The organism is Glutamicibacter nicotianae (assembly GCF_016907615.1).
GTDB classification, from domain to species: Bacteria; Actinomycetota; Actinomycetes; order Actinomycetales; family Micrococcaceae; genus Glutamicibacter; species Glutamicibacter nicotianae.
The window spans coordinates 396,628-452,447 of the sequence record NZ_JAFBCH010000001.1; the positions used below are offsets into that span (position 1 = coordinate 396,628).

The following is a 55,820-nucleotide window of genomic DNA, read 5'->3' on the forward strand; positions in this document are numbered from 1 at the left end:
CCACCCGCACCAGCAGTACCCCTCCACCCCCGCAGTGAAAACTGCATCACCCCCGTTTCGTAAAGGCTCTAGCCATGACTACCAATGCTTTGACAAGCAAGTCATCGACTTCCGGCCGCGCTGGTGACAAGGTCTTCTCCGGCGCCGCACTGGCTGCCGGTGTCCTGATCCTGATCACGCTCTTCGCGGTCGCGGTCTTCTTGCTGATCCAAGCCCTGCCGACGTTCTTAGCCGATCCGGCTGAGATTTCCGGCGGCGAAGGATTCTTCGCCTACATCTGGCCGATTGTCATCGGCACCGTTATCGCAGCGGCTATCGCGCTGCTGATCGCCACCCCGATCGGCATCGGCGTGGCACTGTTCATCTCGCACTTCGCTCCACGCAAGGTCGCCGGCCCGCTGGGCTACCTGATCGACCTGCTCGCCGCGATCCCCTCGGTGATCTACGGCGCGTGGGGCTACATGGTGCTCGCTCCGGCTCTGGTTCCAGGCTACGAATGGCTGGCCAAGAACCTGGGCTTCATCCCGCTCTTCGAAGGCCCGGCCAGCCAGACCGGCAAGACCATGCTCACCGCCGGCATCGTGCTGGCAGTGATGGTGCTGCCGATCATCACTTCGCTGAGCCGCGAAATCTTCCTGCAGACTCCGAAGCTGCACGAAGAGGCCGCCCTCGCCCTAGGGGCAACCCGCTGGGAAATGATCACCACCGCGGTGATCCCCTTCGCCCGCCCTGGCATCATCTCCGCCGTCATGCTGGGCCTGGGCCGCGCCCTGGGTGAAACCATGGCCGTCGCGCTGGTGCTTTCCACCGGCAACCTGATCCCATCGCTGATCAAGACCGGCAACCAGACGATCGCCGCGGAAATCGCCTTGAACTTCCCTGAGGCCTTCGGCCTGCGCCTGGCAGAGCTGATCGCCGCCGGCCTGGTCCTGTTCCTGATCACCCTGATCGTGAACATGATCGCTCGTGGAATCATCGCCCGCCACAAGGAATTCTCGGGAGCCAACTGATGAGCACCATGACAACTAACCAGAACAGCACCTCGGGCAAGCCGACTCCTCCGGTGCGCAAGCGCAACTCCCTGGCCAAGGGCAAGCTGCCGAAATGGGCCATCTGGGCCATCGCCGCAGGCTCCATCATCATCGGCGCGGCAGCGTCCACGCTAACCGGCTTCAACGTGGCCTCCTTCGCCATCTACTCCGCGATCATCTTCCTGGTGGCCGCCTCGGTAATCACCACCGTTGCCGAAGGCAAGCGCCGCGGCAAGAACGCGATGTGGACCTACCTGATCTACGCCGCCTTCATCGTGGCAGTGATCCCGCTGGTATCCGTGCTCTTCACGGTGCTGGAAAAGGGCATGCCGGGCATGAACAGCCACTTCCTGTTCAGCTCCATGAACGGTGTGACCGGCGCGGTGGACAACGAAACCGTCGCCAATGGCACCCCGGTGGTCGGCGGCGCGTACCACGCGGTGATGGGCACCTTGCTGATCACCCTGTGGGCTACCCTGATCTCCGTTCCGGTTGGCATGCTGACCGCTGTCTACCTGGTGGAATACGGCCAGGGCAAGGCGCTGTCCAAGGCGATCACCTTCTTTGTCGACGTGATGACCGGCATTCCCTCGATCGTCGCCGGCCTGTTCGCGGCGGCCTTCTTCGGCATGATCCTGGGCCCGAACGCCCGCATGGGCATTGTCGCAGCGGTCGCGTTGAGCGTGCTGATGATCCCGACGGTGGTCCGCTCCACCGAGGAAATGCTCAAGATCGTCCCGAACGAGCTGCGCGAGGCATCCTACGCACTGGGCGTGCGCCGCTGGCGCACCATCTTGAAGGTGGTCATCCCGACCGCGATCTCCGGTATCGCCTCCGGTGTCACCCTGGCCATCGCCCGCGTGATCGGCGAGACCGCACCGATCCTGGTCACCGCCGGCATCGCAAGCAACATCAACCTGAACGTCTTCGCGAACTGGATGTCCACGCTGCCGACCTTCATCTACTACCAGATCCTGACCCCGACCAGCCCGACGAACATCGACCCATCGGTGCAGCGCGCCTGGGCCGCAGCCCTGCTGCTGATCCTCATGGTGATGGCGTTGAACCTCCTCGCCCGCCTGGTCGCTTCGATCTTCGCCCCAAAGAAGGGCCGTTGAGCCTAGGCTCCGGTCCGGACAAACCCAAACTTTTTCAAGGATTACATCATGGCAAAACGCATCGACGTCAATGACCTGAACGTCTACTACTCCAAGTTCCTCGCCGTTGAAGGCGTCTCGATCAACATCGAGCCGAAGTCGGTCACCGCATTCATCGGCCCATCGGGTTGCGGCAAGTCCACCTTCCTGCGAACCCTGAACCGCATGCACGAGGTTATCCCCGGAGGCCGCGTCGAGGGCCAGGTCCTGCTGGACGGCGACGACCTGTACGGCGCGGGCGTGGACCCGGTGACCGTGCGCAGCCAGATCGGCATGGTCTTCCAGCGTCCGAACCCGTTCCCGACCATGTCCATCAAGGACAACGTGCTGGCCGGCGTGAAGCTGAACGGCAAGAAGATCTCCAAGTCCGACGCCGACGCGCTGGTGGAGAAGTCGCTGCGCGGGGCGAACCTCTGGAATGAGGTCAAGGACCGCCTGGACAAGCCGGGCTCGGGTCTTTCCGGCGGCCAGCAGCAGCGACTGTGCATCGCCCGCACCATTGCGGTCAAGCCTGACGTGATCCTGATGGACGAGCCGTGCTCGGCACTGGACCCGATCTCCACCCTGGCCATCGAGGACCTGATCAACGAGCTGAAGAACGACTACACCGTGGTGATCGTGACCCACAATATGCAGCAGGCCGCCCGCGTGAGCGACAAGACCGCGTTCTTCAACATCGCCGGCACCGGCAAGCCGGGCAAGCTCATCGAGTACAACGACACCGCAGCCATCTTCTCCAACCCGGAGCAGAAGGCCACCGAGGATTACGTCTCCGGACGCTTCGGATAAAGATTTCGGATACCGCCGCTCCTTGAGTCGGCGGTAGACGGACCGGAAGGGGGGTCTTCCGGGGATCCTGGAGGGGATCACCGCCAGCGGCGCACCGATTGCGGTGCGCCGCTGCACTTTAACCATTCACGTAAAGCACCCTTGACTGTAAAGCGACCTTGTCAGTAAAGTGAGGTTTACATTTATCGGAAAGGGGATAACGGTGGATTCAAAAGAGTCAGTTGGTCAAAGCAAGTGGGGCCGTTCGCGATTCGGCGGATCGACAGCCCTGCTGATCATCCTGTCACTGCTCGGGGGGCTGGTCCTCTGCGCTGCCATGGCGCTGATCTGGTTGACATTCGGCCCCGAGGCCGATCAGCAGCGCAAGATGCTGGCCGGGCTGGTCTTTGCACTGATGACGCTGCCCGCTGCCTCCGCCTTGTGCTGGGTATTCATGCTGGACAGGGATACCCTGGCCGGAGCCGTGCGGGATCCGGACTCATCCATCGAGGGAAAATGGTACGAAAAGGCGGTTTTCGGAGCATTTCATGATCTGATCGCCCTGTGCGGGCTAGGCGCCATGGCGCTGGGCTTGCTGCGCATTGACGTAGATCCGGTGATGCTGCTTGTCGGGGTCGTGCTGCTGGCTGCCGTGGACGTGCTCGTGCGCTACCTGGTGATCAAGAAGGTGGAAGGCTGATGCACAAGCGCGATTCCGATTCCCGCGCCGTAGCATCGGCCCGCTCGCGCTTCGTGCAGCCGAGTAAGCGAGCCGAAAGCTAGTGGAGAACAACCTCAGCGAATACCGCAAGGAACACGGGTTCTCCCAACAGGCGTTGGCGGACCTGCTTGGCGTCTCGCGGCAGACGATTATCTCACTGGAAAAGGGCCGTTACGACCCGTCCTTGCCGCTGGCCTTCAAGCTTTCAGCGGTCTTCGGGTGCAAGATCGAAGACCTCTTCATTCCAGGTGAAGACTAGGCGTTGCCCAGCAGCGGGTGCACCGCCAAGGTCAGGATCGCGCCGCAAGCAACGCAGGCCACCGGGGTCAGCACCCAGTGCAGCAGCACCTTGGTGACATTGCGCCACACCACCGATTCGAAAGCCTGGTTATTGCCGGCGCCGACGATGCCGCTGGTGACCGCCTGCGTGGTGGACAGCGGCAGGTGCAGGACCAGCGAGCCGAGGAACAGCAACGCCGCGGCAACTCCCTGGGCGATCATGCCGCGCAGCGGATCGAAGTTCACCAGGCGGCGGCCGAGCGTGTAGGTGATGCGCCATCCGCCCAGCAGCACGCCGAGGCCCAGCGCCGTGCCGGCGGCCAGCTGGATGGCCCAGGTCACGGGTCCCGGGTCCATCGCATGCCCGGTGATCAGCACCAGTGCGATCATCGCGCCGGTGCGCTGGCCATCTTGCAGCCCCAGCCCCAGCGCTACCGCGCAGGCGGCAATGGCCTGGCCTGCGCGCGAGCCGTTGTTGACCGAACGCGAGGAATTATGGCGCATCAGCCAGGTCGCCGGAATCACCAGCACATAGGACAGCAGGTAGGCAATCACCGGGGTGATCAGCAGGGGCAGCAGCACCGAGCCGAGCAGCAGCCCCCAAGCGCCGGATACCGACAGGTCGCCCATGAAGGCCGAGGCGCCGCTGGCGCCCACCAGGCCGGAGAGCAACGCATGGGTGGAACTGACCGGCAAGCCGCGCCACCAGCAATACAGGCCCCAGGCTCCGGCGGTCAGCAGGCCGCAGATCAGCAGCTTCAGTCCGACGACGCCATCGGGGACGTTGAAATTCAGCTTGTCCACCAGCGCCACGCTCAGCCCCGAGGTGGCCAAGGTGCCGAGGAAGGCGAATACTGCCGCCACGGAGACCGCGACGGCCGGGCGCAGCGCCCTGGTGCGCACCGAGGCGGCTACGGCGGTGGAGGCATCCCTGAAGCCGTTGAGCACGCCATAGCCCAGCGTGAGGACGATCGCGATTCCGGTGAGGACCGAAAGGATGGTCATGTCCCTAGGACTCCTTCACCAGCACGCGACCGAGGTGGTCGGCAAACTGGCGCAGGGTGTTGGCCGTGAGCATCAGGTGGTCGGCCACGCGCTGGTGGCGGTGGATGGTGCCCGCCTTGGCGAACTTCGAGATCTCGTTGACCCACACCAGGTGGGTGCGCGCCGCGCGCTTGGAGAACTGCAGCATCTGCAGCCAGTTGTCCTCCAGATCATCGAGGTTGTGCAGGCGCTGGACCGAATCGGAAGCCAGCTCGGCCAGCTGCGAAATGAGTTCGAGCTGCTCCGAGGAACGCTCGGAGAGCGGGGTGGAGCCAACGGTCATGATCAGCTCGCCGGTGCCGCGCAGCTGCTCCATGGTTTCGTGCAGCAAGCGCGAGAGGGTGTACATGTCTTCGCGGGGCAGCGGGCTGATATAGCTGGTTCGAAGGTGGGTGAGCACCGCGTGCACCAGGTCGGAGGCCTCGGCTTCCGCGGCGGCCAAATCCCGCAGCTGATCTGCACGGGTGTCGGGTGAGCCGATCATTTCGGCGACATTGGCAACGGAGGTGCGAATGGTCGTCGCCAACCCACACAGCAACTCGATGCCGCGCGAGGCGGAGGGAAAGATCTGGAACTTCACGTTTTGGCGCACCATTCGATTCGACTGCTATTGGAACCAACGCAGAACAGTTTACGACGCGGAAGTGAACGCCGGGTACTTGATGGTGCCGGACCGGGAACGCCTCTCGGCGGAAGGCCGCTCGAAGCGGCAGAATTTTGGAGCCCGGGGTTACCAGCAGCCCGGCACCGGTATCTAGTGTTCTCGCCTGACCGGTGCGCTGTCAACCGCCGGGGCGGTGCTCGTGCGGTTTCTCACGCTACCGGCGAAGGCCCTTCTCTGCTCCGCTCAGGCAGAGCAGCGCGCAGCAGAACCAGATCGCGCCAGCTGGACCCAACCCGGCGGCTACAGTGCTTGAGATAACCGGCAAAGCTACTTGTCCGACGCGGTTTCCCATGAGCCTGACGGCCAATGCGGCACCGCGGTCCATCGCCGGCACCGACGTGGAAATCATCGTCATGGTCATCGGCTGGCCCAGTCCCAGGAAGAAGCCGCCGACCAGCAGCGCCGCCCCGGCGGCCCAGAGCGAATCGATGAACGCCGGCGCCAGGGCGATGGCAATGCCCGAAGCCCACAAGCTGGTGACCAGCAGGTGGTTGCGTTCGAAGTGGGCCGAGAGCTTCGGGATGAATAGCCGCGAAATAACTGAAGCGAAACCTCGAATGGCCAAAAGCACACCAACATTTTCCGGTGTGACGCCATGTTTCTCCGCCACCAGCGGCAAGAATGCGGTGAGGATGTCCAGCATCGCCAGCAAGGTCATCGAGGCGAACATGTGCGAGGCCATGCCCTTGATGCGCAGCACCGAGGGAATGGAGGCCTTGGACTTCGGCGGACGGGTCTGCGACGCCGTTTTGGAGATCCTCGGCTGCCAGCTCGGAAGCAGGAAGGGGACAGCCAGCAGCGAGCACCCGGCGGCAATCCACAGCGACAGGCTGATATCGGCAACGCGCTCGGCGGAGAGCGCGTCGGTGTCGGAGCCGAGCACCATTCCGCCGATCAGCGGCCCGATGAATTGCCCAGCGGCATAGGCCGCAGTGAACCAGCCGAACCCCTTGTCCAGATCGCTGTCGGGGAAGAACCGGGCAATCGACGATTGCCCTCCAATGGTGAACATCAGGTGCCCAAGCCCCAGCACGGCGCTGGCCAGCGCCACGGTCAGGGCATTTGGCGAGAAGTTGATGCCGATGCCGCCGGCGGCCAAGAGGGCGACGCCGGCAACCATCAGGAACCGGATCCTGCGGATGCGCGAACTGACCCGGCCCAGCATCATCGCGGTGAACAGCGGAAGGATCGCATAGGCGGCAGTCACCACGCCGACGGTAAACGCGCCGGAGCCGAAGGAGATGAGCTTGTAGGTGGTGACCGGCCGGATGAGGTTCAGCGCTGTTTGGGATAGCAGCGCCGTCGCGATCAAGATCAGCAACCAGCGTACGAGTCCTGAAGAGTTGGTCCTCGATGCGGCGCCCACACCCACCTGCCTAGAACTGAGGGGTAACTTCCTCAATCCATCCTAATGGCGCGGGAGCGCCTTTCAGTCCAATGCGTCCTGGCGCCACAGCCGGGCGCAGACTTCCAGATCAGCGGCCGTAGCCGTCAGCGCCTTGGCCTGCTGGGTCAGCTTCGTTCCCCGGTCGCTGTTGGAGAAATCTGCGGCATCGGCATGCTCGGTCATGCCAAGGGCCACGACCCGGCAATAGGCGGCAGTGCGTTCCAGGGCGTGTGCGAAGTCTCCGTTGAAGGCGCCGGAGAGAATCGACCCGGTCATCTTCTTCATTTCTTCGGCGGTCGGCGGTTCAGCCACCCCGGCGACGATGCGTTCGACCTGGGCACGGTGGGCTCCTGCCTGGAACCGTGCCGCGTGCACTTCCGGCTTGCCCATGGTGGCCGCGCGTACCGCATACAGGCGCCACAGCGCGCCGGGCAGGGAGTGGGCGGGAGCTTCGCTCCACAGCTCAGCGAGAACTTCCAAGCCCTCTTCCTCGGCAACGGCGATCAGCCGGCGTGAAACTTCGGGGTCGTTGTTGGCAATGCCGCGTTGCACGAAAGCCTGGGCGGACAAATGGGCGGCCTCGGAGACGCGCGCCGGGTCAGCGCCTCCTTCGTAGGGCTCGAAATCTTCCGGCGCGAAGGGGCGTGGCTTGTGATGGCGGAATCCCGCATCCTGGGCAACTTTTGATCCTGCACGTGCACCTCTCATGCGCTCCAGAATACTCGCTGAACCTGAGTTCTTTGCCAACAGGTGATTTAGCTTGCAACCCCCAAGATCAAGCGGGAATTACGGGCTACCACGGTGCGGAATGCGCCGATTAATGATCATGCCGGTCCATCAGGTAGTATGGATTTTGGCCTTGTGCCGTGCGCCTTTAGCTCAGCTGGTAGAGCACTGGACTTTTAATCCATTGGTCGCGGGTTCGATCCCCGCAGGGCGCACAGAACGCCCCTCCTGGTTTGGAAGTATCCAAGCCAGGAGGGGCTGCTTTTTTAGCCGGGAATCACTGAACCCAACTCTTCGGGTTTGTGCCCGCCAGCCATCGAGGCAGGCAGCCAGCGCGCGGCGGACGACCGGAACGAAATCCATCGAGTCGTCGACGGTGATCCGATGCAGCAGCGCCGTCGAGCGTGGCCATGATGAATCCCGTGCAGCCCAGAGGGTCTTTGGCGCCCAGCGCGGCCAGTGTCGCGGTTGTCCAGTTTTCGAAGATTTTCCGATTGTCCTTCAGTGGCGCGACGAGTTCCGGGGAATGCGTCAGGTCGATGAACAGCGTATAGCGCGCGAGCGTACGGGTGCGGAAGGGCCCGCTTTGGACTTCCAGAAGCCTGGTGAAGGCTTCCTCGGCCGCCTCCCGGTCAAGCAGCGGAGCGGCCTGCTCGAAGTCTTCGCGCTCACGTCGCGCCAGATGCGAAGCGACGCCCTCGATCAGCGCCTGGCGAGTGCGGAAATAATTCGAGGTGGATCCTTGCGGCAACCCGGCGGTGCGGTCGATGCGCGCGTGGCTCAACGCCCTGACTCCCTGTTCGCCGAGGATCTGGAGCGCGGCGTCCAGCGACCGTTCTATGCGCGGCCGGCCGCAAGACGCCGAGCCGACGCACTTGCACTGCCGTCCCGAACCTGACCCGACGCGGGCACCGGATACGGGATGGAGCGACCATTCAGGACCTTCACGCTCCCTGCTATTTGGGCTCGATGACGAGCTGGCATGGTTCGCATGGATTGAGCTGTGGCGGGGATGCAGCATGAAAACACAAAACCAGGCCATGCCAGACATGCCGGCGGCGCAGGGCGTCAAGCACGAATATGTCGAGCTTGCCGACGGGCACATGCATGTGGCAACCATGGGGGCCGGCGCGCCGGTGCTCCTTCTGGCAGGATTCGGCCAGACGTGGTGGGAATGGCGAGAGGTGATGCCCGCCCTTGCGGCCGCCGGATACCGTGCCATCGCCCCGGACCTGCGCGGCGAAGGCTGGAGCCAGCTGCCGTACCGGAACATCGACCGGACGAGCCGGTACCGGGACCTGCTTGAGCTGCTGGAACGGCTCGGATTGGGCACGGTACGCATGGTCAGCCACGACATGGGGGCGATTTCCGCATTCCAGCTGGCTTTGGCGCATCCGGGATGATCCAGAGCCAGGTCATGATCGCCGTGCCTCCGCTGCAGATGCGCTTCCAGCTGGGCATGGTGCCCGGCATGCGGCACCTATGGCACTAGGAAGCACTCTCGACACCCGGCCTGGGCCCATGGCTCATGCGTTCTGGACGGATGACCCGCCACTTCTTCTCACCGGTCTTCAGGGTGAAACCGCTGGACCCCGACGTATTCGAGCAGTATGCCTCGGTGATGCGCTGCGAAGCCAACGCCCGAGCGACCGAACTGCTGTGCCGCCGGATGGCCCTGCACGGGCTGGGAAGGATCATCAGCGGAAAGTACCGCGCGGACCGGCTGGCCATGCCCACGCTGTTCGTCTTCGGCGCCGATGACGCCGGTTTCCCGCCGGCTATCACGCAGCGGATTTTCTCCGACACCACCCGTTACGGTACTGACGTGAACCTGGCGACGATCGATCACGCAGGGCATTTCGTCGTGGACGAGCAGCCTGCTGCGGTTTCTGCGGCAATCATCGGCTTCTTCGCTGCGCTGGGAAAATAGCTGCGGCAGCAGTTCCAGGTCCTCGGCCGGCGGGCGTCCTCAGACGTCGGCCAAGAACTTCTTGATGCGCTCCATCACTAGTGCGCGAGCCTGCGGGTCGTGGGACGGAAGGGAACTGTCGGTGAACAGGTGCTTGTCGCCGGGATAGGTGAACAGCTCGGCGAGCCCTTCGCCCTCGTTGCTGGCGAAGCGCTGCGCCGCTTCCAGATCGCCTTCCTTCGCGAAGAACGGATCCTGGTCCATGCCGTGGATCTGCACCGGCACGCCTTCCGGCCACGGCCCGAAACTCCACTCGGCTTCCAGGTCCACAAAGGATTCCAGCAGGACCGCGGCGACGGCGCCGGGTCGTTGCTGCGCGCATTGCTGGGCCAGCGCGGCGCCCCACGAGGTGCCGATGTATACCAGCTCTTCGGGCAGGTTCTTGAACAGCTTGTCCACGCGCTGCTGGATCTTGTCCTCGCCGACCTTGTTGGCCAGCTGGATGCCGGCTTCCACGTCCTTGGGAAGCTTGCCCGCGAACAGGTCCACCGGGTGCACCGTGTGGCCGGCCGCACGCAATTCTGCGGCCATCTGCTCCACTCCAGGGGTCAGGCCCTGGACGTGATGGAAAAGAACGATCGTAGCCATGGGTGCTCCTATTGGTTGCTAGCGTTCGTCGACCAGGTTCTCAATGCGCCGCGGCAGGTGCTCAATGGCCACGTCCCAGCCGGGCATCTGGCTATTGATTTCCACGCTGTATCCCTCAACCAGCATGAATTCTGCGCAGGTAAGTGCTTCCTGGCCGGATCCCGTTTCATAGATGAAGGCGCGTTTGATGTCCTGCCAGAGCAGGGTCGCGGACTGGTCGATCACGAGGCCGGTGTTGACGACTTCGACGGTGCGCTGGGGGTAGGACATGTTCAACTTGCTTTCGGGGTCCTCGGCGGTGTGCTTTGAACAAGTCTAAACCGGCAGCACACCGCCGTGGGGTTATCAAACCGGATCCGGATAGGACTTCGCCAAGGTTCCCCCGGGACCGGTTTCCAGCAAATAGTCCAGATCCAGCTGCGACAGGAAATGCTGATCGTGGCTGACTACCAGCAACGCACCTTTGTAGGCGCCCAGTGCCTCGCTGAGCTGGCGCACGCTGTCCACATCCAGATTATTCGTGGGCTCGTCGAGGATCAGCAGCTGCGGCGTGGGTTCGGCCATCAGCAGCGTCGCCAGGTAGACCCTGAATCGCTCGCCGCCGGAAAGCGCCGACAAGGGGCGGTCGGCACTGGCTCCGCGAAGCAGCAGCCGGGCAAGCATCTGGCGCACATCGTTCGACGTGGCCGCTGGCGCCACCGACGCCACATTCTCCATGGCGCTCAGCTGTCCGTCCAGGCCCTCCAGACGCTGTGGCAAATACCCGACGCGGTCCACGAAGAGCTTTCCGCCCAGACCGCTGCCCGGAGCAACGCCTGCGAGCATCTGCCTGAGCAGCGTGGTTTTCCCCGAACCGTTGGGTCCGACAAGTCCTACGCGTTCGGCTCCCTGGATGGTGAACTGGTCTTGCGCTGAACCCAGCACGGCAACCTGCTTGCCGGCGGGCAGCTTCGGGTCGGGCAACTTGATATTGATGTGCTCGACCTGGCGTACCCGCTGATCGGCTTCGTCGAGCCGTGCTTGGGCGGACTCGACCTTGCCATCCAGGTGTGATCGCATCTTCCCGGCGTTTGCCTCGGATTTCTGGCGAAGATGGTTTGCCAGGATCTTCGGCATGCCCCCGGAAAGCTGGGTAGTACGCCCCTTGCGCTTGGCGCGGGCCAACTTGGTTTCCGCTTCGACGCGCTGGCGCTTTTCCACCTTCAGGGAGGCCTGGGCGGTTCTGGCGGCTTGCTCGGCTGCCAGCTGCTCGGTTTCCAGCTGCTCGCGAAATGCGCTGTACGGCCCTCCGTAAACGCTGAGCTTCCCGTCGTAGAGCTCCACCGTGTGCTCCATGAATTCGAGCAGCTCGATATCGTGGCTCACCACGACCAGCGTGCCCTTCCAGGTGCGGACCAGCTCGTAGAGCAATTCGCGGGTGGGACGATCGAGGTTATTCGTCGGCTCGTCGAGCAAGGTGATGGGTGAATCGGCGATGCGCAGCCCGGTCACTGCCAGCAGCATCGCTTCGCCGCCCGATAGCGTGGATGCCTTCCGGCCCAGATCCAGGCCGCTGAAACCCAGCGGCTCCAGTTCGGCGCGAACCCGGGCTTCCACATCCCAGTTGGCGCCCACTGCATCGAAATGCGCGGGGTCCACACTGCCGGACTCGATGGCTTCCAAGGCGGCCAGGATCCGCTGTATCCCGAGCAGCTCGGCGACAGTAGCGTCCTGTTCCAAAGCCAGCGTTTGCGGAAGGTAGCTCAGCGGTGCGCTCGTTTCCGCCGTTCCGCTGGTTGGGTGCAGCTGCCCGGCGATCAGTTTCAGCAACGTCGATTTGCCGCTGCCATTGGCGCCGATCAGCCCGGTCCGTCCGGAGGGAAAAGTGCCGTCCAAGTTGGCCAGGGCGATTTCTCCCGAGGGCCAGGCGAAGCTGAGATGGTTCAGGGTAATGGGTGGTGTCAAAGGCATGCAGGTTCCTCCCGCTAATGCGAAGGGGCTGCCGACTTGGGGGATCACAGAAATGGCTCAACCTCGAAGAGGGGCCGGAAAGAAAAGGATACCGAAGCCGGTAGCCGAAATGAACAAGTTGCACCGTACAGAATCGGTGCAGGGTCATTGGCTGGCTTAGTAGGTATCCATGCCAAAGAGTGTAGCAGGGCGGAGAACAGGAATTAACCCCTCAGCACCAGAAGGTCGGGAGCCGTTCGGGAAGTCCTAGATCTCAAATGTCCGGATCACTTTGTCGCTGAGCAGGACCTGGTACGGCAACTGCTTCAACTGCGCAGCGTCGATCTCGATGCCGCGGCTTTGGGCCGCAGCGGCAATTTCGTCCCACGGATGCTCACCGGGGTTTTCCGGGTCGTCGACCCGCACCAAATCGAGAATCTCAGCAATCAGCTCATCTGACGACCGCCTCCACCTGGCAGGTCCGGGCCCATGGGATATGGCTGTGAAACCACGAGCCAGATCTAAACTGATCATCGACCCATCGCTCATCAAAATGCACTGCGTGATTTTCACGCTGATGCTTGGCCTCAAATTGTCCGTCAGGGTCTCATCCATGTCGCAGACCGCTGCAATCGACATTGCCTTCAGATTGCTAGCCATCTTATGCGGCAGCACAGGGAAAGTTCCAGACTCGTACTCGCCGTGCAGCGGCGCGTAGTGGAATCTCTTTTCGTCGAAGTCACTCATAGCTGAACCGCCCTTAGTGGTCCTGGGCGCCTATTGGCAGGCAGCAGTTTCCTATGGATCGTGCATCGCGGCGATCCGCTCGTGGTTCGGCTCACGGTCGCAGGGGAGCCGGAATAAGGATACCGAAGCCGGAAGCCGAAATGAACAAGGTGCACCGATCAGAATCGGTGCAGGGTCATTGGCTGGCTTAGCAGGTATCCATGCCAACGCGTGCAGCCGGGAGGAAAACAGGAGTTGACCGTTCAATACAAGAAGACCGGGAGCCAGTCCCGGTTATGCGCGTGGACCAGCGCGAGGAACAGGACCAGGTCGAAGATCAGGTGCACACTCACGACATAGGACAAGGACTTCGTCAGCTTGAAGGTATAGCCCTGCAGCAGGGCGAAGGGGAAGGTCAGCAACGGGCCCCAGGATTGGTAGCCGATCTCCCACAGGAAAGAGGAGAAGATCACCGCTTGCAGGATATTGGCCTGCCAGTCGGGAAAGTGCTGGCGCAGCAAGGCGAATGCCGTGCAGATGAAGAACAGCTCGTCCCAGATGCCCACCGAATTGACTCCGATGAAGAGCCGCCAGAAGATGGCTGGGTCCGAGGCGTCTGGCCAGTTCTGGTAGACGCCGGTGCTGATCAGGTACACCGGCAAGATGAGGAAGCCCAGCGCCACCACGCCCAGCAGATACAGTTTCGCCGCCAAAGGCCACTTGCGACCGGTGTTCACTGGGAACTTGATGATTTGCTCGCGCCAAGCGAAGCGCGAGATCAGCCAGGGCAGCAGGACCGCCGCTGCCAGCGCCGTGCCCATCTGCGCCATGTGGCCCAAGCTCAGATCGGCGTTGAGCGGAACCAGGCTGATGAGCACCAGACCTGCCGCGATCAGCGAAAGATGCTGGGCGAGCCTGCGGTCGATGAGAGCTGCGCACAGCAGGCTCAGCGCCAGCAAGCCGTAGCCCGCAGGGCCGTTGCCGGCGCCGAAGAGCAGCGCTGCGGAAGCCGAGAGCAAGGCGGCAGGCACCAGCTTCCAGCTCATAGCGGAATGCCGCGATTCGGTCGAGGTCTGGCTCACGGACTCAAGCATGCCAGCTGAGCGGGCAAAATAACACCGCCCGGGTTCGAAGCAGGTCCGCTTAAAGTCTTTTGGCCCGCATCCGGTGGATGCGGACCAAGAAGAAATTCTGCGGAAGCCCTACTTCCAGGCGCGGTGAACGGCGACGATGCCCCCGGTCAGGTTCCGGTATTCCACGTTCTTCCAGCCGACGTTGACGAACTTGGTGCCCAGCTTTTCCTGGTCTGGCCAGGCGGCAATGGATTCAGCCAAGTAGGCATAGGCGGAAGGGTTAGGCGACACCAGGTAGCCCAGCGCAGGGATGACGCGTGGCAGGAACTGCTGGTAGGCCACCTTGATCGGGGTGACGGTCGGGGTGGAGAACTCGGCGACGACGATGCGGCCGCCGGGCTTGGTCACGCGGCGCATTTCCGACAGGGCCTTCTCGGTGTCGTCGATATTGCGCAGGCCGTAGGAAATGGTCACCGCGTCGAAGGTGTCGTCTTCGAAAGGAAGCTCATGGGCGTCGCCGTACACGAAGTCCAGCTGCGGGTAGCGCTTGCGGCCCTCGGCGAGCATGCCGTTGGACATGTCGCAGGCGGTCACCTTTGCGCCTGCTTCGGCCAGCGGGACCGAGGAAGTCCCGGTACCTGCAGCCAGGTCGAGAATGCGCTCGCCGGGCTTCGGCGCGATCGCCTCGGTGGTGATCTTGCGCCAGTAGTTCACGATGCCGCCGGTCATCAAGGTATTGAGCAAGTCGTAGCGAGGAGCCAGCTTGTCAAACATGTCCTGGACCTGTTCGGCCTGCTTATCCAGGCCTGCGCGCGCATTCTGAGAACTCATGGGTCTAAGTCTTTCATATATGCGCGCGCCAAGGCGCCGGATGTGGGGCGAATCGCTTAGAGAATCGATTCCAGCCGGGCGTAGCTGGCTTCCATGCCATCGGCCATTCCGGTGGCGAGCATCGCGTCGCGAGCGGCCTTGTCGCGGTAGGTGATCAAGGTGATCACCAATGTGCCGCCGGTGGTGCTGGTGAACGTCAGCAGGTTGACGGATCCGGGCACGCCGGAACCGAGCATTTCCTCTCCACCTTCGAGCAGCTCGGTGCTCGCTTCGTAGTGGCCCTCAACGCGTTCGAGGATCGTTCCGCTGAATCCGAACCCCTTGCCGCCATCGTCAGGGACCCACCACAGCAGGTAGCTCTCGCCGACGCCGGAGGCCAATTCGCATTTGGTCATCTTCCAGCCATCGGGACCGTATTGCCAGCGCTTGACCAGTTCCGGATCGTGGTGGGCGTCCCAGACCTGCTGGCGGGTGCCGCGAACCAGACGGCTGACGCGAACTTGCGTGTCGGAAACAATTTCGGCCGCGGTGGCGAAGGTCTGCGCGTAGTCGCGCAGGTCGATGAGCACCTGCTCGATCTGGCTCATGGTCGAACGGGTGCCGTCGATCATTCCCATTGCGACGACCTGTTCCAGGTCCGCCGCCGAAGCGTACGTTCCGGTGACCGTGAGCTTCGTGCCTTCGGGCAGCGGGTCGAAGGTGAAGACCAGCCGCGAGTTGGGCAACTCAGTGTTCGAGGTGCCGTCGTTGTTCGCGAAACCGTCGATGACCTCGAAGAATTTCTGGTCGACCACTTCCTGCCAGTGCCAGTATCCGTGGTACTGTTCGCCTTCGGGCGAGGTTTTGTGGTAGTTCGAGTAGCCTCCGGGGGCGGCGTCGTGGCGAGTGAAGGTGGCCGGGTACTCTACCGGTCCCCAGAACTTCTCAATCTGGCGCGGGTCGAGGTAGGCGTCCCAGAGCCGGGCCACGCTGACCGGGAATTCGGCGTGGACGGTGAGGGTCAAAAAGGAAGGGAAATAATTTTCAGTAGATATTTCACCTATTTTCTAGCAGCGATTCAGGTGAATTATCTACTATCAATCCTTGCCCCGGCAGGACAGGCTCTTCTCAAAGGCCCGCCCGTCGCCTACGCTTGTGGGAACTGCGGAAATCGAGCCTTGCTAGCGAGGAAATTGCATGAGTGGGTTTGCCATTGATTGGCCTGGCGCATCGCGTCGCGCTCAGCATGCCCATGAGCTTTTGGGCTCCAGCGGAGCCGGCGTTGCCGACCTCCCATTGCGTCAGGATGTACGGGATTCCTGGAAGCGATCTTTGGAAAGTTCCGCTGACCTGCGCGTCCCGTCAGTACTTAGCGATGACCATCTGCGTCTGGCACGCGAACGCAGCGAACTCCAGCGGATCTGGCCAGTTTTCGAGAAGCTCCTGGTCCCGTCCGCCATGGACGCCAATCTCCTGGTGGCCCTTGCCGACGCCGGCGGAACCTTGCTGTGGGTAGCGGGTGGAAATGGCGCCATGAGCCAAGCCGAAGGCGTGGGCTTCATGGCGGGTGCCGACTGGGCCGAGAAGAGCGTGGGCACGTCCGCGCCGGGGATGGCGCTGGCAACGGGCGCCGGCTCGCAGGTTTCCGGTGCTGAGCACCTCTACGAGCAGGCCCACCGCTTCAGCTGCTCCGCGGTGCCGATTCGCGATCCGCGCACGGGGCAGGTGATTGGCGCAATAGACCTGACCGGCGGCCCGGAGGCCATCGCCACGCACTCGCTGCCGCTGCTGCAAGCGGCGGTCATGGCCGCGGAAACGCAGCTGCTCTTGCCCGGCGCCGGCGTCGTGGCCGATCCCGACTACCTGGACCTGGGGCGCTCCGACGGAGCCCACCTCGGCTCGACGCCCGTATCCCTGCGCCATGCGGAGATCCTGACGCTGCTTGCGCATTATCGCGAAGGCCTGAGCACCGCGCAGCTGGTCGAGGAGCTGTTTGAGCGCCCGGATGCCGCGGCCGAAGGCACCGTCCGCGCCGAAATCGTCAGGCTGCGCAAGGTGCTTGCGGGTTCCCCGGGCCGCAACCTGACCTCGCGCCCCTACCGCCTGCAATGGGACCTGCAGACGACCTTCGGCCGCCTCAGGCAAGCACTGGAAGCCGGCGACCTCGAAGCCGCCCTGCCGTTGCACTCGCCGGGACTGCTGGCCCGCTCCCAAGCACCTGGCATCGTGGCGCTGCTGCACCGGATGGAAGCGGCGCTGCGCGAAATGGCGTTGGACCGCGGCACCGCCCGGCAGCTGCTGAACCTGGGCCGCCAGCTGGCCGACTCGGACCTGTTGCGGGCAGCCCTGCGCGAGCTTCCTGCGCAGTCGCCGGCGCGCTCGTTGATAGTTGCCGAGGTCCAGGAACTCGAATCCTGAGCTCCCGGATTATCGCAGTTCGCGCATCTTCTGCAGCACCAGGGCCAGTGCCGGCCATGCGCTGCGTCCGGCACGGGTCCGGGCGAAGGCCCGCAGCCGCAAATCTGGCCGGTGCAGCGGCAGGATCGACAGCCCTTCGCGTGCCGGCCGGTTCTCGGGCAGCAGCCCTACCCCCATCCCGGCGAGGACCAGGTCCTCGACCAGGTCGAGGCTGTCGGCGTGGTGGCGCACCCGCGGGCTGAAGCCGGTCATCGAAGACAGCAGGCGAAGCACCGTCTCGTCGGCGATATTGCGCGAGTTGCCGATCCAATCCCGTTCCCGGAAGGCTGCCAGCACGCCAGCCGCTTCCGCCAGCGCTCCCGCGCCCAGGCGCGCTGCATCGGCCGCGGGAACACCCAGTCCCCAGGGGGTGCTCCACAGCTGAAGGGTGTCGACTTCCGGGCCGATCGTGTCCGGGGCCAGGTTGTAGTCGTAGGTCAGGGCCAGGTCGATATCGTCGGCGGCCAGCCGTTGGAGCGCCTCGGCGGGTTCCAGCTCAAGCACCACGATCTGCACCGCCGGGTGGTCGCTGGCCAGTTGCTGGATGATCGGCATCAAGGTGGTGCGGATGGCCGTGGCGAAACCCGCAACCCGCACCGTGCCCGACGGCGCAGCCTCGGGATCCAGATCCAGCCGGGCGGCATCCACGGCACCGAGGATGCCGCGGGCATGCTCGGAGAGCCGGCGGCCGGCTGGCGTCAGCCGCACCCCGCGGCCGTCGGGTGCCAGCAGCTTGACTCCGACCTCCCGGGAGAGCTGTGCGATTTGCTGGGAGACCGTTGAGGTGGTGGTTCCCAGCACGTCGGCCACCGCCCGCATCGAACCGGTGCGGGACAGCTCGTACAGGTATTGCAGGCGGCGGGTTTCCATGGAAAACATTGTCCATGAATCCTGAATGATATGTCGATAATTCTCGCGTGGACATGGATGGCCCGGGTGGTCTCTACTGGATCCATGACTTCAACCCCCGTGCACGCCGTGAATTCAGCTGGTGCCGGATCGCTGATGGCCGTGGCCTCGATGAGCTGCGTCCAGCTCGGGCTGGCTGCCTCCATCGGCCTGGCCACAACCCTGGGCTCCGACGGCGTGGCTTGGCTGCGGCTGGCCTGGGCCGCGGTGATCCTCGTGGCCTTCGCCCGGCCCTGGCGGCTGCGCTTCAGCCGCTCCACGCTGGTGATGTGCGCGCTGCTGGGGCTGGCTACCGCAGGCATGACGCTCTCCTTCATGCGTGCCGTCGAGACGATCCCGCTGGGCACCGCCAGCGCCCTGGAATTCACCGGGCCGCTGGCCGTGGCGCTGGTCCAGGGGAGGGGTGCCGGGCGCTGGTGGGCCTTGGCCGCGGCGGCCGGGATGCTGGGCCTGACCGAACCCTGGAACGGATCGGCCGACCTGGTCGGCGTGCTCTATGCCCTGGGCGGGGCCGTCTGCTGGGCGGCATATGTGCTGCTGACCCAGCGCGCCGGAGATGCGGTGGACGGGGTCGGTGCCCTGTCGGTATCGATGCCAGTCGCGGCCCTGGCCGCCACGCTGGTGGTTGGACCAGGGGTACTGGGGCGGCTGGATCTGCCGGTGCTGGCCATCGGCCTGGGCTTGGCCCTGCTGCTTCCCGTCGTGCCCTTCTGCCTGGAGCTGCTGGCCCTGCGCCGCCTGGCCGCCTCGGCTTTCGGCACCCTGATGTGCCTGGAACCGGCAATCGCCGCCACCGTCGGCGTGGTCTTCCTGCACCAGGTGCCCAGTATGGCGGCCCTGGCCGGGCTTGTGCTGGTGATCGCCGCAGGCATCGGAGCGGCGCGGACCGGGCGGCGCGAGAAGGCTGGCGCCGAGCGCGAACTGCAGCCGGCAGCGCCGGCTCGCCAGTCCGGCTGAGGCTCTGCCCGCCGGCTCCGAACGCTGCAACCTTCCTGCAACCTTTGAGTGACTAGAGTCACATTCAAGGTTCCGCGATGAGGCAATCGCGGCCAGGACATCCGATGAAGGAGACGTGGAGCAATGGCGGTTTACGCAAATCCGAATACCGATGGGGCGCTGGTAGATTTCAAGCCACGCTACGAGAACTACATCGGCGGCGAATGGGTGGCTCCGGTCAAGGGCATGTACTTCGAGAACATCACCCCAGTCACCGGCAAGGTCTTCTGCGAGGTGGCCCGATCCACCGCAGAAGATGTCGAAGTCGCGCTGGACGCGGCGCATGCGGCGGCACCGGCCTGGGGCAAGACCAGTCCTGCCGAACGCGCTGTCATCCTGAACAAGATCGCGGACCGCATCGAGGAGAACCTCGAAATGATGGCCGTGGCCGAAACCTGGGACAACGGCAAGGCCATCCGCGAGTGCCTGAACGCCGACCTGCCGCTGGCAGTTGACCACTTCCGCTACTTCGCCGGAGCAATCCGCGCCCAGGAAGGCAGCCTCTCCCAGCTCGACGAGGACACCACCGCGTACCACTACCACGAGCCGCTGGGCGTGGTCGGGCAGATCATCCCGTGGAACTTCCCGCTGCTCATGGCCGTGTGGAAGCTCGCCCCGGCCCTGGCTGCCGGCAATGCGATCGTGCTCAAGCCCGCCGAGCAGACCCCGGTCTCCATCCTGGTTCTCATGGAACTGATCGGCGACCTGCTGCCAGCCGGCGTGCTGAACGTGGTCAATGGCTTCGGCGTGGAAGCGGGCAAGCCACTGGCCTCCAACAAGCGCATCCGCAAGATCGCCTTCACCGGCGAAACCACTACCGGCCGGCTGATCATGCAGTACGCGTCGGAAAACCTGATCCCGGTCACCCTGGAACTGGGCGGCAAGTCCCCGAACATCTTCTTCGAGGACATTGCCTCCAAGGACGACGCCTTCTACGACAAGGCGCAGGAAGGTTTCACCCTGTTCGCGCTGAACCAAGGCGAGGTCTGCACCTGCCCATCGCGTGCACTGATCCAGGAAAGCATCTACGAGAAGTTCATTGGAGATGTCGTGGCCCGTACCAAGGCCATCAAGCAGGGCCACCCGCTGGATACCGAGACCATGATGGGTGCCCAGGCCTCTAATGACCAGCTGGAGAAGATCCTGTCCTACATGGACATCGGCAAAGCCGAGGGTGCCAAGGTGCTGCTTGGCGGCGGCCGCGCGGATCTGGGCGGGGAACTGTCCGGCGGCTTCTACGTGCAGCCGACCATCTTCGAGGGCACCAATGACATGCGCATCTTCCAAGAGGAGATCTTCGGTCCGGTGGTCGCGGTGACCAAGTTCAAGGACTACGACGACGCGATCTCCATCGCCAACGACACCCTGTACGGACTGGGTTCGGGCGTGTGGAGCCGCAACGGCAACGTGGCCTACCGCGCCGGCCGAGCCATCCAGGCAGGCCGCGTGTGGGTCAACCAGTACCACGCCTACCCGGCGCACTCCGCCTTCGGCGGATACAAGTCCTCGGGCATCGGACGGGAAAACCACCTGATGATGCTGGACCACTACCAGCAAACCAAGAACCTGCTGGTCTCCTACTCGGAGGACAAGCTCGGCTTCTTCTAAGCCGGGGAAGCACCATCCCACCCGAACCGCCCGGTTCGGAGATCCATCCCATGAACTTCAAAGGCGCGCGGTCCGCCCAGGACCGCGTCCGGGGCACGATTGGCCTCATTTCCCGGACCCGCAAGGGTGTCGCGCGCCTTTGAAGCTATGCAAAGGACAACGTACATGAGTACCATGAAAGCCGCAATAGTCGAGAACTTCAGCGATGACCTGAAGGTAGGCGAGATCCCGATCCCGCAGCCCGGACCGGGCCAGGCCCTGGTCAAGCTCATCGCCTCCGGCGTCTGCCACACCGACCTGCACGCCGCAGAGGGCGACTGGCCGGTCAAGCCGAAGCTTCCGCTGGTCCCCGGGCACGAGGGCGTGGGCACCGTAGTCGCCGTCGGCGAAGGCGTCACCGAGGTCGAAGAGGGCGATGTTGTCGGCAACGCCTGGCTGGCCAGCGCCTGCGGCAGCTGCGAATACTGCCGTACCGGCTGGGAGACGCTGTGCGAATCCCAGTCCAACGGCGGCTACTCGATGGACGGCTCCTTCGGCCAGTACATGCTGGTGGACGCGAAATTCGCCGCCCGCATTCCCGAGGGCTCCGACCCGCACGAGATCGCCCCGGTGCTCTGCGCAGGGGTGACCGTCTACAAGGGGTTGAAGATGACCGGGGTGCGCCCGGGCCAGTGGGTCGCGATCTCCGGCATCGGCGGGCTGGGGCACATCGCGGTGCAGTATGCGGTGGCCATGGGCATGCGCGTGGTCGCCATCGACGTGGCCGACGACAAGCTCGCGCTGGCCACCAAGCATGGGGCCGAGCTGACGGTGAACGCGTTCGCGCAGGACCCGGCCGAGATCATCCAGGAGAAGGTCGGCGGGACCCACGGGGTGCTGGTCACCGCCGTGCACCCGGCAGCGTTCGGGCAGGCCATTGGCGTGACCCGGCGCGGGGGAACGATCGTGTTCAACGGCCTTCCCGCCGGCGACTTCCCTGCCCCGATCTTCGACATCGTCCTCAAGGGCCTGACCATCCGCGGCTCGATCGTCGGCACACGCCAGGACATGATCGAGGCGCTGGACTTCTATGCGGCCGGCAAGATCAAGCCGACCTTCCACACCCGTCCACTGGAAGACATCAACGCGGTCTTCGACGAGATGCGCCACGCCAAGATCGACGGGCGCGTCGTCATCGACTACACTGCATAGCCCGGTGCGCGGCCCGGCGGGAGCTTCCTGCCGGGCCGCGCGCAGCGGCCCACCATGAACAGGAGCAGGCCATGAGCACCGTCACCGAAACGCGCGCCGCCATCGAGGGAGAGGATTTCTCCCGGGTGGCTTTCACCTCCGACGCCCTTCAACTGCTGCGCAAGCTGTGGGGGATCCATGGCCAACTGATGTTCCACCAGTCCGGAGGCTGCTGCGACGGGTCCTCGCCGATGTGCTATCCGGCCGGCGAATTCCGCACAGGCGGATCGGACATCCTGCTCGGCGTGCTCGCCCTGGACGATGCCGAGGGTGCCGCTTTGGGCGAGATCGAGTTCTGGATGTCCAAGGAGCAGTTCGAATACTGGAAGCACACCAAGCTGACCGTCGACGTGGTCAACGGGCGCGGCTCCGGCTTCTCCGTGGAGGCCCCTGAAGGCAAGCGCTTCTTGATCCGAAGCGAGATCATCGAGTTCCCTGCCGGCTAGCACTGGCACTAGTCTGGGCCCATGCGCCTCTGGTCCCTGCACCCTTCATTGCTCGACCCCAAAGGGCTCGTCGCCTGCTGGCGTGAAACCCTGCTGGCGCAGAAGACGCTGGCCGGCCAGACCAAGGGGTACACGGAGCACCCGCAGCTGCTGCGGTTCAAGGCGCAGCCCGCTCCGCTGGTGCATCTGGGCGGCTATCTTCAGGGCCTGCTAGACGAGGCCGATGCCCGGGGCTATAGCTTCGACGCCTCCAAGATCCTGCATCCGGCAGCACCCGCGCAGCTGCAGAAGATCCCGGTCACCGGCGGGCAGGTGCGCTTCGAGCGCGAACACCTGCTGCGCAAGCTGACCGTCCGGGATCCTGCGCGCATCGCCCGCCTGGAACCAGCCGGCCAGCTGGCCCTGCATCCGCTGTTCGTGCAGGTCCCGGGACCGGTGGAGTCCTGGGAGAAGGACCCGCTGGCCGCTTCCTAGAGCAGTTCCGCGCGCAGCTGGGCCGCCGACTTCGGCGAGAGCAGCCCCGGGGCCACATCGTAGACGGTCTGCGCGCCGGTGATCCCGGCCTGGTTCATGCGGTGCACGGCGCGGGCGTAGGCCACCAGCACGCTGAAAGTGAACTCGGGGTTCGAACCCAGCGCCAGCGAGTACTCGATGACCTGCTTCTGCGCATCGCTGGTGTTGCCCGAGCGGATCACGAACCCGCCGTGCGGCATCGCCGAATGCTCGGCCGCCAGGGTCTGCTGGTCGATGAATTCAACCGTGGTGTCGTACTGGTCGAAGTAGTGCTCCATGGTGACGATCGCTTCGCGCACCGCCTCGGCATCCGCACCGTCCGCGAGCACCACGAAGCATTCGCGCTGGTGCTTTTCTCGGGTGCCCAGGGTCGGGCGCTCGCCGTCCCGCACGCGGTCGATCGCTTCCTGGCTGGGGATCGTGTACTGCACGCCGGCGGCGACACCCGGCACGCGGCGCACAGCATCCGAATGGCCCTGGCTCAGGCCCCGGCCCCAGAAGGTGTAGGTCTCCCCGTCGGGCAGCAGCGCCTCGCCGTACACGCGGTTGATCGAGAACATGCCGGGATCCCATCCCGCGGAAATCAGCGTGGTCTTGCCGGCGGCCTTCGCCGGGGCGTCCACGGTTTCGAAGTACTCGGGGATGCGCGCGTGGGTGTCGAAGCTGTCCACCGTGTTGTACAGCGCCGCGTACTTCGGGCCCTGCTCCGGCAGGTCCGACTTCGAACCGCCACACAGGATGAGCACGTCGATCTGGTCGGTGTGCTGCTGAAGCTCGGTGATGGCGAAACGCGGCGCCGGGCTGGCCAGCTGCAGGTCCTGCGGGTCGCGTCGGGTCTAGACGCCGACCAGCTCCATGTCCGGGTTCTTCGCGATCGCGGCCTGCATGCCGCGGCCGAGGTTGCCGTAGCCGGCAATGCCAATACGGATTTTAGAGGTCATGATGATGGGATTCCTTTGGGGTCAGCCGGAGCGCGGTGCCGGATGCCTCGCTGACCCGCGGAGCATCCGATCTGCAGCACGCGCATGGTCATTACCTCGGATTATTCCAAAGAACGCTGGCGCAGGGTAACTGCGACCTGTCTATGTCGCCTGGGTATCCTGAACGGGCAGGCAACTGCCACGGCTCATCGTTGCCACAATGGTTGGCTTATCGGGACCATTGTGTGAACAACGCGAGCTGCTGCGGCCCCCGCGCAGGCATCTGTGGTGGATGGGCGGGGGCGAAGGCAGGTTCTAGCGGCCGAACAGGCGGCTGAAGAAGCCGGTTTTCGGCTCGTTATCGTGGCCCTGGCAGCGGTCGCGGGCGGGAACGCCGCGCATGACCGAATCAACGTGCTGGCCGCACCCGGCCCATGTGGTCTTGCCGCATTTCTTGCAGGAAACCTGTCGGCACATCGGGTGCCTCCTTTTCTGGCGTGATAGCCGTAGATCTATGAAAGTGAAAGGAAGAGCTTTTCCAGCTCCTCGATGGTCAAGCCGTCTTCGGCTTCGGCGGTCTGCTCCGGATCAACCAGGCAGTGCTGCATGGCCGAGGAAACGATGGCGAATCCTGCGCGGTCCAGCGCGGTGGATACGGCGGAAAGCTGGGTCACCACATCGCGGCATTTGCCGTCGCCCTCCACCGAGTTGATGACAGCATCAAGCTGGCCGCGGGCCCGCTTCAGGCGGTTCAGGATTCGCTTGCGTGTGGCTTCATCCGCATTGCGCATGATGTGCTCCATTTCGAAAAGACCGTGGGGCGGACCCCGGGGTTATGGCTCGGACGTCTGAGCGGCGGCCAGTTCGGCGTGCACGGCGTCCATGTCCAAGTTCTTCAGCGAGACGACCAATTCTTCCAGGCCTCGGGAATCCAGTGCGCCGGGCTGGGAGTAAACCAGCACGCCGTCCTTGAATGCCATCAGCGTCGGGATGGAAGTGATCTGGGCGGCGGCCGCCAAGTCCTGCTGCGTCTCGGTGTTGACCTTGCCGAAGACCACGTCCTCGTGCAGGCCTGCCGCGGTGTCGAAGACGGGCGCGAAGTTGCGGCACGGGCCGCACCAGGCTGCCCAGAAGTCGACCAGCAGCATCTGGGAGGACTTGACGGTTTCAGCGAAGTTCGTCTCGGTCAATTCTAGCGGTTTCATGGGTATTCCTATGGGTAGATGCGAGCTAGCCCGCAGTCGGGGCCGGGCCAGCGTGGGCTTTGCGCCAGGGACAGATGGCGGCCACTGCCGGGACCTTGGTGCACAGCACCCAGGCAACGGCGACGACCGTGGCGGCACTGGCAAGGACGAGTCCTGCCGGATTCGGCAGTTCCTGGGACAGGACGAAGATGCCCATGGCCAGGACGAAATAGCCGAATCCCCGGCGCAGCTTCTGCTCCGGAACCCGGGCGGTCAGCCGTGCCCCGACCAGCGAGCCGATGATCGCCGCCGCGGTAATGGACAGCGCCAACGGCCAGTTGACCGAAGTGGAATTCAGGTGCCCCAGCATTCCGGAGGCCGAATTCAGCGAGATGACCAGCAAGGACGTGCCGACCGCGTGCTTCATCTGCACCCCTGCCAGCAGCACCAGGGCCGGAACGATGAGGAATCCGCCGCCGGCCCCCACCAATCCGGTAACCATGCCGACTGCCAGTCCGACGGGAATGTACAGCAGCAGCGACCGCCCCTTGGCCGCGGCATCGTTGTCCTTCTTCCGTCCGCGGATCATGTTCCGTGCGCTGGCCATCATGATGATGGCGAAGGCCGCCATCAGAACGCCACCGGGAATGGCGGCGCTGGCCAGGCCGCCGAGCAGCGCGCCGCTCATGCTCGAAGCGGCGAAGACCAGGCCTGCGGCCCAGCGGACATTGCGGGCCCGCGCATGCGGCAGCAGGCTGGCCAGCGAGGTCGCGCCCACCACGAACAGCGACGTGGTGATGGCCTCTTTGGCTTCCATGCCCGCCACATAAGTGAGCAGTGGAACCATCAGGATGGAACCGCCGCCACCGAGTAGGCCCAGGGCAAGGCCGACGACGACTGACAGGGCCAGGACCAGTATCAAAAATGGTTCCACTGCCCGCGCCTACTTGCCGTGCGGGTTCAGCTGCTGCCCGGCATTGGGGATCTGCGCCAGCGGGTTGGCCTTGCCATTGGTGCTTGCCTTGTTCCACGGCATCTTGGACAGCACGCTGGCCATGGCGCAGGAGTTGCTGGCCGCGGAGTAGACCAGGCCCGCTCCGATGCCCGCGGACAAGTAGCCGAGCTTGGGGCTGGCCAGCTTGGAGCCGATGAAGCCCAGCAGCACCAGCGAGCCTGCGGTCATGCGAACCTGGCGGTCCATGGCCCAGCGCTGGGTGCCGCGCACCACCTCGCCGCCGGACTTCTCCCAGGCGGAGATGCCGCCATCCAGCACGCTGCCGGATTCGATCTGGAGGTCGGCCAGCTTCTGCTGCGCCTGCCCTGCGCGGGTGCCGGACTGGCAGACCAGCACGATCTGCTTGGCCAGCTTGCGGGTCACGTCGTGGGCGTGTTCCGCTACCAGGTCCAGCGGCAGGTTGTACGAGCCGGGGATGTGCACGGATTCGAATTCCGCGGGGGTGCGCACATCCAGGACTGCGACGGCCGAATCCTCGGCGGCCAGCAGGTTCTTCAGGGTCGCGGGGTCCATGACGTTGATGGGGGTGCTCATATTTCGGGTGCTTCCTTGGGGTTCGGGATGGGTCAGGCGTTGGTCTTGGCCATGGCGGCGGTCCAGCCGGCATAGCTTCCGGCCAGCTCGATTACGTCGTAGCCGGCATCGCGCAGGGCGCTGGCGACGATCGAGTTGCGCAGTCCGCTCTGGCAGTAGGTGACGATCTTTCCGTCGGCCGGCAGTTCGTCGAGGGACCACAGGGCGCGCCCGCCCGAGATGTGCTTGGCGTTCGGGATGGCGCCGGCAGCGAACTCGCTGCGGTTGCGCACATCCAGCAGCAGTGCGTGCTCGAAGTGCTCCAGCTCGGCCGGGGCCACGCTTGGCGGGGTGAAGGCCGGCAGCCCCTCGAGGCTGGTCGCGTAGCCGGACACCGCGTCGATGCCCACGCGCATCAGGTGATCGCGCATCTGCTGCGCGGCTTGGAGGTCCTCGGCGAACAGGATCAGCTGGCGGTCATCGGCTTCCGGGTCGAAGGCCCAAGCTCCGAAGTTCGCCATCTTGGCGATGGCGGGGATGGCCAGCGCGCCGGCGACGGTGCCCTCGGCCACTGCCAGGTGTCCGCGGGTGTCGACGAAGACCGCGTCATTCGAGGCAGTCTGCTCGATGATCTGCTCCGCCGTGAACTCGACGAGCTCGGGCAGGGGGCCGAGCACCTTGGCGCCATCGCGGTTCTGGCGCTTCATGCGGGCGAAGTAGGCGTGGGCGTCGGGCTGGCCGTCGAGCAGCTCGGCGATGAAGCCTGCCTCGTCGTTGCTCGCCAGGTAGCTGCCCCACCAGGCGAAGTTGCGTTCGTAGCCCACGGTGGTGGAGGGCACGGCGCCCAGCGCCTTGCCGCAGGCGCTGCCCGAACCGTGGCCCGGGTAGACCTGGATGTGGTCGGGCAGCTGCAGGAAGACGTTCTTCAGCGAGGCGAAGAGCTGCTTGGCCCCGGCGAAGCGGGTGTCCACGCCGCCGGCCGCCTCGTCCAGCAGGTCCGGGCGGCCCAGGTCGCCGGCGAAGATGAAGTCGCCGGAGAGCATGTAGCCGGGCTGGTCGCTGAAGGCGCCGTCGGTGATGAGGAACGAGAGGTGCTCCGGGGTGTGGCCCGGGGTGTGGCGCGCGGTCACGGTGATGTTTCCCAGGGCGATGGTGTCCTTGTCCATCAGGCGTTCGGCCTCGAAGCCATACTGCCAGTCGGCGCCGCCCTCGCCCGAGACGTAGGTGGCCGCTCCGGTGGCGGCGGCCAGTTCGCGGGTGCCGGAGAGGTAGTCGGCGTGGATGTGCGTTTCGGTCACCGCAACAATGCGCATCCCGTGCTTGGCGGCCAGCGCCAGGTACCCGGAGATGTCGCGGCGGGCATCGATGACGATTGCTTCGCCCTTGGCTTGGCAGCCGATGAAGTAGCTGGCCTGTGCCAGGTCTTCGTCGTAGAAGCGTTCCAGAAGCATGGTGGATCCTTTCTGTGGGGTGTTGAATTAACCATAGGACATACCCCAGGGGGTATGTCAAAAATAGGGCTGGGGGTATGCGTGAATGTGCGTCGAATGACTGTGCTGATATTGGTGGAAGCGGATGGGGCCATCCGCAGGATTCCCGCGTCAGGTTGCGGTATTCAGCGCGAAGCGTCCTTGCAGGGCAGGCGGGGTGTTACAGCCTCGGAAAGGTGCGCATCCACCGGTCGAGCTGTTCCAGCTGCACCGGATCCAAGGTGGCAAGAAGCTGCAGATTTCCGTCCTCGCCGGGATGCAGAATGCCCGCATGGCCTTCGGGGACGCCAGCCAGCGCCTCGCCTGCCGCGGAATCCGCCGGAGCGCTCGCCGGGGTGGAGATGAAGAGCAGTGCGGGCGAGCCGTTCCAGGTTTCATGCACCGACAGCGTGCCCTCGGTGAAGCGCAGGGTTTCTTCAAGTTCCAGCCAGCCGGTCAGCCCGCACGTAGTCAGGTCGATGCCCGGTTTGGGAGTGGTCTTCCTCCATCCGGCTGCGAGCGTGTGGGCCGAGAACTTCACTGCGCCCAATTGCAGATCAGGGATCCGCGACATGAGCGAGTCGATCTGATCGAAGCTGAACTGCGGCTTCCGGCCGAACAGTCCCATGCCTACAGGCTCTCCAAATGCTCGGCCAGCTTGTTGCTGGCGGTGTGCAGGTGTTCTTCCAGCACCTTCGCCGCGGCGGCCGCCTGGCCTTGGGAGATTAGCTGCAGCAGCCGTGCGTGCTCGGCGGCAATGTCTTTGGTGGACAGCAGCGTGGCATCCTGCACGTGGGTCATGCACAGGCGGATCTCGTCGGTCAGCTGCGCGTAGATTGCGCTGGTGCGCCGCGAGCCGAGCGCCTGGACCAGAGCGGAATGGAAGCGGATGTCGGGATCGATAATGTCGATCGGCGAGGCGCCGACCAGTTCGGTGATTTCCGCATTGGCTTCATGCGCCTCGGATGGGACTTCGCGTTGGGCGGCCAGCAGGCGCACGGCCTCTGCTTCGATGATGGCGCGGGTGCGGTAGATATCGAGCGCATCGCGCGCGGAGAGCAGCGTGACCCTTGCGGTCTGGTGCACATTGCGGGTCAGCAGGCCGCTTGCGACAAGGTTCTCCAGTGCGGCCTTGGCGGTTGGACGGGCAACTTCGTATTGCGCGGCGACATCGATCTCGGCCAGCGGGGTGCCGGGTGCCAGTTCGCCGCTGAAAATCCGGGCGCGCAGGGACCGGATGACCGCCTGGACTACGGAAACGACACCTAAACGGGCTGCCACAAGGGTCCTTTCGAGCCGCGGAAAATATGCCTAACAAGTATCCCATGAATGGTACTACTATGAAATGTGTACTTGTAAGACAATTTTCGTATTCGGCAAGCGCCGCTTGCCAACTGCACAGGAGCGCACCATGGCATTGAGCACGCCAGCACTCGGAGAAACGACGGTTTCATCCGGAATCCTCGACTTGGTCGGCGACCAGGACCGCGTCAAGACCCGTTCCATCGATCGCGTCGCCTATGCCTCGGATGCCTCGCACTACCTGTACACCCCGCAAGCTGTCGTGCTGGCCAAGGACGCTGCGGAAGTCTCCGCGCTGCTTGCGGCGGCCGCGCGGAACAACCAGCCGGTCACCCTGCGCTCCGGCGGCACCTCATTGGCCGGACAGGCCAGCGGCGACGGCCTGATGATCGACGTGCGCCGCAACTTCCGCGGCATTACCGTGCTCGATAACGGAGCGCGCGTGCGCGTGCAGCCCGGCGCCACCGTCCGCCAGGTCAACGCGCGTCTGGCCGTCTATGGCAGCAAGCTCGGGCCGGATCCGGCCAGCGAGGCAGCCTGCACCATCGGCGGCGTGATCGCGAACAACTCCTCGGGCATGGCCTGCGGAACAGAGCTCAACACCTACCGCACCCTGGAATCCATGACGTTCGTCCTGCCTTCGGGCACCATGATCGATACCGCGGATCCCGAGGCCGACCGCAAGCTGACCGCCGCCGAGCCGCAGCTGGTCGCCACTCTGGACAAGCTGGTCAAGCGCGTGCGCAGCAACCCTGCATCGGTTGCCAAGATTCAGAAGCACTTCGGGCTGAAAAACACCATGGGCTACGGCATCAACGCCTTCCTGGACTACGACACCCCGGCCGAGCTGCTGGCCCACCTGATCATCGGCTCCGAGGGCACCCTGGCCTTCGTCGCGGAGGCGGTGTTCCGCACCGTGCCCATCCGCAAGCTGGCCATCGCCACCCTGGCGGTCTTCGACAACCTGGATCTGGCCACCCGCGCACTGCCCGAACTCGTGGATTCCGGCGCAGCTACGCTGGAGCTGATGGACTCCACCTCGCTGCGCGTGGGCCAGTCGCTGCCCGGCGTGCCCGATGCCATCATGGGCTTTGAGGTCGACCAGCAGGCCGCCTTGCTGGTCGAATACCATGCGGACTCAGAAGTGGAGCTGGCAGGGCTGCGCTCAGCCGGCCAGTCGCTGCTCGATGCCTCCGCATTGCGCGCCCCGGCGCTCCTTTCCCCGGATGCCAAGAACCGCCAGGCCGCCTGGAAGTTCCGCAAGGGCCTGTACGCATCGGTGGCCGGCGCCCGCGCCACCGGTACCACCGCGCTGCTCGAAGACGTCGTCGTCCCGGTCGAGACCTTGGCTGAAACCTGCGGCAGCCTGCAGGAGCTGTTCACCGAGTACGACTACGAGGATTCGGTGATCTTCGGCCACGCCAAGGATGGCAACATCCACTTCATGCTGACCGACCGCTTCGAAGGCGATACGGCGCTGAACCGCTACAACTCCTTCAACGACAAGATGGTCCAGCTGATCCTGGATAAGGACGGCAACCTCAAGGCGGAGCACGGTACCGGTCGCGCCATGGCGCCATTCGTCCGCTCGCAGTACGGCGATGAGCTCTACGAGGTGCACCTGGAACTCAAGGCAGCCTGCGATCCGCGCTTGGTGATGAACCCCGGTGTGATCATCGACGAGGACCATGCCGCGCACATCCGCAATATCAAGCTCAACGAGACCATCGAGGTCGAGGCCGACCATTGCGTGGAATGCGGCTACTGCGAGCCGGTCTGCCCGTCCAAGGACCTGACCTTGACCCCGCGCCAGCGTATCGTCGTGCGCCGCGCCATCGCCAAGGCCGAAGCCGAGGGCAACACTGAGCTGGCTGCCGAGCTTGAGCGCGACTACGAGTACAACGGCGTCCAGACCTGCGCCGTGGACGGCATGTGCGTCACCGCCTGCCCGGTCGGCATCAACACCGGCCTGCTGGTCAAGCGCCTGCGCCGCGAAGACGCGCACCCTGTGCTGGAAGCCGGCTTCAAGGCCGCGGCCAAGGGCTGGGGCGGGGCCACCCGGGCTGGTTCGCTGGCCCTGAGCGTCGCCGACAAGTTCCCGACGACGCTGGTCCGCGGCGTTACCGATGTTGCCCGCAAGGTGGTCAGCACCGACGTCATGCCGCGCTACGACGCTGAACTGCCTGCCGGCGGCAAGGCTCGCAAGCCGATGGCCGGGAACCTGGGGGCCGCGGGCACTGAGCCGCTGGCCATCTACCTGCCTGCCTGCGTGAACTCGATGTTCGGCCCGGCCGGCGACGGTGAAGGTGTTGCATCGTCGTTCACCCGGCTGCTGCACGCCGCCGGAGTCTCGGTTTATGTCCCCGAGGGCATCGAATCCACCTGCTGCGGCACCCCATGGACTTCCAAGGGCTACGCGCAGGGCCATGAAATCATGGGCCAGCGCGTGCTGGAAGAAGTCCGCGCCGCCATGCCTGGCAAGAATCTGCCCATCATCTCGGACGCCTCCAGCTGCACCGAAGGCTTTGCGCATACCCTGGCCGAGCATGGCTATGACGTGGTTGACCTGCTGGCATTCACTTCGCAGCACCTGCTGGACAAGTTGCCAGAGCTGCAGAAGATCGCCTCGGTCACCTTGCACCCGACCTGCTCGTCCACGCAGATGGGCCTGAACCCGGATATGCAGAAGATTGCCGAGGCTGTGGCAGATACCGTGAATACGCCGGTGAACTGGGGCTGTTGCGGTTATGCCGGCGACCGCGGCATGCTGCATCCAGAGCTGACCGAGTCGGCTACCGCTCGCGAGGCAGCTGAGGTCCGTGAACTGGATGCGCAGGAACACGCTTCATGCAACCGCACCTGCGAACTGGGCATGACCCGGGCGACTGGCAAGGAATACCGCCACATCGTTGAACTGCTGGCAGAAGCCGCCGGCAAGTAGAGTCCGGAACCAAGCCGCCTGGGAGGCAACTTCCAGGCGGCTTCGCCATATCCTGCTGCCCGAAGCCAGCGGCTTCAACCGGATTGCGAGCCAAGAGAGTGCGCAGTAGTTGCTTGCCGCCTATCAGGCGGCAACACATTCGGGGTCATCAGGCGGCCACAGCCGTTCTTTGAGTTTTTGCAGCCAGGTGCCGTCGCGCATCAGTTGCGGGAATGGCTTGTGCGCGTACCCGGTGGCTGGTGGTGCGGTGGATTTGTAGGACATGGCCGAGCCGGGGCAAATCGTGATGCTGTGCCCGTTGCCGTAGGTGGTGTACTCGTACCATCCGGCGGCTTGCTTGGCCTTGTTGCAGGCCGCGCAGCGGCCATCGCCGTTGGACACGGTGGTTTTGCCGCCGCGGGCGTATTGCTTGACGTGGTCTATTTCTTCCACGGTGCCGTCGCAGAACGGGGTTCGGCAGTGCCGGTCGCGTACGGCGATGAACTTCTTGAGCTTCTCCGGGAAAAGCCGCGCCTTGGAGTCCATGGAAATGAGTTCCTGGTCGCCCGGCGCGGTGTAGAAGCGGGCGAGTTCGGTGCGCACTTCGATTTGCTCGATGTTTTCGCGGGTGACTTTCGCTTCCATCTGCTCGAAGGTCAGGTCATTGGGGATCTGGTGCCCGCCGATCCATTCACGCACGCTCTGGGCAGGGATGTAGCCGTAGCCTTCCAATAGCGCTGGTTCGCGTTCGCCGGCGAACAGGGCGCGGTCGGTCATGATCACCCCGATGTTCAGGGCGACGGGCATTTTGGAGGGTTCGCCGATCATCATGTAGCTGAAGAGCAGGTCGGCGCGGATCTGGGTGCGGGTGCGCGGGTCGCCTTTCTTGCGCAAGGTCTTGGATTCCTCGTCCAGGTAGCGCTTGAGGCACATGCCGGGCAGCAGGGGGTATTCGCCGCGGATCTTGATGCAGCCGCGTTGCTGGTCGATTTCCAGGGTGAGGTTGCGGTCTTCTTCGACGGTTTTCTGCTTGATGGATTCCTGATCAGAGGTGTAGGCAAGGACGAACTTGCGCACGGTTTGAGTGATTTGGCGGGTGCCCATGGAGTCGAACATGTCGGGGTTCTGGGCGCAGTACTCGTCGAATTCGGTGCGGCGCTGGGCTCTGAGGTCCTGGAGCGGGGTCAGGATGGCTTGGGCTTGCGCTTCGGTGAATTCTCCGCGGGAGCAGGCGGCGGCCAGGTGAGGGGTGTCTTCGAAGAGGATGCGACAGTTGACCAGGTAGTTGCGCATGCCGTGCGGGGATTGCTTGCGGGCCAGGGCGACGCAGGCGGCGGCGCCACGGGTCTGGTCATCCATGTGGACGCCGCGTTCCTCGTGGTCGCGTACGAAGTCCTTCTCGATCTGGTGAGAGAGGCAGGCCTGCCGGTAGCGGATATAGGAGGCTAGTGCTTCGAGGCCTTCGATGGCGTGGGCGCATTCGGCTTTGGTGCCGTGTTCTTCTAGCTGGACGAGGTCGTCGTTCAACTGCTCCAGATGCAGGTCGAAGGCATCTGGGGGTGCTAGTGGGGTCTGGCCGTTTCCGTGCGCCTTTGCTTCGGACATGTTCTAATTATACTTCTCTTATTCGAATGTGTCTTCTAGTTCTGTGGAAAACCTGGGTGGTTTTCGATGTGCACAGGGAGGGTTGGGGTGCCTGCGGAGCTGGTGGCGTGCGGCGATTCGTGCATAATTATGCACTCCAGATAATGAATTCCATCTCAGTGCACGCGTTCCGTCTAGATCGCGAATTCAGTTAAACCCCAAGAAGGGGCGGCAATTGGCGAGAAATTGGTGGATTCTGGAAAAGCTGGGCCCGATCCGTCCGTGACATGATATTCCAGTTCAGAACTTCCACGCGCAGCGTCCGTCCGCATCCAAGGCCGGGGCGAGGCGGCAAGACCACACCCATTGAGGATCCGCGATGAATCGCAAACCATCCGTGAGCGCCGGCCCGGCGACTATGCTGGGCGCGCAGCTGCGCCGCCGCAAGTCGATCACGAATATGATCGCCGAGGCAGAAACCAATGCAGGAGCAGGCCAACTGCGCCGCACCCTGGGCATGTGGCAGCTGACCATGATCAGCGTCGGCGCCACCATGGGCACCGGAATCCTGGTGATCCTTGGCGATACCGTGCCGATCGCCGGTCCGGCCATCTGGATCTCGTTCGTGATCGCCGGCATCACCGCGCTGCTTTCGGCGATGTCCTACGCCGAAATGGCCGGCATGGTCCCGGTATCCGGCTCCAGCTACTCCTATTCTTATGCGACCATGGGCGAGGGCATCGCCTGGATCTGCGGCTGGTGCCTGGTGCTCGAATACGCCGTGTCCGTGGCCGCGGTGGCCGTCGGCGCGGGCCAGTACGTGAACGAGACGCTGCGCGCCTTCGGCATGGAGCTGCCTGCGGCGCTGGCCGGCGGCCCGGCCGAGGGCGGGGTGGTGAACCTGCCGGCGCTGATCGTCGTCGTGCTGGCCACCGTGCTGCTGGTGCGCGGGGCGCGCGAATCGGCCATCGTGAACTCGATCGTCGTGGCCATCAAGGCAGGCATCCTGATCTTCTTCTCGGTCGTCGCCTTCAGCGCCTTCAACGCGGGCAACTTCGAGCCGCTGCTGCCGATGGGCGCGGCCGGCGTGACCGCGGCGGCATCGAGCGTGTTCTTCTCCTATATCGGCTTCGACGCCGCCTCGACGGCCGGCGAGGAAGCGAAGAACCCGAAGCGCGATCTGCCCCGGGCCATCATGCTCTCGATGCTGATCGTGACCATCACCTACGTGCTGGTGGCAGTTTCGGCGATCGGCGCGCGCGAATGGAACTGGTTTGAAGGTGCCCAGGCGCCGCTGGTGCAGATCGTCGGCGACCTGACCGGCCAGCCGATCTTCGTGCTGGCCTTCGCCGTGGCCGCCGTGCTGGCCATCGCTTCGGTGGTGCTGACCGTGCTCTACGGCCAGACCCGCATCCTCCTGGCCATGTCGCGCGACGGGCTGGTGCCGCCGGTGTTCGGCAAGGTATCGCGCCGCACCGGCACCCCGGTCGCCGGCACCTGGATCACCGGCATCCTGGTGGCGATCACCGCCGGGTTCATCCCGCTGGGCGCGCTGGCCGACGCCACCAGCATCGGCACGCTGTTCGCTTTCGCGCTGGTCGGCGCCTCTGTGATCTACCTGCGCCGCAAGCAGCCGCAGGCCCCGCGGACGTTCAAGCTGCCGCTGTATCCGGTCACCCCGATCCTGGGCATCTTCGCCTGCCTGTTCCTGATGAGCCAGCTGGGCTGGCACACTTGGCTGGTGTTCATCATCTGGATGATCGTCGGCGTGGCGCTCTACCTGGGCTACGGACGGCGTCGTTCGCGCCTGGGGCAGCTCAGTGCGCAGGACTATGCGGCCAGCCACGCAAACGCGCGGTAGCCGCACAGCACGCTTCATTACCTAGTAGCTGAGCCCGAAACCGTACTCGAACAGCGCGCCGTCGGCGGTTTGCGCATAGCCAGGCAAGTCGCTGAACTGCTCGGTGATCGACTCGCGGGTGCCGGCCAGCGCGAACGGCATGCGTCCCTGCGGGGCGAACTTGCCCGCGAGGCTATCCATCAGCGCGGTGTCGGACATGCCGAAGCTGGCGACGATGGCGCCTGCATCGCGCAGGCCGCTGGCCTCGTCCATGACGAATGGCATCGGAAGTATACGTGCAGCACGACCTTGCTCGAGTCATTGACCTCGCTCATGACCTGCTTGATGGTATCCAGCGAGGGGCCGATCTCCCAGGACTCGGACGGCCATCCCGGAGAAGTCCAGGATGCTCGATTCCCATGGCAGCGAGCCGCCGAAGCGCAGGCCGTCTTCGGTGGATTCGTCCGCATCGAACGGGCTCTTGCCGTCCAGGCCTTCCACGCCGTCCATGGTGATCGAGCTGATGCGCTCCGGGTTCATTCCGGATTCCGGGTCATCGGACTTGTAGGAGCTAGTGTTCTTGTTGTTCACCGACACCGAGATCAGCGCGTAGTCGCTGCCCTCGGCGCTCGGGCGTTGCGCAGGGTCCTCGGTGTTGCCGTTGGTGACGCCGTAGATGTAGCTGGCCAGGGTTTCCTCGGTGAAGTCACCCAGGATGTAGACATCCGAGTTCTCCTTCAGCGGCAGCACCTTGCCGCCATCGGCAGTTTCCTTGTTCTGCAGCAGCACCGCGGACTTGCGCTGCAGGTCCAGGCCTACCTCTCGGTGCTCTGCGCTGCCGACGATTCCGCCGGCCGCTTCGGCATCCACATAGGGATTCTCGAACAGGCCCATCTGGAGCATCGGGGTGGTCAGCCGCGTGGCCGCCAGATCGACGCGGCGACGCGCGCGGGCACCGACATCCCGCAGCTGTTCGACTCGATCCGCGAGCACCTGGAACTGGGCTACAAGTCCATCCGCGTGCAGACCGCGGTGCCGGGCATCAAGGCTGTCTACAGCGTAGCCGCCCAGGCCCAGTCCTCCGGCGAACGCTACGACTACGAGCCGGCCGGCCGCGGCACCTACCCGCAGGAAGAGGACTGGGACACCCGCGCCTACCTGCGCCACCTGCCGACAGTGTTCGAAGCGGTGCGCAACGAATTCGGCCCGGAGATCCCGCTGCTGCACGACGGCCACCACCGCATGACCCCGCTGCAGGCTGCCAAGCTGGGCAAGTCGCTGGAACCCTACGACCTGTTCTGGCTCGAGGACTGCACCCCGGCCGAGAACCAGGACGCCCTGCGCCTGGTGCGCGAGCACACCACCATCCCGCTGGCCATCGGCGAGATCTTCAATGCCATCTGGGACTTCCAGACCCTGATCAAGGACCAGCTGATCGACTACGTGCGCGCGGCTTCCACCCACTTCGGCGGCATCGCGCCGCTGAAGAAGGTCATGGACTACGCAGCCCAGTACCAGATCAAGTCCGGCTTCCACGGCCCGACCGACATCTCCCCGGTGGGCTTCGCCGCCCAGCTGCACGTGGGCCTGGCCATCCACAACTACGGCATCCAGGAGTACATGCAGCACTCGGACGCCACCAACACCGTCTTGGAGCAGTCGATGACCTTCAAGGACGGCTACCTGCACCCAGGCGACAAGCCTGGCCTGGGCGTCGAGTTCAACGAGGAAGCCGCGCTGTCCTACCCGTACCAGCAGGTCTACCTGCCGGACAACCGCCTGGTTGACGGCACGGTGCACGACTGGTGAGCGAGGCGATCATGGACAAGCCGCTGTCGGCGCCATCGGGCACCTGGGCCGGACGCATCGTGGTCATGGGGGTCTCCGGCTGCGGCAAATCCACCGTGGGCGAGCTGCTGGGTCAGCGGATCGCCTCGGAGTTCCTCGACGGGGATTCCCTGCATCCGCAGGCGAATATCGCGAAGATGTCTGCCGGCATCCCGCTGGATGATGCAGACCGCGAACCGCGGCTCGGCGACATCGACAAGCGGCTGGGAGCCGAGGATGGCAAGCCGCTGATCATTGCGTGCTCTGCGCTCAAGTGCAGGTACCGCGACCAGATCAGGGCGCAGGCGCCGGATACGGTGTTCATCCATTTGAACGGCCGCTTCGAGCTGCTGTCCCAGCGCATGGCCGAGCGCACCGGGCACTTCATGCCGGTGGACCTGCTGAAATCGCAGTTCGAGACGCTTGACGAGCCGCAGGCTGACGAGCGCGGCGTGGTGCTGGATATTTCTGCCTCGCTTCAGCAGCTGGTCAACGACGCCGCCGATTGGCTGGGCAACGCCTAGCCGGTTGGCGCGAAGCTGAGGGAAGATCCGGGTTGCCCGTATCTTCCCCCAGCTTTTTTGCGCCTAGATGCCGCCAGCTTCGGCCGGCTGGTTGCGGATCAGGGAGCGCTCGGCCACCAGGGTGCTGATGAGCAGCAGGGCCGCGGCGGCAAGCCAGGGAACATAAGGCAGGGAGTGCTCGGGCGGCAGGCCCGAGAGCAGCCAGCGGGCGGCCAGGAACGCGGCCGATGCCAGTACCAGCGACACGGCGAAGGCGATGCCCCGGTGCTTGCGGTCCACGCCCTGCCATGCGGGGACTTTGCCGCCGGCCGGTGCGCCAGTGGTGATCCCGAAGAACTTCAGCATGCGTTCCCTCTCGATAAGGTTCGATGGTTGCCTTATAAGATACAAGTCAACTATGAGTTATCTTGATCTTATCGAGAATGTAGTTTGCTGTACATGGTACTTTTGGAGGAGTTTAGCCTCCCTGGCTTTCCGGATCGCGGTCACCGGCTCCTAGCGCCGAGCAGGATCCCTGCCTTATCATCAGTGAGTCAGGAACACGGCTCCAGCTGGTTCCGGCGCTCTCAAAAGGGGCGATACCCGTTGCGGTGAAGCAACCGGTAACGGCAGACATATATGGAATTTCTTCAGCACGATTTCTTGAAAAGAGTCCATAATGTCTAGCGTTTCAGCTGCCATTGCCCATGCCCTCAAGCCTCTGGCCCCGCGAATTTTCGGATTGATGGGCAACGGCAATGCCCACTTCCTCGATGCCGCTGTGCGTGCAGGCTTCGACTACACCGCAGTGCGCCATGAGTCGGCCGCGGTTTCGGCCGCCGACGCGTACTTCCGCATCTCCAACAAGCTGGCCATCGCCTCCACCACCTACGGTGCTGGCTACACCAACACCACCACTGCCCTGGCCGAGGCCGCCGCGGCGCGGACCCCGCTGCTGTTCGTCACCGGCGACGCGCCGACGTCGGGCCTGCGCGGCTGGGACGTGGACCAGCCCGCGATCGATGCCGCGGTGCGGGCGCCCCGCTACGTCGTCGACCGCAACACCCCGGGTGCCACCGCCCTTGAGGCGGCGGCCCATGCGCTGCGCGAGCAGCTGCCGGTGGTCCTGGCCATTCCCTACGACCTGGCAGCGCTGGATTCCCTCGAAGAGCAGCTTCCCGATTTCGCCTCCCTGCGCAGCACCCCGCCGGCGCCGCAGCTGAACTCCACCCAGCTGGAGCAAATCGCTGCCAAGCTCAACGCCTCGCAGCGCACCCACATCCTCTATGGCCGCGGCGCAATTGATGCCGCCGAGCAGGTCCAGGCGCTGGCTCAGAAGCTGGGGGCCACCACCTCGGGCACGCTGCTGGCCCGCGACCTGCTGGACTACGAGTTCGACCTGGGCATCACCGGAGGGTTCTCCACGGAGGCCAACGCCGCGATCATCGCGCAGGCAGATACCGTACTGGTGTTCGGCGCCTCGCTGAACCAGTTCACCATGCGCTTTGGCGAGCTGGTGGCAGACGATGCCACGCTGATCCAGATCGATCTGGGATGCGCGGCCACCAATCCGCGCGTCGACTACTTCGCCACCGGCGATGCGGCCCTGGCTGCCGCGGACCTGCTCGGTGCCGTGGAGCAAGCCGATGACGCATGGCGCGCAGGCCTTGACCTGTCCGAGCTGCGCAGCCGCCCCGCCGGCGACGACCAGGCCTCCGACGGGCAGCTGGATCCGCGCCGCGTGGCCAGCGAGCTGCAGGGCATCCTGCCGGCCAACCGCGTGCTGGTGCAGGATGGCGGGCACTTCATCGGCTGGGGTCCGATGTACTGGTCGACTTCCGGTGCGCGCTCCCTGGCCTGTGTGGGAACCGCCTACCAGTCCATCGGCCTGGGCATCGCCTCCATGGTGGGTGCGGCCCCGGCGGCGGAAGGCCGCACGGTCGTGCTGGCCGCCGGAGATGGCGGATTCCTGATGGGCCTGGCAGACCTCGAATCGATCGTGCGCACCGTGGAAAGCGGCGTCATCGTCATCTACAACGACTCCGCCTATGGTGCGGAAATCCACCAGTACGGATCCGTCGGCCTGCACGAAGATCCGATGCTGATCCCTACCGTGGATTTTGCCGGCATTGCCAACTCCATGGGAGCGACCGGAATCCGCGTTGGCACGCTGGAAGACCTCGCCGCCGTGCAGCAGTGGGTTGATGCAGGCGCCCGCGGCGTATGCCTGGTGGACGCCCGGGTATCCACGCATGTGCGTGCCCCGTATATGGAAGAAGTCCTTTCCGCGAACAAGAAGGTCGCTGCGGCTGCGGCATTACAATCCGGTAAAGGTGCTGGAAAGCGGTAGCTGAACGTCGTAGGGTGGATGGGTGCGCAAGTTATTAGTCGGAACAGCGAGCCTGGGTTTAGGGGCATTACTGATGCTCCCCGCAACCGGCGCACTTGCCGCACCCACCGGACCCGGCGACCCAGCAGGCGCCAATGCCGCGCAGCTTTCGGAGACCTCGCTGCGCGTGGCAACCATCCAGGCAAATCTCACCGGCGAAACCCCCGAAGAGCTGCCTGCGGCCCTGATGCGCGGAACCGACCGGCAGGCAGCCCAAGTTGCGGACAAGATCAGCAGCGCCAACGCGGACGTGGTGGTGCTGACGTATATGGACGCCACCCAGGAGGCAGTTGACGCGCTCAATGAGAACTATCTGAACAATCTGGGCGACGACCGCGCCGACGTGGACTACGGGTATTCCTATCTGGCGGTGGGCTCCAAAGGCCTGCAAAGCGGCGCCGATCTGAACGCCGACGGCGTGGTCGGCAGCGCCGAGGACGCATGGGGCCAAGCCGCATTCGCCGAACAGGGCTCGATCGTCGTGCTGTCGAAGTACCCGATCGCCCAAGAACAGGTCACCACCGTTTCCCAGCTCAAGTGGCAAGACGTTGCCAACGACATGCTGCACCACACCGACTTATCCGGCGTGCTGGCAGCGTCCATCCCCGTGATGAGCACCGGCCTATGGGACATTCCCATCCAGTACCGTGGCGAGCCGGTGCATATCCTGGCGACGCAAACCCAGCCGGATGGGCAGGGTAAGGAATTCGCCAAGGCACGCCAGATGGACGAGCTGAAGGTCATCGACGGCTATCTCTCCGGCGAGAACTATGTTCGCACCGACGAGGGCGAACACGCAGAAGGCGTGGGCGAGGACCGCTTTGTCATCGCCGGTGCACTGGGTCTGCAAGATGGCTCCGCTGATCGCGTTGACCCTTTCCTCAAGGAACTCAAGCACGCGAACGCTGTCAATGATTCGGGCAGCTACCTGGTGCCGAGCGAAACCTGGCAGGTATTGGGCCAGGGCCGCATCAAGGAGAACCAGCCGAGCACTTCCCAGACGTTGCCGGGAACAGTCCCCGACTTCGCGAAGGAATCAAGCCCGCTGATCTGGGCCGACATCCAATTCTAGGCGCCGAGCAAGCTGCGCAGGTACGGATTGAGGAATCTGCCCTCCGGATCGGCAGCCTGGTGAACCCGCGTGAAATCGCTGAACTTCGGGTAGAGCTGAGCCAATTCCCCAGCCTGAAGCGTATGCTCCTTGCCCCAGTGCGGCCGGCCGCCCAGGGAGCGGAAGATCTCTTCCATGGCTGCAAAGTATCCCGGAGCCTGATCGCGAATGTAGCGGTGCACGGCAATATATGCAGTTTGCCGGCCGCTGGCAGTTCCCAGCCAGGTGGAATCCTCGGCCGCGGTGCGCACCTCGACAGGGAAGAAGACCCCGGTTCCCGAACGCTTGAAGTACGCCCGCACCCTGGCGAAAGCCTCATCGAAGTTGGCCAGCGGGAGCGCATATTCCATTTCGGTGAAACGCACCCGCCGCGCACTGGTGAACACTTCGTTCCACGGTGCGATGCGGCTGCTTTCGGGCAACGCTGCGCACGCCACCTTGGCCAAGGCCGGCGTGGTCTTCGGCAGCGCCGCGCTCACCGAGCTGAGCAGCTGCAGTGCGCCATTGGAGACAACTTCATCATTCAGCCAGCGGGCTGCCGCTGGCGGCTGCTCGGCCGGGACTTGGCCGTCGAGGCGGGTATTGATCTTCACCTGGGCCTTGCCGGTGCCCGGAAACCAGAAGAATTCCAGATGGTCTTCTTCCCGTGCGCGCTCGACGAAGCTTTCGGCGATCAGCCCGATGGGTTCGATGATTTCCTCCGCACGCATCATGTAGTGCGGGACGCAGCGCAGCCGCACGTGGGTGAGCACCCCCAGCGCTCCCAGGCCAAGCCGGGAGGCCTCGAATAGTTCGGTGTTCTCCTGAGAGTTGGCGCGCAGGTGGCTGCCATCGGCCAGCATGAGCTGCACCCCGGTGACCGTTCCGCTGAATCCGCTGAACCGCAGGCCGGTGCCGTGGGTGCCGGTGCTGATGGCTCCGGCTACAGATTGCTTGTCGATATCGCCCATATTCTCCAACGCGAGATTGAAGGGCTTGAGCAGTGCGGGGATCTGCCATAGCCGGGTCCCGGCGCGGAAGGTCACCTCGTGGGTGAGGGCGTCGACTTCCTCGATTCCCTGGAAGCCATCCAGGTTCAGCAAGATGCCCTCGGTATCCGCCAGCGGAGTGAAGGAATGGCCTGCGCCGACGGTGCGCACCGGCTGCTCCAGATCGGCGGCCTGTTCCAGGACCTGCGCCAATTCCGCAATGCTGCGCGGGGAGCGGATGGCTGCCGGGTGCGCGACGACGGTGCGCGCGAAGTTCTTGAAGGTGCTCACAGGAATGCTTTGCCTTCCCCGCGGTAGGTGGGCCACTGCTCGATGATCTTGCCCTTGGAATACACCGCAACCTTATTAACCCGTTCCGCAGGTTCGCCGGCCTTGGCATGGCGCAGCCAGACCGTTTCGCCAATGGCGATGCGATGTGCGCTGGGGCCGGTGAGCGGGGTCTGCACCTCGCCGGCTCCTTCCATGGACAGATAGCGCAGCTTCTTGGGGTGCTCGATTCTTGGCAGCCGGTCCTTGCCGGCTGGACCCGATGCGGTCCAACCGCCGCCGAGGATGGTGACCGTTCGCTCATCGGGACGGCGGACCACGGGAAAGCCCAGATACAGGGCAGGGGTGGGTCGGAATGCACGATAGGAATCGAACAGCGCGGGCGCGAACAGCCCTGAACCCGCGGCAATCTCGGTGATAGCGGGTTCTTGGACAGTGCTTTCCACCGAACCTGTGCCGCCGGCATTCACGAAACGCAGCTCGCCCAGCTCCCGGACTAATTCCACGGTTTCGGCCCGGCGCTCGGCCAGTTCGGCGGCGCTGGCTTGGCGCAGCTTGCGCGCGATCAGCGCCTTGGGGCTGAACCCTCCATCGGGAACCGAAGCGATCTGGGATTCGTAGCCCATCAACCCGTCCAGGATGAAGTTGCGGCGACGGTGCACCTCGGCGGCCAGCGCCGCGACCTGTTCCGGCCGGCTCAGCGGCGAACGCGCGGCACCGATGCGGATATTGCCGCTGGGGTAATAGGCGGCATCCAGTTCCAAGGCGACCTTCAGCGGCGGGTGACCCGGCGCGATTCTGTCGATCAGGTCCAGTTGCTCTTCGGTATCCACCATGAGGGTGACAGCTTCGCAGGCCTGCTCGATGGCCGCCCACCGGCTGATCGCTTCGGCATCCGTTTGCGGGTACGCAACCACCAGGTCCTTCAAACCGTGGCTTGCCAGCCATAATGCTTCGGCCAACGTGAAGCAGAGAACGCCGCGGAAGCCTGGCTCGTCGAGCGCCCGCTCCAACGCCTTGCGTAGACGCAGGGACTTGGAAGCGATGCGGATCGGCACGCCGCCGGCCCGTTCGCGTAGGGCGATCACGTTGGAACCGAAGGCATCGAGATCGAGCAAAGCGACCGGGTGCTCCGAGATCCCGACGCTTTTCAAGGCACGGTTATACCGTTTGGCCTGAGCGTTCTTCATAAGCCAACTCTTTCACCAGCTTCGGGGCGTTTCAAGGAATTTTTCAAGACGCTTGTGTGAAGGCAGAGCGTTCAAGGCAACTCTCAGGGTCTTGCGGATAAGCTGGAGCCATCATGAAAAACGATCCGATTTCAATGACGTTGCTTGGCAAGGATGGAAAGCCGCGCTCCGGCGTGCAGGATGCCATCATGAAGGGCATCGGCGTGCAGCGCCCGATGGTGCTTGCCTACATCAAGCGGTTGCGCAAGAAGCACCCGGAAGCCACGGCAGCCGAGCTGGCAGCCATTGTCGAGCGCGATTACCTGCGTGTGGTTACCGGCACCGGTGCAGCCGTGGGTGGAACCGCAGCCGTTCCTGCTGTCGGCACCGGCGTCGCGCTGGGACTTTCCGTTGCTGCAACGCTGGGCTTCCTGGAAGCTTCTGCGCTGTATGCGCAGAGCCTGGCAGAACTGCACGGCATTGCCATCGACGACCCGGATCGGTCACGAATGCTGGTAATGGGCATCATGATGGGCGAGGAAGGCAGCTCGATGATTGCCGGATTGACTGCCCAAGCCGCAGGCCGTGGCGGAGGCCCGATCCAGGGCTGGGCCAGGTCCTTCGGTGCCGGCAAGTCCACGAGCATCTATTCCGCCATGCAGCGCACCATGCAGAAGAAGTTCTTGCGCAAGATCATCGGCACCCAGGCTGCCAGCACCATGGGCCGTCTGGTTCCGTTTGGCGTTGGCGCGGCCATCGGCGGTGTCGGCAATCGGTACATGGCCAAGCGCGTGATCGAGAATGCCGCGGTTGCCTTCGAGGGAATCCCTACGGTGGTGCCCAGTTCGTTGCCGCTGGATGACCCGCGGGTCATCGACGCTGAGATCGTCGAAGACTAGCTGTACAGGGATTGCTGACCACCTTGGTGGTCGGCTTCCGTCTTTAAGTCAGTTTTAGTGCGTTGCAAGAAACTTTTTCGGGGAGCGATCCGCAAGAACTCGCGCCTTAATCGGCTTTGCGGAATTAAGTGTGCACGGTCACCCGTCAAAACCACCCCGCCGATTTGCAGCACCCCGCAAACCCGTGTATAGTTTTTCCTTGTCGCCGAGAACAAAACGGAACAAAAAACCCGTAGCTCAACGGCGGCAGAACCCCAGAAAATCAAGGTTTTCCACAGTCTTGTGGATAAAGAATTGAAAAGAATGGGAACCAAGAATACTGGTTCAAATCACAAACAATGGATTTGACTTCCAGAAATTCACGGTTATAGAATGTGAATATAACGCTGGACGAAATTGCCGCCTGGAATGGTGGGTAAAGAACCGGTAAGTGTTTGTTGTTTGAGAACTCAATAGTGTGCCAAGTTTGTTGATACCGAATATTTTTATTTGGTGAATACATAACATTTGCTTGAGGCATTGCACCCCCGTGCAGTGTTCTTGAGTGTTTTATTATTCGCCAGGACTTCATCGGCTTCGCCCTTCTTTTCCAAGGGGTTGCTGGTGGCTTTTTATTTTTTTATGGAGAGTTTGATCCTGGCTCAGGATGAACGCTGGCGGCGTGCTTAACACATGCAAGTCGAACGATGAAGCCCAGCTTGCTGGGTGGATTAGTGGCGAACGGGTGAGTAACACGTGAGTAACCTGCCCCCGACTCTGGGATAAGCCCGGGAAACTGGGTCTAATACCGGATATGACCATGGAACGCATGTTTTGTGGTGGAAAGATTTATCGGTGGGGGATGGACTCGCGGCCTATCAGCTTGTTGGTGAGGTAATGGCTCACCAAGGCGACGACGGGTAGCCGGCCTGAGAGGGTGACCGGCCACACTGGGACTGAGACACGGCCCAGACTCCTACGGGAGGCAGCAGTGGGGAATATTGCACAATGGGCGAAAGCCTGATGCAGCGACGCCGCGTGAGGGATGACGGCCTTCGGGTTGTAAACCTCTTTCAGTAGGGAAGAAGCGAAAGTGACGGTACCTGCAGAAGAAGCGCCGGCTAACTACGTGCCAGCAGCCGCGGTAATACGTAGGGCGCAAGCGTTATCCGGATTTATTGGGCGTAAAGAGCTCGTAGGCGGTTTGTCGCGTCTGCCGTGAAAGTCCGAGGCTCAACCTCGGATCTGCGGTGGGTACGGGCAGACTAGAGTGATGTAGGGGAGACTGGAATTCCTGGTGTAGCGGTGAAATGCGCAGATATCAGGAGGAACACCGATGGCGAAGGCAGGTCTCTGGGCATTTACTGACGCTGAGGAGCGAAAGCATGGGGAGCGAACAGGATTAGATACCCTGGTAGTCCATGCCGTAAACGTTGGGCACTAGGTGTGGGGGACATTCCACGTTTTCCGCGCCGTAGCTAACGCATTAAGTGCCCCGCCTGGGGAGTACGGCCGCAAGGCTAAAACTCAAAGGAATTGACGGGGGCCCGCACAAGCGGCGGAGCATGCGGATTAATTCGATGCAACGCGAAGAACCTTACCAAGGCTTGACATGTGCCAGACCGCTCCAGAGATGGGGTTTCCCTTCGGGGCTGGTTCACAGGTGGTGCATGGTTGTCGTCAGCTCGTGTCGTGAGATGTTGGGTTAAGTCCCGCAACGAGCGCAACCCTCGTTCCATGTTGCCAGCACGTAGTGGTGGGGACTCATGGGAGACTGCCGGGGTCAACTCGGAGGAAGGTGGGGATGACGTCAAATCATCATGCCCCTTATGTCTTGGGCTTCACGCATGCTACAATGGCCGGTACAATGGGTTGCGATACTGTGAGGTGGAGCTAATCCCTAAAAGCCGGTCTCAGTTCGGATTGGGGTCTGCAACTCGACCCCATGAAGTCGGAGTCGCTAGTAATCGCAGATCAGCAACGCTGCGGTGAATACGTTCCCGGGCCTTGTACACACCGCCCGTCAAGTCACGAAAGTTGGTAACACCCGAAGCCGATGGCCTAACCACCTTGTGTGGGGGGAGTCGTCGAAGGTGGGACTGGCGATTGGGACTAAGTCGTAACAAGGTAGCCGTACCGGAAGGTGCGGCTGGATCACCTCCTTTCTAAGGAGCTAACCATTATTGGTTGCCCATGCTGGACACGAGTGTTGTCCGGGTGGGTTGCTCATGGGTGGAATATCAATGGACTCAATACTGGAAAACGTGCTGGCTGATGCTGGTGCGGGGTATTGGCTGTGGCCGCGTGGTGCTTGGGCATCTGCTAGTACGCATTGCAGGGGGTTTTCTTCTTGCGGTGCTGGAATGCGGTGTGTGGGTGTTGTGTGGTTTGTATGGTTTGGCATGCTGTTGGGTTTTGAGGCAACAAGCCTCCTTTCCTGGTGAATGGTTGCCGGGGTTCTTCCTGTGGGGAGGGTCCTGGTGGTGTTCGCTTGGGTGAGGGGTTCTTGGTGTTTCGGTGTTTGTCCTGTGTTTGCTGCAAGGATGTCCTGTTGGATTGATGCTGGCCTTTGGTTGGTGTTGGTTTTGGGGTGTTGTTGCGGGGGTGCGGGGTTGTTGTTTGGGAACTGTATAGTGAACGCGAGCATCTTGCAGATGAGATGAGCTGGGTAGTCCTTTTCCTGGGATTGCCTGGTGTTGGAGTCTTGTCTGCGTGATTTTGTTAGATTGTTTTATTGCTCAATTCTGAGACTTTTATTTGTGTTGAAGTTTTTAAGGGCGCACGGTGGATGCCTTGGCATCAAGAGCCGATGAAGGACGTGGGAATCTGCGATAAGCCTGGTGGAGTCGATAACCGGACGTTGAGACCAGGATTTCCGAATGGGGGAACCCCGCACCATGTTATGTGGTGTGACCTGCAGCTGAATGTATAGGCTGTGTGGAGGGAACGCGGGGAAGTGAAACATCTCAGTACCCGCAGGAAGAGAAAACAATAGTGATTCCGTTAGTAGTGGCGAGCGAACGCGGATGGGGCTAAACCGGTTGGTGTGTGATAGCGGATAGGCGTTGCATCACCGGGGTTGTGGGGTTGACATGTACCAGCGCTATCTTGCTGGTGGGATGAGGTGCAGGCGTATAGGTGAATCGGTTGGAATGCCGGACCAGAGAGGGTGATAGTCCCGTAGGTGTAATGCGTGTCTGCCGTTCTAGTGTTGATACCCGAGTAGCACGGGGCCCGTGAAACCTTGTGTGAATCTGCCAGGACCACCTGGTAAGCCTGAATACTACTTGATGACCGATAGTGAATCAGTACCGTGAGGGAATGGTGAAAAGTACCCCGGGAGGGGAGTGAAATAGTACCTGAAACCGTGCGCTTACAATCCGTTAGAGCTGGGGACTTGTTCCCTGGTGATGGCGTGCCTTTTGAAGAATGAGCCTGCGAGTTAGTGTTACGTCGCGAGGTTAACCCGTGTGGGGAAGCCGTAGCGAAAGCGAGTCTGAATAGGGCGTTTGAGTGGCGTGATCTAGACCCGAAGCGAAGTGATCTACCCATGGCCAGGTTGAAGCGCGTGTAAGAGCGTGTGGAGGACCGAACCCACTTCAGTTGAAAATGGAGGGGATGAGCTGTGGGTAGGGGTGAAAGGCCAATCAAACTTCGTGATAGCTGGTTCTCCCCGAAATGCATTTAGGTGCAGCGTTGCGTGTTTCTTGCTGGAGGTAGAGCTACTGGATAGGCGATGGGCCCTACAAGGTTACTGACCTTAGCCAAACTCCGAATGCCGGCAAGTGAGAGCGCAGCAGTGAGACTGTGGGGGATAAGCTTCATAGTCGAGAGGGAAACAGCCCAGAACGCCAACTAAGGCCCCTAAGCGTGTGCTAAGTGGAAAAGGATGTGGAGTTGCTGTGACAACCAGGAGGTTGGCTTAGAAGCAGCCACCCTTGAAAGAGTGCGTAATAGCTCACTGGTCAAGTGATTCCGCGCCGATAATGTAGCGGGGCTCAAGCACACCGCCGAAGTTGCGTCATTCAAGTATTAGCCTGGTTTCGATTGGGTGCTTGGATGGGTAGGGGAGCGTCGTGTGGACGGTGAAGTCGCGGTGGAAACCAGCGGTGGAGGCCACACGAGTGAGAATGCAGGCATGAGTAGCGAATGACGGGTGAGAAACCCGTCCGCCGAATGATCAAGGGTTCCAGGGTTAAGCTAATCTGCCCTGGGTTAGTCGGGACCTAAGGCGAGGCCGACAGGCGTAGTCGATGGACAACGGGTTGATATTCCCGTACCGGCGAAGGACCGCCCATACCAAGCTGTGGATGCTAACCATGACGGATCATGGCTGTTGCGGCCTTCGGGTTGCTGGTTGTGTGATGTGGTGGGAACCGATGCAGTGAGGTCAGCGTATTAACAGGTGTGACGCAGGAAGGTAGCCGAGCCAGGCAATGGAATTGACCTGGTCCAAGGGTGTAGGAAGAGTGGTTGGCAAATCCGCCGCTCATATGTTCTGAGACCTGATAGGCGCCCCGTTTATGGGGTGATTCGGTGATCCTATGCTGCCTAGAAAAGCATCGGCGCGAGGTCCCAGTCCGCCCGTACCCCAAACCGACACAGGTGATCAGGTAGAGAATACTAAGGCGATCGAGAGAATCATGGTTAAGGAACTCGGCAAAATGCCCCCGTAACTTCGGAAGAAGGGGGGCCTGCCCCGTGATGGAGACGTGCTCTCCGGAGGCGGGTGTGGGCCGCAGAGACCAGGGGGAAGCGACTGTTTACTAAAAACACAGGTCCGTGCGAAGTCGCAAGACGATGTATACGGACTGACTCCTGCCCGGTGCTGGAAGGTTAAGAGGACTGGTTAGCCCTTGTGGCGAAGCTGAGAATTTAAGCCCCAGTAAACGGCGGTGGTAACTATAACCATCCTAAGGTAGCGAAATTCCTTGTCGGGTAAGTTCCGACCTGCACGAATGGAGTAACGACTTCCCCGCTGTCTCAACCATGAACTCGGCGAAATTGCAGTACGAGTAAAGATGCTCGTTACGCGCAGCAGGACGGAAAGACCCCGAGACCTTTACTATAGTTTGGTATTGGTGTTCGGTGCAGCTTGTGTAGGATAGGTGGGAGACTGTGAAGCTTGGACGCTAGTTCAGGTGGAGTCATCGTTGAAATACCACTCTGGCTGTACCGGTCACCTAACTTCGGACCATGATCTGGTTCAGGGACAGTGCCTGATGGGTAGTTTAACTGGGGCGGTTGCCTCCTAAAATGTAACGGAGGCGCCCAAAGGTTCCCTCAGCCTGGTTGGCAATCAGGTGTCGAGTGTAAGTGCACAAGGGAGCTTGACTGTGAGAGTGACAGCTCGAGCAGGGACGAAAGTCGGGACTAGTGATCCGGCGGCACCTCGTGGAAGGGCCGTCGCTCAACGGATAAAAGGTACCTCGGGGATAACAGGCTGATCTTGCCCAAGAGTCCATATCGACGGCATGGTTTGGCACCTCGATGTCGGCTCGTCGCATCCTGGGGCTGGAGTAGGTCCCAAGGGTTGGGCTGTTCGCCCATTAAAGCGGTACGCGAGCTGGGTTTAGAACGTCGTGAGACAGTTCGGTCCCTATCCGCTGCGCGCGTTGGAAATTTGAGAAGGGCTGTCCTTAGTACGAGAGGACCGGGACGGACGAACCTCTGGTGTGTCAGTTGTACTGCCAAGTGCATCGCTGATTAGCTACGTTTGGAAGGGATAACCGCTGAAAGCATCTAAGCGGGAAGCCTGCTTCGAGATGAGATTTCCATGCACCATTGTGTGTGAGAGGCCCCCAGCTAGACCACTGGGTTGATAGGCAGGATGTGGAAGCAAGAACTGAAGACTTGTGCAGCTGACCTGTACTAATAGGCCGATGGCTTACAACACACAATAAAACAATGATTTGAACTGATGATTTCAATGCTGTTCGCGTTCACTATGCGGTTACGAGACAACAACCTCAAACCGAGAATACTTGGCTTTGTGCGTGCTTTGCTGCATGCCACCGAAGGCAACACCAAACCGTAGGGTTTGTGTGCTTCGTGATTGTTACGGCGGTCATAGCGTGGGGGAAACGCCCGGTCCCATACCGAACCCGGAAGCTAAGGCCCATTGCGCCGATGGTACTGCACTCGTGAGGGTGTGGGAGAGTAGGTCACCGCCGGACTTAACTTGAGTAGATGGTTTGAGGCCCTGGTACCGTTTGGTGCCGGGGCCTCACCTGTTTAACCGGTGATGGTGGTGCGGGGTGGCCAGGCGCAACGTCTGACCCTGCACTCGTTTAATTGCCGCAGCTGTTGTCCTGCCTCGCAGCCGGCCCATCATCGAGGTATGGCCGAGAAAGCGTCCCTCCTGTCCGCAGGACCGGCGATCGCATCACTGGTGTTTAATGACGTTGTTGCTATCGGAATAGCGTTGTTCACGCTGGATATCCCGTAGACCCTGATCAAAGTTCTTTATATCGTGCTTCCCGTCGCGTTGATTGACGCTGCCGCGGGATCAATCGCCGTGGCAATGGCTTGTTTCATCCCATCCAAGAATTGAGAGGGCTAATGGGCTGCTTCTTCAGATTCAATGACTGAAGCGAGCGCCAAATCTTCAACCGTGAGCATCACGGTACTATCCCGCCGGTTGAATAACTGCAAGGTGATGCTTCGGCCATTGCATCGCCAAATGCGAATGGGCTGATTCTCGTCTTCCCAGGGGCGTTCCGGAGCGCCATACAGCTCTGAGAGTTCTGCCTGCAAAACAGCAAACCCAGACCGGGTGACTGGATCTTGAGGGACCCGAGAACTGTAGAGGAACGTACAGACACTCAGGAATTGTTGACGGTATGTATCCCAAGTACTCGATATTTTTCCTGGCAGTCCGAGGTCCAGGCTCGTCATCTTATGAGGTGAATCCTGGTCTTCGGAATCAATCGCGGCGCCTGATATGAATCCAAGCGCATCGAACAGGGCCTGACGCTCAACTTCAGTCTTTGGCCAAGAGCCTTGGACTAAGCCCTGGATAATGGGCATAAGGTCGTGTGGGACAGGGGACAAACTGATGACTGAGTCTGGCAGTGTCATGCGGCGAGCCTACCTTTGATGCATAGGATCGCGGAAGCCGAACACGGCATGGCTGCCCGGCAGCGAGTACCCCGGTCTTGGACTGTGGACAGTTATTTCTATCGCGATCGTGCAGTCCCCGTTCACCGCAAATTCCCTGCTGCCCTAAGACAGCTGCTTGACGCAGTAAGCGCCTAATCCTAGAGTCAGGGCACCGGGGATCGTCCGGTAAGCAAATGGCTGCAGGAGCTTCTGATGGGTTTACTGGCATTTAGCTACAACGTCATGCTGGATGGCTGCGTCGATCATCGAGAAGGCATCGCCGACGATGAATCGCACGACTATTTCACGGGTCTGATGAATGCGCATGAAGGGATGCTCTGGGGACGTGTTACCTACGAACTGATGGAGGAGTACTGGCCAGCTGTGGCTCGGGGCGACAGCTCGGCGACGCCAGCGCTGCTACGCTGGGCACAGCATCTGAAGGCGAAGCCCAAATACGTTGTCTCGAGCACTCGCACGGCATATTCATGGAATAACTCCCACCTGCTGAGTGGAGAGCTGCGCGCCTGTGTACTGAGGCTGAAAGACCAGTACCCCGAAGGTGTGCTTCTTGGTAGCGGCAAGCTGGCAACAGCTCTGGACAGGATGGAGCTCATCGATGAGTACCATTTCCTAATTCACCCAGTTATCGCCGGCCATGGTCCAACGCTTTACCAGGCAGGGTTGCAGAAATCCCGTCATCTGGAATTGATCTCAGCGCAACCGCTCTCCAGCGGTGCAATTGCAGCCAGTTATCGGCGGGTTCGCTGAACCCATGCGGATGACGATTTCGCCTTGGAAATCCGGAGCAGAATCGGAAACGCAGACACCTTTTCTTGCCGGGGAGTTTCGAGTTTTGCATGATGGCCGCAGGAGCTTGCAACTGCAGGCCAAGGACTTGAACACAGTTGATGAAATATCCGTCGAGCCAAGCCTAATCTGCAGTATCAAGGAGCGGGGATCGCGTAGCGTAGGAAGCATGGATACGCTTTTCTTCGCCCATCGAGGCAGCTCCCATAAATATTCGGAGAACACTCGTGCCGCCTATCTACAGGCCATCGACGAGGGTGCCGATGGAATTGAATGCGACGTCCATCTGAGCAAAGACGGAATCGTTGTTTGCCACCACGATCCAACGGTCGACCGCACCTCCGATTCATCCGGTCTCGTTGCCGGATATACCCTGGCGGAAATGAAAGCCATGGACTTCACCGGAGTCGTACCGAGCATCGTCCCGGCCGAGTATGGGACAGAAAACGAGCAGCTCCTGAGCCTCGGCGAGCTTTTCGCTCTCATTGAAGAACGCGGCAAGCCAATTGGTTTGGCCATCGAAATCAAGCATCCAAGCCCCTATGGCCACCTGTTGGAAAGGGGCGTGCTGCAGGTCCTTGCAGCGCACGGGTTCGACCCGCAAACCGGGACTGCCGGCTCGCAGGGACAGATTGCCGTGACGCTGATGAGCTTCGAGCCAAACTCCCTGCGCTACCTGGCCCGCACGGTCAGCACTTCGCTATTGTGCCAATTGATGACCGAGGTCAACCCGGACTACGTCCAGCAGTTGATCGACTCTGGCGACGTGGGTAGGGCCGGCGTCTACGATGTGCTGTACCGCTCCGTGCCTGAAGGAATTGAACTGATCAACGCAGGGGGAGCTGGAATCATCGGATCCGGCGTCGCCTGGACCCGAGCCAATGATCATCTAGTGCGCCGGTGGCTGGAGCAGGGGTTGAAGGCACGGATCTGGACGGTCGACCGTCCCTCAGATGCACAATTCCTGGTGGACCTGGGCGTTGGGGAACTGACCAGCAACCGTCCGGCGGAACTACGCAAAGAACTGGAGCTGAGCTAGGAAACATGAGCACCGAGGAAACCGCACAGGTCAATCTGTACCTGCAGGACACCTATGTTTTCGCCACCGAGGCTGAAGTCATTGCTGCGGGCAGCGACGACGAAGGCCAGTGGATTGCGCTGAGCCCGAATATCTTCCATCCCCGCGGTGGCGGCCAGCCCGAAGACTCGGGAACCGTGGACGGGCTGCCGGTAGCGGTCCAGCGCGGTGAGAACGGATTGGTGATCCTGTATGGCGCCGGCGCTAAGCAGGTGGGCGACCAAGTCCAAGCCGAGATCGACGGCGAGCTGCGTCTTTCCCATGCAGCCCTGCACACCGCCGGGCACGTCCTGGGCTTCGCCGGCGAAGATCGCGGCTGGCAGCACAAGGGCCACTCGCACTTCCCCGGGCAATCCCGGCTCGACTTCGATCCGGCCACCGTTGATCTGCCACTGGGCGATGAGAACGAACGGGCAGCGGCGAAGGCCAACATCCAAGAACGCGTCAATGAACTCATTGCTGGTGGCGGAGAAGTCACGACCACCACCGATGACCAGGGCATCCGCACAGTCACCATCGCCGGGGTGAATGCTGAACCATGCGGTGGCACCCACGTGAAGCATCTTGACCAGCTGGAGCACGTTGAAATCGGCGAGGCGAAGGTCAAACGCGGTGTCTACAAGGTCAGGTACGATGCCCGCCACGTCCGCTAGCTGGTTCACGCCGGCGACCAAGATGGGCCTTTCCATCGCGATTGCCACCGGGCTCTACGGCATTTCCTTCGGGGCGCTGTCCATCGCCGCGGGCCTGAATCTATGGCAAACCGTTGCGCTGAGCGCCCTGATGTTCACCGGTGGCTCGCAGTTCGCCTTCATCGGGGTCATCTCCGGTGGCGGTGCCGCCGCGGCGGCATTCTCCGCGGCTTCGCTGCTGGGCATCCGCAATGCCGTGTACGGGATGCAGATCAAGCAAACCTTGCGCCCGTTGGGGCGGCAGGTGCCGTGGATGGCCCAGGTGACCATCGACGAGTCCACTGCGGTGAGCTTGGGGCAATCCGACCCTGCTGAGAAGCGCCGCGGATTCATCGCCGCCGGCGCCGGCGTCTACGTCCTATGGAACCTGTTCACCCTCGTTGGCGCCTTGCTCGGCGAACGCATGGGCGACCCTGCTGCGTGGGGCCTGGATGGCGCCGCGGTTGCGGCCTTCATCGGGCTGCTCTGGCCGCGGCTGAAATCAGTTGAACCGATCATGATCGCAATTGCCGCGGCGATCCTCACCGCGCTGGCGGTACCGGTGACCGCGCCGGGCTTGCCGATTCTGGTGACGGCGGCCTGCGCGGCGATCTACGCCGTGGCCACCGGCCGCCTTGCCCCGGCGGCGACCGAGCATGGCGAACTGGAAAGCATTGAGGAGCAGAAAGCGTGAACGAGCTGAGCTGGTGGATTCTCGGGGCCTGCCTGACGGCCTACGCCATCAAGCTCTGCGGCTTCTTTGTGCCCCGCAGGGTCTTGGACTCGCCGACCATGTCCCATGTCGCCGCCACGCTGACCATCGCGCTGCTGGCTTCCTTGGTGACGGTGAATGCCTTCACCTCGGGACAGGAACTGGTCATCGATGCCCGGATCGGCGCCCTCGCGGCCGCGATCATCGCGCTGGTTTTCAAGGCACCTTATCTTGTCGTCGTTGTTACCGGCGCCCTGGCCGCGATCGTGCTCAGGGCCAGTGGACTGGCTGCCTAGATATTGCCTGCAAGGCGGATGACAAGCCCAGCGCGTAGTGGGACAGTGGAAGCATGATTGTAGCTTTCTCAGTAGCACCTAGTAATGACAACCCCAACGGTTCGGTCCATGACGCAGTGGCTGAAGCGGTGAAAGTCGTCCGGGATTCTGGCCTTCCCAATCGCACCAGCTCCATGTTCACCGAGATCGAAGGCGAATGGGATGAAGTCATGGAGGTGGTCAAGCAAGCCACCTTGGCTGC

54 protein-coding genes, 1 tRNA gene, 3 rRNA genes and 2 pseudogenes (1 of these 60 running past the window's edge) are annotated in these 55,820 nt (G+C 62.8%); 31 read left to right on the forward strand and 29 right to left on the reverse strand.

All coding sequences use genetic code 11. From position 1 onward, the window contains the following. Positions 1-74: 74 nt before the first annotated feature. The 5 genes from pstC to JOE62_RS01995 all read left to right on the forward strand — a co-directional run bounded on the left by pstC (position 75) and on the right by JOE62_RS01995 (position 3,936). The gene (pstC, locus tag JOE62_RS01975) at positions 75-1,010 is read left to right on the forward strand and encodes a phosphate ABC transporter permease subunit PstC (protein ID WP_204719913.1); all 936 of its coding nucleotides are present in this window, start codon (positions 75-77) and stop codon (positions 1,008-1,010) included. After that, entirely contained in the window at positions 1,010-2,149 is a 1,140-nt protein-coding gene (gene pstA, locus JOE62_RS01980) for a phosphate ABC transporter permease PstA (protein WP_204719915.1), read from the forward strand. Before pstC ends, pstA begins: the two co-directional genes overlap by 1 nt. Positions 2,150-2,197: 48 nt before the next feature. Beyond that, the gene (gene pstB, locus JOE62_RS01985) at positions 2,198-2,977 is read left to right on the forward strand and encodes a phosphate ABC transporter ATP-binding protein PstB (RefSeq protein WP_038993599.1); all 780 of its coding nucleotides are present in this window, start codon (positions 2,198-2,200) and stop codon (positions 2,975-2,977) included. Positions 2,978-3,179: 202 nt separating this feature from the next. Continuing rightward, complete coding sequence (locus JOE62_RS01990) at positions 3,180-3,656, forward strand: hypothetical protein (RefSeq protein WP_204719917.1); 477 nt, start codon at positions 3,180-3,182, stop codon at positions 3,654-3,656. 82 nt (positions 3,657-3,738) lie between these two features. Continuing rightward, on the forward strand, positions 3,739-3,936 hold the full coding sequence (locus JOE62_RS01995) for a helix-turn-helix transcriptional regulator (protein ID WP_133835042.1): 198 nt from the start codon (positions 3,739-3,741) through the stop codon (positions 3,934-3,936). On the opposite strand, the gene JOE62_RS02000 is transcribed toward JOE62_RS01995, so the two are convergent. Then, positions 3,933-4,961 carry an inorganic phosphate transporter gene (locus JOE62_RS02000; RefSeq protein ID WP_204719919.1) on the reverse strand — a complete coding sequence of 343 codons (1,029 nt, stop codon included), beginning with the start codon at positions 4,959-4,961 and terminating at the stop codon, positions 3,933-3,935. The two genes, JOE62_RS01995 and JOE62_RS02000, sit on opposite strands and share 4 nt — an antisense overlap. 4 nt (positions 4,962-4,965) lie before the next feature. Further along, on the reverse strand, positions 4,966-5,484 hold the full coding sequence (locus JOE62_RS02005) for a hypothetical protein (RefSeq protein ID WP_239543131.1): 519 nt from the start codon (positions 5,482-5,484) through the stop codon (positions 4,966-4,968). A 28-nt stretch (positions 5,485-5,512) separates the two neighbouring features. Between JOE62_RS02005 and JOE62_RS02010 the strand changes: the two genes are divergently transcribed. Further along, a complete protein-coding gene (locus JOE62_RS02010) occupies positions 5,513-5,758 on the forward strand; it encodes a hypothetical protein (protein WP_204723338.1) in 246 nt (81 codons plus the stop codon). Positions 5,759-5,818: 60 nt separating this feature from the next. Here JOE62_RS02010 and JOE62_RS02015 read toward each other — a convergent pair whose 3' ends face one another. After that, a complete protein-coding gene (locus tag JOE62_RS02015; protein WP_239543134.1) occupies positions 5,819-6,985 on the reverse strand; it encodes an MFS transporter in 1,167 nt (388 codons plus the stop codon). Between the two features lie 108 nt (positions 6,986-7,093). Beyond that, the gene (locus JOE62_RS02020) at positions 7,094-7,759 is read right to left on the reverse strand and encodes a hypothetical protein (protein WP_204719923.1); all 666 of its coding nucleotides are present in this window, start codon (positions 7,757-7,759) and stop codon (positions 7,094-7,096) included. 160 nt (positions 7,760-7,919) lie between these two features. On the opposite strand from JOE62_RS02020, the gene JOE62_RS02025 reads away from it, so the two are divergent. Next, positions 7,920-7,992 (forward strand) — tRNA-Lys (locus JOE62_RS02025). A 62-nt stretch (positions 7,993-8,054) separates the two neighbouring features. On the opposite strand, the gene JOE62_RS02030 is transcribed toward JOE62_RS02025, so the two are convergent. Beyond that, positions 8,055-8,561, reverse strand: a complete 507-nt coding sequence (locus JOE62_RS02030; RefSeq protein ID WP_204719925.1) for a TetR/AcrR family transcriptional regulator — start codon at positions 8,559-8,561, stop codon at positions 8,055-8,057. 235 nt (positions 8,562-8,796) lie between these two features. Here JOE62_RS02030 and JOE62_RS02035 point away from each other — a divergent pair, with 235 nt between their 5' ends. Continuing rightward, complete coding sequence (locus JOE62_RS02035) at positions 8,797-9,180, forward strand: alpha/beta fold hydrolase (protein WP_204719927.1); 384 nt, start codon at positions 8,797-8,799, stop codon at positions 9,178-9,180. A 125-nt stretch (positions 9,181-9,305) separates the two neighbouring features. Beyond that, complete coding sequence (locus tag JOE62_RS02040) at positions 9,306-9,707, forward strand: alpha/beta fold hydrolase (protein WP_204719929.1); 402 nt, start codon at positions 9,306-9,308, stop codon at positions 9,705-9,707. 39 nt (positions 9,708-9,746) lie between these two features. Here the strand turns inward: JOE62_RS02040 and JOE62_RS02045 are convergent, their stop codons facing one another. The 7 genes from JOE62_RS02045 to JOE62_RS02075 form a co-directional block, all read right to left on the reverse strand. Next, positions 9,747-10,334, reverse strand: coding sequence for a dienelactone hydrolase family protein (locus tag JOE62_RS02045; protein ID WP_204719931.1), 588 nt, complete (start codon positions 10,332-10,334; stop codon positions 9,747-9,749). Positions 10,335-10,352: 18 nt separating this feature from the next. Next, entirely contained in the window at positions 10,353-10,604 is a 252-nt protein-coding gene (locus JOE62_RS02050) for a hypothetical protein (protein WP_038993609.1), read from the reverse strand. A 75-nt stretch (positions 10,605-10,679) separates the two neighbouring features. After that, a complete protein-coding gene (locus JOE62_RS02055) occupies positions 10,680-12,284 on the reverse strand; it encodes an ABC-F family ATP-binding cassette domain-containing protein (RefSeq protein ID WP_204719933.1) in 1,605 nt (534 codons plus the stop codon). 246 nt (positions 12,285-12,530) lie between these two features. Then, positions 12,531-13,010, reverse strand: a complete 480-nt coding sequence (locus JOE62_RS02060; protein WP_204719935.1) for a hypothetical protein — start codon at positions 13,008-13,010, stop codon at positions 12,531-12,533. A gap of 242 nt (positions 13,011-13,252) precedes the next feature. After that, positions 13,253-14,035: a CPBP family intramembrane glutamic endopeptidase gene (locus tag JOE62_RS02065; protein ID WP_204723189.1), complete on the reverse strand. Its 783-nt coding sequence runs from the start codon at positions 14,033-14,035 to the stop codon at positions 13,253-13,255. Between the two features lie 156 nt (positions 14,036-14,191). Continuing rightward, positions 14,192-14,893 carry a demethylmenaquinone methyltransferase gene (locus JOE62_RS02070; RefSeq protein ID WP_204719937.1) on the reverse strand — a complete coding sequence of 234 codons (702 nt, stop codon included), beginning with the start codon at positions 14,891-14,893 and terminating at the stop codon, positions 14,192-14,194. 56 nt (positions 14,894-14,949) lie between these two features. Then, positions 14,950-15,897, reverse strand: a complete 948-nt coding sequence (locus JOE62_RS02075) for an SRPBCC family protein (RefSeq protein ID WP_239543136.1) — start codon at positions 15,895-15,897, stop codon at positions 14,950-14,952. A gap of 172 nt (positions 15,898-16,069) precedes the next feature. Here JOE62_RS02075 and JOE62_RS02080 point away from each other — a divergent pair, with 172 nt between their 5' ends. Further along, positions 16,070-17,290 (forward strand): GAF domain-containing protein, encoded by a 1,221-nt coding sequence (locus JOE62_RS02080; RefSeq protein ID WP_204719939.1) that lies wholly within the window; start codon positions 16,070-16,072, stop codon positions 17,288-17,290. A gap of 9 nt (positions 17,291-17,299) precedes the next feature. Here JOE62_RS02080 and JOE62_RS02085 read toward each other — a convergent pair whose 3' ends face one another. Next, positions 17,300-18,208: a LysR family transcriptional regulator gene (locus tag JOE62_RS02085; protein ID WP_204719941.1), complete on the reverse strand. Its 909-nt coding sequence runs from the start codon at positions 18,206-18,208 to the stop codon at positions 17,300-17,302. Positions 18,209-18,283: 75 nt separating this feature from the next. On the opposite strand from JOE62_RS02085, the gene JOE62_RS02090 reads away from it, so the two are divergent. The 5 genes from JOE62_RS02090 to JOE62_RS02110 all read left to right on the forward strand — a co-directional run bounded on the left by JOE62_RS02090 (position 18,284) and on the right by JOE62_RS02110 (position 22,992). Continuing rightward, positions 18,284-19,195 (forward strand): EamA family transporter, encoded by a 912-nt coding sequence (locus tag JOE62_RS02090; protein WP_239543138.1) that lies wholly within the window; start codon positions 18,284-18,286, stop codon positions 19,193-19,195. Positions 19,196-19,318: 123 nt separating this feature from the next. Beyond that, a complete protein-coding gene (adh, locus tag JOE62_RS02095) occupies positions 19,319-20,842 on the forward strand; it encodes an aldehyde dehydrogenase (protein WP_204719943.1) in 1,524 nt (507 codons plus the stop codon). 165 nt (positions 20,843-21,007) lie between these two features. Next, entirely contained in the window at positions 21,008-22,033 is a 1,026-nt protein-coding gene (gene adhP / locus JOE62_RS02100) for an alcohol dehydrogenase AdhP (RefSeq protein WP_204719945.1), read from the forward strand. Between the two features lie 71 nt (positions 22,034-22,104). Beyond that, entirely contained in the window at positions 22,105-22,518 is a 414-nt protein-coding gene (locus tag JOE62_RS02105; protein ID WP_204719947.1) for a DUF779 domain-containing protein, read from the forward strand. A 21-nt stretch (positions 22,519-22,539) separates the two neighbouring features. Continuing rightward, positions 22,540-22,992 (forward strand): pyrimidine dimer DNA glycosylase/endonuclease V, encoded by a 453-nt coding sequence (locus JOE62_RS02110; protein WP_204719948.1) that lies wholly within the window; start codon positions 22,540-22,542, stop codon positions 22,990-22,992. On the opposite strand, the pseudogene JOE62_RS02115 reads toward JOE62_RS02110, so the two are convergent. The 9 genes and pseudogenes from JOE62_RS02115 to JOE62_RS02155 all read right to left on the reverse strand — a co-directional run. Next, positions 22,989-23,855, reverse strand: a pseudogene (locus tag JOE62_RS02115) (diaminopimelate dehydrogenase); the annotation flags it as partial. The gene JOE62_RS02110 and the pseudogene JOE62_RS02115 overlap by 4 nt on opposite strands. Positions 23,856-24,266: 411 nt before the next feature. After that, entirely contained in the window at positions 24,267-24,428 is a 162-nt protein-coding gene (locus tag JOE62_RS02120; RefSeq protein ID WP_204719950.1) for a DUF8730 family Cys-rich protein, read from the reverse strand. 35 nt (positions 24,429-24,463) lie between these two features. Further along, the gene (locus JOE62_RS02125; RefSeq protein WP_038993621.1) at positions 24,464-24,742 is read right to left on the reverse strand and encodes a metal-sensitive transcriptional regulator; all 279 of its coding nucleotides are present in this window, start codon (positions 24,740-24,742) and stop codon (positions 24,464-24,466) included. Positions 24,743-24,784: 42 nt separating this feature from the next. Then, on the reverse strand, positions 24,785-25,156 hold the full coding sequence (trxA, locus tag JOE62_RS02130) for a thioredoxin (protein WP_038993623.1): 372 nt from the start codon (positions 25,154-25,156) through the stop codon (positions 24,785-24,787). A gap of 25 nt (positions 25,157-25,181) precedes the next feature. Then, the gene (locus tag JOE62_RS02135; RefSeq protein ID WP_204719952.1) at positions 25,182-26,069 is read right to left on the reverse strand and encodes a TSUP family transporter; all 888 of its coding nucleotides are present in this window, start codon (positions 26,067-26,069) and stop codon (positions 25,182-25,184) included. A 9-nt stretch (positions 26,070-26,078) separates the two neighbouring features. Beyond that, positions 26,079-26,684 carry a rhodanese-like domain-containing protein gene (locus tag JOE62_RS02140; protein WP_204719954.1) on the reverse strand — a complete coding sequence of 202 codons (606 nt, stop codon included), beginning with the start codon at positions 26,682-26,684 and terminating at the stop codon, positions 26,079-26,081. Positions 26,685-26,716: 32 nt separating this feature from the next. Next, a complete protein-coding gene (locus JOE62_RS02145; protein WP_204719956.1) occupies positions 26,717-28,114 on the reverse strand; it encodes an MBL fold metallo-hydrolase in 1,398 nt (465 codons plus the stop codon). 199 nt (positions 28,115-28,313) lie between these two features. Continuing rightward, complete coding sequence (locus JOE62_RS02150) at positions 28,314-28,760, reverse strand: hypothetical protein (protein ID WP_204719958.1); 447 nt, start codon at positions 28,758-28,760, stop codon at positions 28,314-28,316. A 2-nt stretch (positions 28,761-28,762) separates the two neighbouring features. Then, the gene (locus tag JOE62_RS02155) at positions 28,763-29,413 is read right to left on the reverse strand and encodes an FCD domain-containing protein (RefSeq protein WP_204719960.1); all 651 of its coding nucleotides are present in this window, start codon (positions 29,411-29,413) and stop codon (positions 28,763-28,765) included. 130 nt (positions 29,414-29,543) lie between these two features. Here JOE62_RS02155 and JOE62_RS02160 point away from each other — a divergent pair, with 130 nt between their 5' ends. Continuing rightward, entirely contained in the window at positions 29,544-32,375 is a 2,832-nt protein-coding gene (locus JOE62_RS02160) for an FAD-binding and (Fe-S)-binding domain-containing protein (protein WP_204719962.1), read from the forward strand. Between the two features lie 123 nt (positions 32,376-32,498). Here JOE62_RS02160 and JOE62_RS02165 read toward each other — a convergent pair whose 3' ends face one another. Further along, entirely contained in the window at positions 32,499-33,959 is a 1,461-nt protein-coding gene (locus JOE62_RS02165; protein WP_204719964.1) for an HNH endonuclease, read from the reverse strand. A gap of 358 nt (positions 33,960-34,317) precedes the next feature. On the opposite strand from JOE62_RS02165, the gene JOE62_RS02170 reads away from it, so the two are divergent. Next, a complete protein-coding gene (locus JOE62_RS02170) occupies positions 34,318-35,799 on the forward strand; it encodes an amino acid permease (RefSeq protein WP_204719966.1) in 1,482 nt (493 codons plus the stop codon). A 21-nt stretch (positions 35,800-35,820) separates the two neighbouring features. On the opposite strand, the gene JOE62_RS02175 is transcribed toward JOE62_RS02170, so the two are convergent. Next, a complete protein-coding gene (locus JOE62_RS02175; protein WP_204719968.1) occupies positions 35,821-36,063 on the reverse strand; it encodes a glycoside hydrolase family 3 protein in 243 nt (80 codons plus the stop codon). A gap of 33 nt (positions 36,064-36,096) precedes the next feature. After that, positions 36,097-36,648, reverse strand: a complete 552-nt coding sequence (locus JOE62_RS02180) for a hypothetical protein (RefSeq protein WP_204719970.1) — start codon at positions 36,646-36,648, stop codon at positions 36,097-36,099. An 81-nt stretch (positions 36,649-36,729) separates the two neighbouring features. On the opposite strand from JOE62_RS02180, the pseudogene JOE62_RS02185 reads away from it, so the two are divergent. Next, positions 36,730-37,587 (forward strand): annotated as a pseudogene (locus tag JOE62_RS02185) (D-galactonate dehydratase family protein); the annotation flags it as partial. Continuing rightward, positions 37,584-38,129: a gluconokinase gene (locus JOE62_RS02190; RefSeq protein ID WP_338085730.1), complete on the forward strand. Its 546-nt coding sequence runs from the start codon at positions 37,584-37,586 to the stop codon at positions 38,127-38,129. The pseudogene JOE62_RS02185 and the gene JOE62_RS02190, both read left to right, overlap by 4 nt. A 63-nt stretch (positions 38,130-38,192) precedes the next feature. On the opposite strand, the gene JOE62_RS02195 is transcribed toward JOE62_RS02190, so the two are convergent. Continuing rightward, positions 38,193-38,474 (reverse strand): hypothetical protein, encoded by a 282-nt coding sequence (locus JOE62_RS02195; RefSeq protein ID WP_204719971.1) that lies wholly within the window; start codon positions 38,472-38,474, stop codon positions 38,193-38,195. Positions 38,475-38,787: 313 nt separating this feature from the next. On the opposite strand from JOE62_RS02195, the gene JOE62_RS02200 reads away from it, so the two are divergent. Continuing rightward, a complete protein-coding gene (locus JOE62_RS02200) occupies positions 38,788-40,458 on the forward strand; it encodes a thiamine pyrophosphate-binding protein (protein WP_204719973.1) in 1,671 nt (556 codons plus the stop codon). Between the two features lie 73 nt (positions 40,459-40,531). Beyond that, on the forward strand, positions 40,532-41,569 hold the full coding sequence (locus JOE62_RS02205) for an endonuclease/exonuclease/phosphatase family protein (protein ID WP_204719975.1): 1,038 nt from the start codon (positions 40,532-40,534) through the stop codon (positions 41,567-41,569). Here the strand turns inward: JOE62_RS02205 and JOE62_RS02210 are convergent. Together JOE62_RS02210 and JOE62_RS02215 are read right to left on the reverse strand one after the other, a co-directional pair. Beyond that, complete coding sequence (locus tag JOE62_RS02210; protein ID WP_204719977.1) at positions 41,566-42,867, reverse strand: FAD-linked oxidoreductase, L-gulonolactone oxidase family; 1,302 nt, start codon at positions 42,865-42,867, stop codon at positions 41,566-41,568. The genes JOE62_RS02205 and JOE62_RS02210 overlap by 4 nt on opposite strands. After that, the gene (locus JOE62_RS02215) at positions 42,864-44,054 is read right to left on the reverse strand and encodes an alanine racemase (protein WP_204719979.1); all 1,191 of its coding nucleotides are present in this window, start codon (positions 44,052-44,054) and stop codon (positions 42,864-42,866) included. The genes JOE62_RS02210 and JOE62_RS02215 overlap by 4 nt, the downstream gene beginning before the upstream one ends. Before the next feature lie 113 nt (positions 44,055-44,167). Between JOE62_RS02215 and JOE62_RS02220 the strand changes: the two genes are divergently transcribed. The 4 genes from JOE62_RS02220 to rrf all read left to right on the forward strand — a co-directional run bounded on the left by JOE62_RS02220 (position 44,168) and on the right by rrf (position 51,087). After that, positions 44,168-44,932, forward strand: a complete 765-nt coding sequence (locus JOE62_RS02220; RefSeq protein ID WP_204719981.1) for a hypothetical protein — start codon at positions 44,168-44,170, stop codon at positions 44,930-44,932. Positions 44,933-45,550: 618 nt separating this feature from the next. Then, positions 45,551-47,076: ribosomal RNA gene (locus JOE62_RS02225) — 16S ribosomal RNA — on the forward strand. A gap of 596 nt (positions 47,077-47,672) precedes the next feature. Then, a 23S ribosomal RNA gene (locus JOE62_RS02230) occupies positions 47,673-50,807 on the forward strand. 163 nt (positions 50,808-50,970) lie between these two features. Next, positions 50,971-51,087: ribosomal RNA gene (gene rrf, locus JOE62_RS02235) — 5S ribosomal RNA — on the forward strand. The 16S, 23S and 5S rRNA genes sit together here, the layout of an rRNA operon. 382 nt (positions 51,088-51,469) lie before the next feature. Here rrf and JOE62_RS02240 read toward each other — a convergent pair. Continuing rightward, positions 51,470-51,991, reverse strand: a complete 522-nt coding sequence (locus JOE62_RS02240; protein ID WP_204719983.1) for a hypothetical protein — start codon at positions 51,989-51,991, stop codon at positions 51,470-51,472. 234 nt (positions 51,992-52,225) lie between these two features. On the opposite strand from JOE62_RS02240, the gene JOE62_RS02245 reads away from it, so the two are divergent. From JOE62_RS02245 to JOE62_RS02270, 6 genes are all read left to right on the forward strand, one after another. After that, positions 52,226-52,783, forward strand: coding sequence for a dihydrofolate reductase family protein (locus tag JOE62_RS02245; RefSeq protein ID WP_204719985.1), 558 nt, complete (start codon positions 52,226-52,228; stop codon positions 52,781-52,783). A 208-nt stretch (positions 52,784-52,991) separates the two neighbouring features. Beyond that, positions 52,992-53,861 (forward strand): glycerophosphodiester phosphodiesterase, encoded by an 870-nt coding sequence (locus JOE62_RS02250; protein WP_204719987.1) that lies wholly within the window; start codon positions 52,992-52,994, stop codon positions 53,859-53,861. A gap of 5 nt (positions 53,862-53,866) precedes the next feature. Next, complete coding sequence (locus JOE62_RS02255) at positions 53,867-54,553, forward strand: alanyl-tRNA editing protein (RefSeq protein ID WP_204719989.1); 687 nt, start codon at positions 53,867-53,869, stop codon at positions 54,551-54,553. Next, positions 54,534-55,265, forward strand: a complete 732-nt coding sequence (locus JOE62_RS02260; protein WP_239543140.1) for an AzlC family ABC transporter permease — start codon at positions 54,534-54,536, stop codon at positions 55,263-55,265. Before JOE62_RS02255 ends, JOE62_RS02260 begins: the two co-directional genes overlap by 20 nt. After that, on the forward strand, positions 55,262-55,579 hold the full coding sequence (locus tag JOE62_RS02265) for an AzlD domain-containing protein (RefSeq protein ID WP_204719991.1): 318 nt from the start codon (positions 55,262-55,264) through the stop codon (positions 55,577-55,579). The genes JOE62_RS02260 and JOE62_RS02265 overlap by 4 nt, the downstream gene beginning before the upstream one ends. A 53-nt stretch (positions 55,580-55,632) precedes the next feature. Further along, positions 55,633-55,820: the 5' portion of a thiamine-binding protein gene (locus JOE62_RS02270; RefSeq protein WP_128470802.1), read on the forward strand. Its footprint extends 133 nt past the window's final position; 188 of the gene's 321 nt are visible here — the first part of the coding sequence; it begins with the start codon at positions 55,633-55,635; its stop codon lies beyond the right edge, outside the window.

Coding starts and splice junctions, on each gene's coding strand:
- pstC (WP_204719913.1), top strand. CDS start 75: ATGACTACCAATGCTTTGACAAGCAAGTCATCGACTTCCGGCCGCGCT.
- pstA (WP_204719915.1), top strand. CDS start 1,010: ATGAGCACCATGACAACTAACCAGAACAGCACCTCGGGCAAGCCGACT.
- pstB (WP_038993599.1), top strand. CDS start 2,198: ATGGCAAAACGCATCGACGTCAATGACCTGAACGTCTACTACTCCAAG.
- JOE62_RS02000 (WP_204719919.1), bottom strand. CDS start 4,961: ATGACCATCCTTTCGGTCCTCACCGGAATCGCGATCGTCCTCACGCTG.
- JOE62_RS02005 (WP_239543131.1), bottom strand. CDS start 5,484: ATGATCGGCTCACCCGACACCCGTGCAGATCAGCTGCGGGATTTGGCC.
- JOE62_RS02010 (WP_204723338.1), top strand. CDS start 5,513: ATGGTCGTCGCCAACCCACACAGCAACTCGATGCCGCGCGAGGCGGAG.
- JOE62_RS02020 (WP_204719923.1), bottom strand. CDS start 7,759: ATGAGAGGTGCACGTGCAGGATCAAAAGTTGCCCAGGATGCGGGATTC.
- JOE62_RS02035 (WP_204719927.1), top strand. CDS start 8,797: ATGAAAACACAAAACCAGGCCATGCCAGACATGCCGGCGGCGCAGGGC.
- JOE62_RS02040 (WP_204719929.1), top strand. CDS start 9,306: ATGCGTTCTGGACGGATGACCCGCCACTTCTTCTCACCGGTCTTCAGG.
- JOE62_RS02045 (WP_204719931.1), bottom strand. CDS start 10,334: ATGGCTACGATCGTTCTTTTCCATCACGTCCAGGGCCTGACCCCTGGA.
- JOE62_RS02050 (WP_038993609.1), bottom strand. CDS start 10,604: ATGTCCTACCCCCAGCGCACCGTCGAAGTCGTCAACACCGGCCTCGTG.
- JOE62_RS02055 (WP_204719933.1), bottom strand. CDS start 12,284: ATGCCTTTGACACCACCCATTACCCTGAACCATCTCAGCTTCGCCTGG.
- JOE62_RS02060 (WP_204719935.1), bottom strand. CDS start 13,010: ATGAGTGACTTCGACGAAAAGAGATTCCACTACGCGCCGCTGCACGGC.
- JOE62_RS02065 (WP_204723189.1), bottom strand. CDS start 14,035: ATGAGCTGGAAGCTGGTGCCTGCCGCCTTGCTCTCGGCTTCCGCAGCG.
- JOE62_RS02070 (WP_204719937.1), bottom strand. CDS start 14,893: ATGAGTTCTCAGAATGCGCGCGCAGGCCTGGATAAGCAGGCCGAACAG.
- JOE62_RS02080 (WP_204719939.1), top strand. CDS start 16,070: ATGAGTGGGTTTGCCATTGATTGGCCTGGCGCATCGCGTCGCGCTCAG.
- JOE62_RS02085 (WP_204719941.1), bottom strand. CDS start 18,208: ATGTTTTCCATGGAAACCCGCCGCCTGCAATACCTGTACGAGCTGTCC.
- JOE62_RS02090 (WP_239543138.1), top strand. CDS start 18,284: ATGACTTCAACCCCCGTGCACGCCGTGAATTCAGCTGGTGCCGGATCG.
- adh (WP_204719943.1), top strand. CDS start 19,319: ATGGCGGTTTACGCAAATCCGAATACCGATGGGGCGCTGGTAGATTTC.
- adhP (WP_204719945.1), top strand. CDS start 21,008: ATGAGTACCATGAAAGCCGCAATAGTCGAGAACTTCAGCGATGACCTG.
- JOE62_RS02105 (WP_204719947.1), top strand. CDS start 22,105: ATGAGCACCGTCACCGAAACGCGCGCCGCCATCGAGGGAGAGGATTTC.
- JOE62_RS02110 (WP_204719948.1), top strand. CDS start 22,540: ATGCGCCTCTGGTCCCTGCACCCTTCATTGCTCGACCCCAAAGGGCTC.
- JOE62_RS02120 (WP_204719950.1), bottom strand. CDS start 24,428: ATGTGCCGACAGGTTTCCTGCAAGAAATGCGGCAAGACCACATGGGCC.
- JOE62_RS02125 (WP_038993621.1), bottom strand. CDS start 24,742: ATGCGCAATGCGGATGAAGCCACACGCAAGCGAATCCTGAACCGCCTG.
- trxA (WP_038993623.1), bottom strand. CDS start 25,156: ATGAAACCGCTAGAATTGACCGAGACGAACTTCGCTGAAACCGTCAAG.
- JOE62_RS02140 (WP_204719954.1), bottom strand. CDS start 26,684: ATGAGCACCCCCATCAACGTCATGGACCCCGCGACCCTGAAGAACCTG.
- JOE62_RS02145 (WP_204719956.1), bottom strand. CDS start 28,114: ATGCTTCTGGAACGCTTCTACGACGAAGACCTGGCACAGGCCAGCTAC.
- JOE62_RS02150 (WP_204719958.1), bottom strand. CDS start 28,760: ATGGGACTGTTCGGCCGGAAGCCGCAGTTCAGCTTCGATCAGATCGAC.
- JOE62_RS02160 (WP_204719962.1), top strand. CDS start 29,544: ATGGCATTGAGCACGCCAGCACTCGGAGAAACGACGGTTTCATCCGGA.
- JOE62_RS02165 (WP_204719964.1), bottom strand. CDS start 33,959: ATGTCCGAAGCAAAGGCGCACGGAAACGGCCAGACCCCACTAGCACCC.
- JOE62_RS02170 (WP_204719966.1), top strand. CDS start 34,318: ATGAATCGCAAACCATCCGTGAGCGCCGGCCCGGCGACTATGCTGGGC.
- JOE62_RS02175 (WP_204719968.1), bottom strand. CDS start 36,063: ATGCCATTCGTCATGGACGAGGCCAGCGGCCTGCGCGATGCAGGCGCC.
- JOE62_RS02195 (WP_204719971.1), bottom strand. CDS start 38,474: ATGCTGAAGTTCTTCGGGATCACCACTGGCGCACCGGCCGGCGGCAAA.
- JOE62_RS02200 (WP_204719973.1), top strand. CDS start 38,788: ATGTCTAGCGTTTCAGCTGCCATTGCCCATGCCCTCAAGCCTCTGGCC.
- JOE62_RS02205 (WP_204719975.1), top strand. CDS start 40,532: ATGCTCCCCGCAACCGGCGCACTTGCCGCACCCACCGGACCCGGCGAC.
- JOE62_RS02215 (WP_204719979.1), bottom strand. CDS start 44,054: ATGAAGAACGCTCAGGCCAAACGGTATAACCGTGCCTTGAAAAGCGTC.
- JOE62_RS02220 (WP_204719981.1), top strand. CDS start 44,168: ATGAAAAACGATCCGATTTCAATGACGTTGCTTGGCAAGGATGGAAAG.
- JOE62_RS02240 (WP_204719983.1), bottom strand. CDS start 51,991: ATGACACTGCCAGACTCAGTCATCAGTTTGTCCCCTGTCCCACACGAC.
- JOE62_RS02245 (WP_204719985.1), top strand. CDS start 52,226: ATGGGTTTACTGGCATTTAGCTACAACGTCATGCTGGATGGCTGCGTC.
- JOE62_RS02250 (WP_204719987.1), top strand. CDS start 52,992: ATGGATACGCTTTTCTTCGCCCATCGAGGCAGCTCCCATAAATATTCG.
- JOE62_RS02255 (WP_204719989.1), top strand. CDS start 53,867: ATGAGCACCGAGGAAACCGCACAGGTCAATCTGTACCTGCAGGACACC.
- JOE62_RS02260 (WP_239543140.1), top strand. CDS start 54,534: ATGCCCGCCACGTCCGCTAGCTGGTTCACGCCGGCGACCAAGATGGGC.